Source organism: Peribacillus sp. YIM B13482 (genome assembly GCF_042787975.1).
Classification (GTDB): domain Bacteria; phylum Bacillota; class Bacilli; order Bacillales; family DSM-1321; genus Peribacillus; species Peribacillus simplex_A.
In genome coordinates this window covers 1-41,518 of sequence record NZ_JBHZPF010000050.1, presented here as the reverse complement: position 1 = coordinate 41,518, position 41,518 = coordinate 1, and the positions used below count along the sequence as shown (strand labels likewise).

Sequence of the window (41,518 nt, the reverse complement as noted above, 5' to 3'; positions counted from 1 at the left end):
TTCGTCTATCGTATATTTAGTCAAAAAAACTGCACCTCCAATTGTTAGATGGTGTCTAACAATTGGGGTGCAGTTCATTTTACTAGGGTCCTTTTTATTATGGTCAATTAAATTAAGTTTATTTTTAAAACACTAGTATGAGTAATTACTGTGTATATACCATAAATATCATAACCATCTGTATACTGTTTTTAAAATCCTTTTGAGGGGAATAATAAAAAAATGTTGAACTAACTAATTATATATTACATAATATATATGAGCATATATTCATATATGGAGAGGGTGTTTGGAATGGGACATAATCACGGACATTCCCATGGTCATAGTCACGGGTCGGGAAATAAAAAAGCATTATTTTTATCATTTATAATTATCACTAGTTTTATGGTTGTTGAAGTAATTGGTGGACTAGTCACTAACAGTTTGGCTTTACTGTCTGATGCAGGTCATATGCTTAGCGATGCAGCTGCATTAGGGCTTAGCTTAGTTGCCATCAAGTTAGGGGAAAGAAAAGCGTCAGCCACTAATACGTTCGGGTATAGACGGTTCGAAATCATTGCGGCATCTTTAAATGGAATTACGCTAATTGTTATTTCCCTTTACATTTTCTATGAGTCGTATCGAAGGTTGATGAACCCACCTGAAGTGCAAAGCAAGGGGATGCTATTAATCTCGGTATTAGGGTTAATCGTGAACATCATCGCTGCAGCTATCTTAATGAAAGGAGATAAGGACACAAACCTGAACGTCCGGAGTGCATTTTTACATGTCCTAGGGGACATGCTGGGATCGGTGGGAGCAATTGTGGCCGCGGTGTTAATCATGTTTTTTGGATGGGGTATCGCTGATCCAATTGCCAGTATCATTGTGGCCTTTTTGATCATTATTAGCGGATGGAGGGTGACGAAGGATTCCTTCCATGTCCTGATGGAGGGGACCCCTTCACAAATAGACATACAAAAAGTAAAGGAAACGCTACAGGGCATCCCTCAAGTTGAAGATGTTCATGACCTTCATGTCTGGTCCATCACTTCTGAGATGCCAATGTTAAGCTGTCACATCGTGTTTAGTGGGGAAGGAAGCCATGATACGATACTCCATCAAGCGCAAAAGATCCTTCACGATGAATTTGGGTTTGATCACAGTACGCTCCAGGTGGAGAATGCAGACCAGGGATGCGCAAGTCCGCATAGTACATGTAACTATTGATGGTTAGCATGATCAATGGCCTGTTTCAAGAGACCCATTACATGTTCATCATCATGCGTGTAGAAAAGGGTGGTTCCTTCCCTACGAAATTTCACCAAACGCAAGTTCTTAAGAAAGCGAAGCTGGTGTGATACGGTCGATTGAAGCAAAGATAGTTTATCGGCAATGTCATTTACAGAGTATTCCCCGTGAAACAGTAAGTGTAGAATGCGTAAGCGGGTCGGGTCTGATAAAGCTTTAAAAGTTTGCGAAACGATAAATAATGTTTCTTCATCAAGGTTATCTGTCAAGTGATGATTATCATTTTGGTTCTCCAAGTGATCAACTCCCTATACTAATTATAACAAAAAATATGAACTAAAAATCATGGGCATTTTATGCCCATGATTTTTTTAATTGTTACCAATGACCTGGGCTAAATACTCTGCATCTTCACCGACTCCCGTCAAGAGGGCCGAACCGCGCTTGTGCTGCCAGGGTCTTCCTAAAAAATACAAGCCATCGACATTGGAAAGGCCTCTTTGTTGGATAGGGTTGCCACTTTCGTCCCATACGAAAGGAATGTTAATCCAACTGTAACTTGATTTGAATCCAGTTGCCCAAATAACGTTCTGGACATCCAGCTCCTCACTGCCCAAGAACCCCATTGAATGTCCTTCGCATTTAAAAGCTCGTGGCAAAATATTTATTTTACCGTCTCTTATCAATTCCTTAAGGTCATTACCGAAAATTGGGTCACCTGCGTTTCTAAGTTTTTGGCCTATTCTAGAGTCCCTTTTCGCCCTCAGTAGCCCGAGCCGGTCGAACCACCAAAATGTGCTTTTCCCTAAAATGGATAACGGTAGATGACGTGGTTTTTGACCTACCGAGAGATAAACTTTCCTCGTTGCAGCAAGTTCGACTGCAATTTGAGCCCCTGAATTACCTCCACCCACGACTACTGAAATACCTGGTTTTAGTTGAGAAGGTTCCCGATACCATGAAGAGTGTATTTGAAATACCATGGGTGAAAGATTCCTAGCAATTTCCGGAATGAAAGGTGTTTGAAATGGGCCTGTGGCGATAATGACTTGTCTTGCTTGAAATGTGCCTTTTGTCGTCGTCAGGAAAAAAGTGTCGTCCTGTTTATCCATAACCATCACTTCTGTTTCCATTTGGATCGGTAACTCAAAAGTTAGGGCATATTGTTCAAGGTAATCTGCTACCTCGTCTTTAGTTGGAAATCCTTGTGGATGCCCCTTTAGAGTTAATCCTGGCAGGGAACTAAGGTATCTTGGTGTAAATAAAGTCAGAGAATTATACCTTTTTCTCCAAGTATCCCCGATTCGGGTCCCTCCATCAATGATGATAAAAGTTTGCTCGGTCTTAGAGAGCTAATACCCCATGCAGAGCCCTGCCTGACCGGCCCCGACTATGATTGTATCTAAAATAATCAAGTTCATTCACCTCAATATTATAATATGAGCATATATTCATATTATATCTTAATGATGGTTCAGTGCAAAAGCAAAATAAAAGAGCTTAACCTCCAAATTATGAATATAATGTACCAAACATTTATTAATGGAGGTTGTTTATGTTAGATGGCCTGAAGATCAGCCTGTTTATAATGATGATGATTTTCCTTGGTACAGGCTTAGGAGGCCTTGCCACCAAATATATGGGTGGGGTTTTTAGGAATAATCATTCGCTGTTACATATGTTCTGTGGTGGATTATTAGTCGCGTTATTGGGATTAGAAATCTTTCCGGAAACGATTAGTGATTACAATTCCCTTGGCATACTTGCTGGAATGTCCTCAGGAATCTTCTTCATGATAATTATGGATCACGTTCTACATAACGTGAAAGGTTTACATATTGAGAAGCCCCAAATGTACATTTTCCTGTTCCTTGCACTCTTCATTCACAGCATACCTACAGGCTTGGCCTTAGGCATGAGTTTTCAGGACCCGCAATTCCAAAATCTATCCCTGTTCTCGGCCATTCTGATTCATCACTTTCCGGAAGGCATGGTCTTGATGGTTTCAGTCATGATTTCAAATGCCAACCCTAAAGTTTTTTGGGTGTTTAGCCTTTTGCTTTCCTTTGCAGTTGGTACCACTTCATATATTGGAATCACAATAAATACTGGGTCAATAAAGGTCCAAACCCTGCTTTTGGGAGCAGCTCTTGGTACCCTAAGTTATGTCACTCTCTATGAAATACTATGGAAGGGGGCTTCCGACCGTTTCACCCCATTGATGTTCGGAGCTGCTTTGGCTGGATTCCTAACCTTTCTATTCCTGCAAATCGCTGCCTTTAGCCATTGATAAATAGTTGTAGCCGTATTTAAAAGAAACGAATACTCCACACGGTGGGTTAAAGCTATAGACGGATTATGTGACTTGTCATTATAATGACAAATTTGTATTCAACAAAATAAATCCTGCCCCCCAAAAATACAGAGGGCAGGATTCTCTTATCTATAAAAGGACGTACACCTACTTTAAGGAATGCTTATATTTAAAGAACCCCCCTTGGTGATGATGATTTTTACAAGTGACCTAACGATTGCCATTCAATGATAGAAACACTGAAATGGCAATTAGTATTGCGAGGGAAAAGACACCAATCACCAACCAAAGTTTATTCTTTTCCTTTAGCAAGTGTAGCCCTGTTATAAAGCAAAGTAGCGCAAGTGCGACTACGATTATTCCTAACCCAATGTACACGGCCAGCCCCCATAACTGTACTCTATTTTTATTTCCCTTTGAAATGGCTTTATTTCATTTTACCTATTTTCAACCTAAGCCCAATAGAAGTGCTAGCTGAGCCACCGCAAATGTCACCAGGAAGGCAATCCCAGTAGGTATCATGAAGGACCAGAATGTCCATTTAACACTCTTTGTTTCCTTATATATATTAATCAGTGTTGTACCACAAGGATAATGAAGCAGGGAAAACAACATCATGTTCAATGCGGTAATCCACGTCCAACCATGGTCGAGAAATATTTGCTTTAAATCTTCGATACCATCGACATCCATTAACGATCCCGTCGATAGATACCCCATTAACAGGATAGGCAATACAATTTCGTTTGCCGGCAGACCAATTAGAAAAGCCATTAGTATATACCCATCCAGTCCGACTAACTGTCCCAGCGGGTCCAGGAAGTTAACGATGTATAAAAGAATGCTAGTATCCCCAATCTGTATATTTGCTAGAACCCAGGTTAGAATTCCAGCCGGGGCTGCCACTTTTATGGCACGATAGAGAACGGAGAGTGATTTGTTTAAAGATGACCTCACAATTGTATCGAAAAATTTAGGTTTCCTATAAGGTGGGAGCTCTAGAGTGTAATGTGTGGGAACCCCCTTAAGAGCCGTCTTAGAAAGTATCCACGATACAAGGAATGTGGTCATGATGCCGAATATCACAATTCCAACGATCACTGAAGTTGTCACGATTGATTTCACCCCCCCAGTGAAACCCGAGGCCATAAAGAGGGAAGATAGAATGATTAATGTACCCCAACGTCCATTACAAGGGACAAAATTATTGGTTAAGATGGCTAACATACGTTCCCTTGGAGATTCAATAATCCTGGAGGACATGACGGCTGCTGCATTGCAACCAAATCCCATCGCCATGGTGAGCGATTGTTTCCCGTGGGCGCCTACAGTTTTGAATAATCGGTCCATATTGAAGGCGACTCGTGGAAGATATCCATAATTCTCAAGCAAGGCAAAGACAGGGAAGAAAATAGCCATAGGTGGAAGCATGACACTGATCACCCAGCTCGTTCCGCGATATAACCCAAGCACAAGAACCCCATGCAGCCAATCAGGTGCGCCGATATTAATAAAGAAGACAGTCAAATAACCTTCAACCCATCCGAAAAAGTCGGCCAACATTGAAGATGGAATGTTAGCCCCGGCGATGGTTAAGTAGAATACCGCGCCCAACATAATCAACATGATGGGAAAGCCGAAAATTGGAGAGGTAAAAATAGCATCCAATTTTTCCGTTCTCTCGTTATGTTTGGCTTTTGAGAAAGTGACTCCTGCTTTGATTAATTGATTACTTTGTTTGTAGAGCTGTTCGACTATTCGATCTCGGATATGTGGAGAGGAAAGGCTGTCTGCCTGTTGAAATAGTTCATCCATATTAAGCTGTTCCTTCGATGTTTTTATCTCCATATTTACCTCCCTCTTTTATGGCATTTCTCTTTTCCACTTGCCTTAACAAGTCCTTATCCCCATCCAAGAGACGTAAGGTAAGCCATCTTGTAGGAAGGTCATCGCCGAATATCTTTCGTACCATTGGTTCAAGAGTTTTTATCCTTTGTTCAATTTCATCATCATAGGGCATGTGGAAAGGGGTGCACTGAATATCCCCTATTAATAAACGGTCAATGGTATCAAGCAACAGGGGTATCCCGTCTTTGTTTCTTGCAGAAATTTTAATGACGGGAACGCCTAATCGTCTCATTAAAGCCATTTCATTTACACGGATACCTAATTTCTCCGCCTCATCCATTAAATTTATACAGATGATGGTCCGTTCGGTCATTTCCAAAACCTGCAAAGCCAAATTCAAATTCCTTTCCATTGCTGTCGCATCGAGAATCACAATAGTGACATCGGGTTTTTCAAACACGATGTAGTTCCTGGCGATTTCCTCGTCCAACGAATTTGAATATAGGGAGTAGGTGCCGGGAAGATCAATAATTTCATATTGCTTTTCCTTGAAAGAAAAGGTTCCGGCTTTCATATCGACAGTCTTTCCAGACCAATTCCCGGTATGCTGCCTCAAACCTGTAAGAAGGTTAAATAAGGTGCTTTTGCCTGTATTGGGATTTCCTGCAAGGGCTATTCGAAACGTATCACTCATATTGAACCAGCTCTCCTTCAATCTTTTGACTCTCCTCTTTCCTTAAAGCGATGCAAGTTTGGCTTACACGGAAGGCGATAGGATCGCCCAAGGGACTTTTACGAAGCACTTCGACAACGGCTCCAGGAACAAATCCTAAATCAAGTAGCCTTCGCCGCATGACACCAACGATACCTAAATGATTGATGCGGATAAAGTCTCCCTTGTTTCCATCATATAATGACATCTTTTTAGACAACCCCATCAATATTTCACCTCTTCATTTTTTTTTACCATACGCAACTTTTATTATATATTATGGGATATTTTCTTCTATTGTCAAAGAAAATAAAAATTTTATTAGAATTTTTTAAAATTTAAAGACATTTAAGCATATTTTTATATATTGGCTTTTCATTCTTTATTGAGGTTTTAACGTGTAATTATTTCTGGGAATTGGGATATTCTTAACGTTCTAAATCCGCATTTTCATGATAAACATCTGTTATTATGTTAGCCTTATCCGACTAAAGTACTCTTAATCAAATGGTACTGTATGGAAATAAAATACTTGATATTCTATCATTGCAAATAAATAAAAGGTTAGTACAAGTGGGAATAAATGATTTAAACCTAGTAAAGAATCTGTTTTTCATTTTGAAAAACTAGATTTTTTATAGATCACGACAACAACAATATAAACCGTTTTAATCAACTAGTTGAAAATGCTGGTGAAAATAAGGAGGTCATTGATTTTGAAAAAGTCATTCTATATTTTATTCTTTCTACTGTTCGCTTTCTCTACTTCAGTTTCAGCACATACCGGGTTAGAGAAGTCTTCTCCATCAAATGGAGACACGATAAAAGAGGAAATTCAGGATATCACGATGGAATTTGAAACGGGATTGGAGACTGGCAGTTCCTTCACTTTACTTTTAGATGGTGAAAAGGAAATCCCGGTTTCAAACATTAAAGTGGATGGAAATAAATTGACGGGTGCGTCTAATGAGCCGTTAGAAAACGGAAAGTATACAGTGAAATGGAATATCATCGGGGAAGACGGACACATCATCGATGGGGAATATGGTTTTACTGTGGCGAAAGCGAATGCAAATAAGGAGAGTACCGAGTCACCAACAAAATCGGATGAAGATAAACCTCAAACAATCGAAAAACCAGAAAAGGCATCAGAACAAGCACCAGCTGCAAGTGATGTGCAAGAAGAATCTCAATCGAATGCTAACTTCATGCCGATACTAATAGGAATTTTACTTGTTGTGGCGATTTTCGTGACTGTCTGGTTGATGAGAAAAGGAAAAAAATGATTTACGCGTTATATCTAACTGAAACATTATTATATTTATGTTTTTCTTTATTGATGGGAACGTTTATCATGCAATTGATTCCATCAACCAAAAAGCCATCGATTCATATTCATAAACGATGGCTCCAATTTTCCATAGTAGGTATTCTACTGTTCTCTTTAATGCCAGTACTTTATTTAATCTTTATGCTATTTAATGACACGGGTATTTCTTTAAGCGTTCAAGATGTATTTTAAGCTTTAAAGTTGGGAAGGGGTGGATCATCACCTTCATTATTTCGGTTTTCTTTTATCTGTTCGTGTCCTTCTTTCCTGTGTTAAAAAATAAGAGGTATTCGGTTATTTCCATTTTATTTCTCGTTTTTATTATTTTTACAATTGGTTGGGCCAGCCACCCTGCTTCTCTAAATGAGTGGACAGGTTTTATTTATCATTCGATTCACTATACAGCGGTAAGTGTATGGGTGGGAACACTGTTAATTGTCAGCTGGTTTTCAAAAAATCAGGAGAATTGGTTAGCGTTCTTAAAATGGTTCACACCAACAGCCATCTTTTGTCTTGGTCTGACGATCCTATCGGGATTTCTTATTATGTCAATCATTTTGGATGCCAAGGATTATGCAAATTCATGGATGCTGAACTATGGACAGGCCTTATTAATTAAGCATGTAATCGTACTTCCTATATTGATATTTACTTTTATAAATGGTTTTTGGATAAAAAAGCACCTGTATAACGGGTCAACCTTTAACCTTAAGCCATGGACGAAGGCAGAGAGTATTCTGTTATTTTTTATTTTTACAGTTACGGCCGTTCTCGGGCAGCAAGAGCCACCAAAAGAGATTGAAACGACGATGAAAGATAGTGGGACTCTGTTTCAATATATCTATGGTGGAACAGTACCACCATCATTGCCAGTTCAACTAGAGCTTAATTTCATTCACCAATTCTCTGTTGGTTTATCGGCTGTTTTCTTAATCCTTGTTTTATTGTCTTTTATCAAAAAAGCCCCCGTTATTTCATTATTGTTAAGCTTATTTCTTGTTATTTCCATATACTTGACGCTTATGTTCAGTATTCAATAAAGAATTATCTCATTGTCAAAAGTGCCTCATGAACAACTATATTAGCGTAAACAAAAAGAATCCATTTTGAAATTAGATTGATCAAAATTGATTCTTTTCTTTATGTATCTGTATCGTGCAGTGGATTTTTAAGGAAACACGAATGAATTTATTTCAGTAAAACAAGAGACAAAACAAAATGGCTGCAAACCACTTCTTCAAGAAAGCTTTGCGGTCTTTCATGCTTATAAGCCTCGTATAAGGACGGTCGATAAGAATCTCGTTTACCCTATAGCCAATGATGAGTTGAAAAAAGTGAAAAATATTCCTGATGCAAGATCTTAACTTTAAATTATGAGAGTCCGTTCTATACTAGGATTAAAAAGTTTCGAACAGTCAAACAGATCACCTATGAAGTGGAGGTGCATATGCTGAAAAAGCTCTCTCCTTTTACCACATCCAAACGAACAACTGGATTTTCGGGGAAAGTAACCAGCAGAGAGTGTTATAAAGAACTGTCTTAGCCGATCGGGCCAATGGGTATTGGAAAAAGCATGTATCTTGCCATATTGCATGAAAGATGATCCATAGTCAAGATACTATTGGAATCTCGGATTGGACTCGAATCAATACTTTTATCGTGTTTTAATATTATTTTAAGAAAACAAAATTATTAACTAATTTTTATACTGGTCAATTTATAGAAAGGTTACGAGGACAAGTGTTTTTTAATAAAGGACATAAAAGTATTCTTTCTTATATTGATTTATATAGGTTTTTTTATAATCAGCAAAAAAAATAAAAAAGAAAACCTTGTTTTTATATAAAAAAATCAATAGGTTGAATATTCTGATTCTTTTTATTGCACGATAGCAAAATGTATGATTCAATAATATTAGACGCTGTTTCCAGTAGGTATAGATAATTAATTGGAGTGAGAGGAAATGAATCAAATTACTTCTTGGGGGTATTTTATGAAACACTATACGGTTAAAGAGGGTGCCATTTTATTGAGTAAGAGTGAGGAAACTATTCGTAGGTGGTTACGTAAAGGCGATGTTTTTCCAAATGCCCAATACAATTCAGATAAAGAAGGATGGAAAATACCAGCGACGGATATCTTTCTATTATCAAAACCATCGATTAATGAACAACCTAAAACAAATAACCAGACACTAACAGTATCACAGGTCGCTTCTAGACTAGGCAAAAGCGAGGAAACCATCAAACGTTGGCTCAGATCTGGTGAACAATTCCCTAACGCTTTTAAGGACAGCGATGTACAGGGATGGCGTATCCCTGAAAATGACTTAACTTACAATAATTTTAAACGAGCACATCCGGTGCAATCTCCTGTTAAATCCCAATCTCCTTCAGTGCCATACACCAATGTTATCCATCAAGAAATAAATCAGAACAGAGACCTAGTAACTCTTGCATATAAAGCAGTGACATTAACATCACCTACAGAAGACATGGTTGCATTGTTATCTCAAGTGGGTATTCAGAGATGTATGGAAGTACTTCTGATATTGCAGCAATCACGTTTAAAGGTAAGAAACGTTGAAGGTTTTATAAAGAAAGCAATTAGAGACAATTGGAGTACTGATACAGTTCCTATAAAGATACCAAGGAGTCAGAGTAAAAAGTTGTATGAACTTACGCAAGATGAGTATTCACAAATAGTGAACAATAAAGAAAATCCTGCCCAAGATCATGTTCCTTTCTACAATTGGTTGGAAGAGGATTGAAAAAAATTACCTCTCGATATCTAAAATTTCATATAAAATCCTCTTCCAAACTAAACGATTTACAACAGTGTTAGGCAGACAGAAAAAAATTGCATTTGAATCCCAAATCAAATGATAAAACGCAAATGTACCAACTTGCCCCAGTATCATAGATCACAATCTGGCACTAAGCTTCGGAAGGTTGCCCAAGACTTACTGGAAGTCTACTAAGTGAAAATCCATAAAAAGGTTGAACAAGCGATTGGACAAATCATTTCTGTTCGTTGGAATCCTGTCAATATTATAGCGAACAGCCAGTCCATTGATATTGAGAGTCTACATAGAAAAGAAAACACCGGGGAGAACTTGAACACATGAAGCTGTTATAGGAGGAGAATGAAAAAAATGAATATTTTATTTGAAGAATTAATTGATATTAATTTAATCGGGAAAGCGACTACAAAAAAGCCCAATTTAAAAAACTTAAATTCTAATCCAACAATTAATAAAGACGTGGCTGTAATTGGTATTGATTTTCAAAATGACTTCTTGGAAGAAGGAAATCTGGCTGTTGCTAATTCTTATCAAGACGTTAGAAACTTTGCTAAGTTCATTTATGAAAATGTGGATGCTATAGATGATATTTTTATGAGCTTAGATATTCATCAGCCTAAACAAATTTTTCATCCTGCTTGGTGGGTAAATGATAAAGGACAGTATCCTGAGCCTTTTACGGTTATTACTTATCAAGATGTATTGGAAGGTAAGTGGGCACCTATTTACCAAAAGCAAGAAAGTATAGAGTACCTTCGTGGACTAGAGGCAACTAAAAATAAGTCCTTGATAATTTGGAGTTTCCATTGCCTACAAGGTACATTTGGTGCTGCGATTGAAACGCAATTATCTAACTTATTATTTGCTTATTCTTTGTATAAAGATAAGGATGTACATTACGTGACAAAAGGGTTAAATCCTATCTCTGAAATGTATGGAATAATAAAACCTGAGTATTCAAAAACGGATTTAACAGACAAAAATCTTTTAAATCAATTGCAGAATTATAAAACGATAGTTATTGGTGGAGAGGCTAAGTCTCACTGTGTACTTGAGACAGTCAAACAGATTGTAGAAGAGTTTGAAATGATGAATCACAAAGATTACTTAATTTATGTGTTAGAAGATTGTACATCTTCCATCACAGGTTTTGAAGAAGCCACAGATGATGAATATAAAAAATTAGCTTCAAAATACCCAATTAAACTAACTACAATTAAAGAACTTAAATTTTAATTGATAATGGAAGAGGGAGTTCCCTCTTCGGTCAGATACATACATTTTTAAACGTCGGAGGTTGATTATAATGAGAAAAATTTATCATGATGATAGCTTAGCTTTGCACACAGGTGCTTGTGATATTGATAATTTGAGAGATGTAAATGTAAATGGCTAAAAGTAGTAAATTTGACTACAACCACTTGAGACATATTGATAATACATTGGATAGAACTGAAAGATTAAGAGCCTTCGCCCAGATTTATTCTTCTGCAAAGATAAATGGTCTACATTATGTGAATTTTGATGGCAAGGAAAATATAATTCAAATTTACACTCCTTCTCATAAACTGCATTACTTTAGTACTTGTTTTTTATTAAAACAAAAGTACAATGACACACCTATAAATACTGTTTCAAGACAAGCGCATCAACTGAGAAGATTTTTGGACTTTATTGAGCTTTGGAATATTGATTTGTTAGAAGTCGATATCTTTACAGTTGTTGTATCCTTTGTTAGTTACTTACGTTTATTAAAGAGTTTAAGAGCCACTCCTAACCGGGCAATTGAATGGTCATTACTAAAACATGTGCCTATGCATGAAAGAGCAAAGCATTTCGGTAAAGTGTCCTCTATTGGCTTAAATTTCGAAGGAATAATGGTTCAAGACAGATTTGAAGATTTTACCCATAATACTATAAGCGGCTTTGTCGAAATGGCATGTAAGTATCTAGGCTTTTTAAAAAAAGAAACCCACGAATTCGAGGATATAGACCTTACGTCTATTCCGGTAAAGCAAAGAGCATTCACAACTACCACATCAGGTCCAACAGGGAGAAAAACGTATGTAATAGCATCCGATGTACACGCCATACTGAGGGAAGCTAATTTTAGAATTCCAAACGCTTCAGCAGGGCACATCCAGCCGTTATCGGAAGAAGTGATGACTGAAGAAGATGTAAACAATTTCATGTCATTGATTCCTTCAGGCGATATCCAAACAAGACTTTTGTTTTACATCTTGAAGTCCTTCGGACTTAGAAGGTCTGAGGCTCGAAACCTTCTTTTTGTTTCTGAAAACGTACCTAAGGACTTTTACCTTTGGGATATTAACAGGGCACAGGTATGGTTAAAGAGCGAGATGCATGGTGATTTATCGTATGATAACAGGCTAAAAGCATGGGTTTGTTGTGTAGTGAAAAGAGAGGTTGCCAATTTTCAATCACAAAATAAAACTGTCAGAACACGACTAATTCCTAACTTCTTCTCGCAGCAGGATCTCACAAACTTATTACTTGAGCATATCAAGGAAAGACAGTTGTTAATGGAAGAGATAGGGCTAGAACATGATTACTTATTTTACTCAAATTCAAATAATTCAAAGGGAGAGGCAATTACCGGTGGTACGATTTATTCTAAGTACCGAAGAGTTATTTCCGGTTCTGAAAAAGAAAATTTTTACCTCAACTTTTCCCCGCATTCCTTCCGACATTTTTTTGCAACTAGCTTAATCCGCATTAAACGCAAACCAATTTTCGATGTTTCTAGGTGGTTAGGTCATAGAGATGAAAAAACAACTAGAACAATTTATCTTCATTACCTGCCGGGACGCGATAATTTGCCTACAGACGATAAAGTAGGAGATATGGCTGCTACTTTCAAAAATGGTGGAAAGGTATGAATTTGATGAAAACAGAGTGGCTTGAGATTGAAGAATTGTCTATAGTAAACCAATACGGTGAGACGAGAAAGAAATCTTTAAGAGGTATATTGGGAAGATTGAAAGCTGAATATTCCACAGGGGAGATTTGGCTGAAAACTCCTTTAGAAGAAAAGGAACATATTATCAGATGGGGCAACAAAAAGGACTCAAGATATATTTTATCTTGGGCAATGGAAAGTGGTATAATGCAACATCCTGAATATAGAAAAGCAATTATAGATTACTTTAGTAAGTTTTATAATGCTGTGGGAGGATTATGTAAGGAGTTAGCCGAGCATTACCAGTTTGTCACTGAAGAGGAAGCTGAAGCACTAAAAAAGTTGAGAAGGGACTCCGAGAAAGAGCCTTTTGTTAGTAGTTTTTATAAGTTGTGCGTTACTTTTGGAAAGAAGTTGAAGGATATTACGGAAAAAGATGTACTAGAGAGCTGTGTAGACTGGTCATTAAACTCGATCGTTACCTCAAGAAATATCATACAAAAAGCAAGGTTCGCTCTTGGTTATACAACGAAGAAGCAAATTGTTTATAAAAATAATAAAAAAATATTTCCGGTTGAAAAACTGGCCAATGAACACCCACATCTTGAAACTCCTATCCGAGATTATCACAAATACTTGATAGCCGGGGGATACTTAAAAACAACTATAAATAAGAAAATTAGTACCTTATCAAATTTTCTATCATTTCTAAAAGAACAAAGCGATACTGTACAGTTATCAAACTTCCGAAGAACAGAGTTCTGGGCTTACTATTCTTGGTTAGATCTGAAGTTTGGCACATCTTATACTTATGCACATATTATTAATGCTAAATTGTTTATTGAATGGGGGTTAAATGAGTACCCTGATTTTCCAAAGGCTATAGACTACCCTGAAGGGCTTTCGTCAAAAATAAATCGTGCTTTAGAAGCAGAGCAAGAAAATAGCGATGGTCGTGCTTTTCCTATAGAAGGATTAGCTCAAAGAATAATTCAGGAAAGTTATGCGTATGATCCTAAAACTGAAAGGGAAACGTTATGTAGGGACTTCTGGCTGATTGTCGGGTCTTGTCCTGTTCGATTTGATTTTGTTCATAACCTTGAGTTAGATTGCCTTAAGCCCATGTTAAACAGTGATAGTTTTCTAGGGTTAACATCCACATACAGGGATAAAGCTGGCAATGTTAATGCACAGTTCCCTCTGTTTGATGGCATTGGAATTGAAGCGATACAACGCCTTCAGAAACGATCCCATGAAAAAGGATTTGGAGCAATTACTAATCCTAAAAACAAGCAGAAGTATGTTCACCTTTTCCATGAAGATAAGGTCAATGGTCTTCTACCAAGTACTGCTATTAGGCTTTTTTTAAAAGATAGAATTCTCCCTCGGATAAAAGAGATTGAAGATTATATGATTAAAAATGATGGTGATATGTTTGAGATAGGCGCCCACGGATTTAGACATTTTATTGCTACCGTAGTACAAGCCAAAACAAGAAATATAAAGGCGACCCAGTTTGTACTCGGTCATCATGACGAAAAAATGTCTATGCGTTACCTTAGAAGTAAAATCTCGCGTAACACTCTTCTATACTCCATAGTTGATGGTTATGAAAAGCAGGAGATTTCAGGGAAATTCTATCTGAAAATCATTGAAATGTGGAATGATGAATCCATTGAAGATAGTAAGTTGTTTGATGTTTTCATGTCAGACATGAATTTAACTACTTTCCTAAAACAATATGGTCGTAAAAGGGATATGGGTTGGTGTATGTCTGAAGATAACTGTGAAACTTACTATCGATGCTGGGGCTGTAACTTCTTTGTTCTGAGAAGAGAAGAAATAGAGGAAGCGATTGAACTGCTAGCAACTCTTTTTCGGGAACACAGAAATCTAGTACAGAACAGTAAGGATTATACAGACAATAACCCTATCGCAGCATCTTCTATAATGACACAGGCCCTAATTCAAAAAAGGCTTACTGACTTGCGTTTGAGTCCAGAGACGATATGGGAAATGGTCAGATTGAAATTGTTAGGTAAAGATATTAAGGAGGCATTATCAAATGGGTATTTCTCTCTCGCTTCAAAAGAGTGATGATGTCATATTAAAAGGAATTCCTATAAAAATGTATGAACAAGTTCATTTATCAGTCGAAGAGTGGAGTGGGCTTGCTCCAATCGGACAAAAAAATAGGAGGACGATGTTTAAAGTCCCGTTTCATGAGTGTGTTCAAACTGACGTTACGAAATTTCTCGGAAGAGGAAAGAGCTTTAATGAAATTTTAATGAAAAACTATTTGTTAGCTCTAGCTTTTATACAAAGATGTCGATTACCTTTAGAATACACAATGAATGTTTTGACCCATTATCAATTACCCTTAGAGGATATGCCTAATTTCATAATCCTTTCGGACTTGTTTAACAATCATTATAAAACATGGAATCCTCTGAACGGAAATGACACAGTAAGAATGGCTAAAGACAAAAAATCAATACAAACTCTCGCTTTGAAATTATGGTTTTCAGGATACGGGGTAATTAAAGGGATGGGTCACGAGCCAATAACTGATGATTTATTAGAAAAGGTCGCGGATAAGTTTCAAAACTCGAACAGTAAGGCAAGACAACAAAACACTTTTATGTTACTAAGTTATCTACTTTCCAAGGAAGAAAGGTCATCAACCCAGGAACCAATGAGTTTTTCGGTTAGAAGGGACGTTTTCGAGTTAGAGTCAGAGCTCTGGTCGGAAGGGTCTCCTGCCTTTAAAACGGAGCTAACACTCCATATAAAGGAGTATGTTTTTGATTTCTTGAAAAATAGAGTAGATAAAGGACAGCTTCATATAAACACAGATATTGATGGTAATTCGGAGACCGTCCACCATAAGCAGATACAAGCCTCCACCTGGAAAAAATATTCCCGTGCTTTACGTATTTTGTGCGTGAACTATCTTTATCCTAACAAAGTACACACCATTAAAGATGTACTTCAAGGAGGTTTAATGGATGCGTTTGTTGATATGGATGAGGATAACGATATTAGGAAGTTTTCTAAACATGTCTATCTCATAGAAACTTGGTTTGATTTATACTCAAGCAAAAACAAGTTATATATTAATAAAAAACGGATTATTCCAAGTACCAACTTAGGGACACGCGATAAACGATATGGAAAACACATTGATTTTAAGCAGGCAGTTAAATTAATAGAAACTTTGCAAGATGACCAATCACCTTATCATGAAGATAATGAGTTGCAATACTTCAGAGTAAGAAAATTGTGTTTATTGATGTTAGAGACCGCAAAAAGGGCGCATGAGATAGCTTATTTAATGCTAAATTGCCTAAAACATAACGTGTATGGTGATAGCATCTTGCATTTTCATAAAACAAAAACAGATAAACATCATGATATTAAAATTTCAAAAAACGCTGTCGAATGGGTTAAGCAATTACAGAGTGTAGCCCCTTCAGAACCCATAGAAATCAAATCGGAATTATATAATGGCGGCGACGATATAAAAGCAAAGAGATTGGTTGCAGGTGCGTCTAATGTCACTCCTTTACTTCCAACCTATATAAGTTATTATCTCATACAGTTACAAAAAAGAATATGGAAAGGGAACCCTCCGCCAAGTGGTAGGTACTTCACATCTCATGATTTAAGGAGAATGGGTGCGACTTACCTGAAACTGAAAGGACTTTCCAATGAGGAAATCGCTGATAGGTTAGGGCATGAAGACTTAGCATCTCAATATTCTTACACCCTCACAGCAGGGAATGATGTATTGGATGCACTCCAAGATGTATCAAAACAAGGTTTGTACGGAATACAAACGGATGTGAACAAAAATACCATTGCTTCTGTTACAGAAGACATAAAGGTGCTCAGCGAAGAGAGTTTTTTCAACAAGGCTTCTATGGTTATTGATGTGGGGGAAGATGAGGAAAACGCTAAATCCTTTATAGACAAACTATTACAGGAAATGAATGATGTTGATCTTCCGACAAAACAATCTCAACCGGATGGAGAAATCCCAAATGGATTTCCTATGAGAACACACAATTGCAACGCTCATGAGAGGGTAACTTGTTTTCACCACACATTAAAATGTTACAAGTGTAAGAAGTACAGTCCTGATGAAGATATGTTACTGGAACATAAAGCAGAGCTTGTAAGATGGGTTGTCTTTGTTCATCACCAAGAAACTTTACTAAAGAAGACCAAAGTTAGAGTAGAGAAAAGAACGCTTCCGGTAAGGATAGACGACATTAAAAAAGACTTAAACCCTGAGACGTTTAATGAGCTATTCCGAAAGTTTAAGCATCTTTCAGAAAAAGAAGCTAAAGCTGTTGAAGAAGAGGTATATAAAACTGCGGAAAAATACATTAAAAAGCATTATAGGAAGTTACCGAGTCCTACAGCAAAGCAAATGGATGAGTTTGTGAAGAGCGGTGTTATTAATGGCTAAGAAACAAATATCCCATGCGGATTTAACTCGAGGTAGTGCCAGTGCAAAAAGAACGTTTATTAGGAGAGCACAGAAGGGGATATACCTCACTCAAAAACTGAGTAAGGAAGAAGTTTTACAAAGGATAGCCTCGACTCTACAATTGACACCTAGGAGCTTGTATTCTGGTAACAGAAAGGTATACTTAGAGGCATGGTATCAAACTTTGCTTATAGAAATTGATGAAATTCATGAGGATTTAAGGGTTAAAAAGAACCTTTCTTCGGTAGAAGAGATTAAAAATCTAACTGTAGAACAACTAATGGAAGAAGTTTCTGAAATGAAAAAGACGTTAATGGCTTACAAAACGAAGTGTGCGGAACAGGCATTAGTTATTGAAAAAATGATGAAACAAGTAGTGAAGAGACATGAAAGAGTTGAAAAAATATAGCTTATTGACCGTCGAAAGGCGGTCATTTTTGTATACCATTTTGTACTTTTGAAGTAAAATTGTATAATGAGCTTAGAAAAAACCTTGCCCTGACAGGCACGAAGTGGGTTTTTGGATATACTATCTATTCATATATTTGCATTCTGCATACGGCAATCGACGCTTATAATTTAGGATATAATATTTTTATATATGAAAATGCAGTGGCCTCATTCAATGATGCCGGTCACCATTGGGCCCTTGGGCATTTTAAAGGAACTCTAGGAGCAACCATTTTATAATATTCATTAACGCAACAGAATAGAAGGGAAGCGAATGCTTCTCTTTTGGGAGGAACTATCCATGGAAAAAAAGTACAACGACGACAGTTACGCATTACACACTGATCTTTACCAAATCAATATGGCCCAAACTTATTGGCAGGACAAAACACATAACCGAAAGGCAGTTTTCGAAATATTTTTCAGAAAGCTTCCATTTAACAGCGGATATGCGATTTTTGCGGGACTTGAAAAAATTGTCCATTACCTTCAAAACTTTTCCTTCTCGGAAAGTGATATCGACTATTTAAAAAATGATCTGCACTATGATGAAGAATTTTTAGATTATTTGCGAAACATTCGTTTCACGGGAGCGATCCGCTGCATGAAAGAAGGAGAGCTTGTCTTCGGCAATGAACCGATTTTACGGGTGGAGGCACCGCTTGCTGAGGCACAACTCATAGAAACGGCGTTGCTAAACATTGTGAACTATCACACACTCGTGGCAACAAAGGCCTCGCGCATAAAACAAGTTATTGGAGATGAATCTGCCCTTGAATTCGGTTCAAGACGGGCACAAGAAATGGATGCTGCAATTTGGGGAGCGAGAGCGGCCTATATTGCTGGCTTTGATTCCACTAGTAATGTACGGGCTGGAAAGCTGTTCGGGATTCCGGTTTCAGGAACGCATGCCCATTCCATGATCCAGGCTTATAAAGATGAATATACGGCTTTTCATAAATACGCTGTTTCCCATAAAGACTGTGTATTCTTGGTTGATACCTATGATACATTGCGTTCTGGCATCCCCAATGCAATCCGTGTTGCCAAGGAACTGGGCGATAAAATCAATTTCATTGGCGTCCGTCTTGACAGCGGTGATTTAGCTTACTTATCAAAAGAAGCACGACGTATGCTCGATGCTGCAGGGTTTCATGATGCGAAGATAGTCGCTTCCAATGACTTGGATGAATATACGATCATCAACCTGAAACAACAAGGAGCAAGAATTGACATTTGGGGCATCGGAACCAAATTGATTACGGCTTATGACCAGCCAGCGCTTGGTGCTGTTTATAAAATGGTTTCAATAGAGGGAGAAGATGGGAATATGAGAGATACCATCAAAATTTCTTCTAACCCTGAAAAGGTTACGACACCTGGCTTAAAACGAGTATATCGAATCATCAATAAAGTGAACAACCATGCTGAAGGCGACTATTTGGCCATGGAATATGAAAAGCCTCAGGAACAGGAAAAATTAAAAATGTTTCATCCTGTCCATACCTTCCTGAGTAAATTTGTCACGGATTTCGATGCCGTTGATCTGCATGTGGATATTTTCAAGGAAGGCAGCTTGATTTATGAATTACCAACCATTGATGAAATCAAGGCCTTCACGAAAAAAAATCTCGAAGTATTATGGCCTGAGTACCTTCGTGCACTTAATCCTGAAGAATACCCGGTAGATCTAAGCCAGGATTGTTGGGATAATAAAATGAGGAATATAGATGAAATTAAAGCAAATGTAGAGAGAATGCTAACGAAATGACCAATCTATTTTATCAGAAAGCGAGGCTTTGCCAATGCGTCCATTACAAAGAGAAATCGTAAAAAAATTACTTGTCCAACCAACGATCGATCCTGAAGTCGAATTCAGGAAAAGTGTTGATCTATTAAAAGGGTATTTGAAGAAAAATACGTTTCTGAAAAGTTTTGTACTTGGAATATCTGGAGGTCAAGATTCAACACTGGCGGGGTATATTGCCCAAACCGCTGTCAATGAATTGAATGAAGAAAAAAATGGCAGCGATTATAAGTTTGTTGCTGTTAGCTTGCCATATGGAGTACAGGCTGATGAAGATGACAGGCAGTTGGCTTTAAAATTCATCAAGCCAAGCCAAACTGTTACAGTCAACATCAAGGGAGCGGTGGATGCATCAGTAAAGGCTGTGGAAGAAGCCGTTTCTGAAAAACTATCGCATTTCTTAAGGGGAAATGTCAAAGCGCGTGAGCGGATGAAGGTACAATATGATTTAGCCGGACTTTACAAAGGTGTCGTGCTTGGTACGGACCATGCGGCTGAAGCAATCACAGGTTTCTTTACGAAACATGGTGACGGTGCAGCGGATATCATCCCATTATATCGATTAAATAAAAGGCAAGGAAAAGAAATCCTGAAATTCGTCGGTGCTCCTGAGCGTCTTTATACGAAGGTTCCAACGGCCGATTTAGAAGATGACAAACCATTAATTCCTGATGAAGTGGCTTTAGGCGTTAGTTACGACGAAATCGATGATTACCTTGAAGGAAAGGAAATCAGGACGGAAGCTGCCGAAATCATCGAAGGATGGTATACTAAAACAGAACATAAACGTAATGAAGCCATTAACGTTTATGATACTTGGTGGAAATAAAAGAATGGGTAAAGCCGAGAAGTTCAAGTAAATTTAAACGCCCGCATCACTTTTAAAGGTGCGGGCGTTTTTGGGAAGACCAATGAATATCACTTTGCTAACACATGAGTAATAAAAATATTTTACCAGTAAAGGTGAAAATCAAATATCGGCTCTCAATTTGGATCTATCCAGGCTTATTAAAGAAACTAGCAAGGAAATTAAATTCTCCGGTGTAATCGGTGTGAAAACGGGAGATGATCTAATATATAGTTCATGACATGGCTATTCCAATCGATTGGATGAAATAATGAATACGACTGAAACAAGGTTCGGAATTGCTTCTGGGTGTAAACTGTTTACTGCGATAGCCATTTGCCAGTTAGTACAAAAAGGGACACTTAGGTTTGATTTTAAGCTTAAAGACTGTCTTCCGATCGAGTTTTTAGTTTCCGGATTTCCATCAAAATGTAACCATACATCACCTCTTAACACACACTTCGGGTATTCCTGATTACTTTGATGAAGAAGTGATGGAGGACTTTGAAGAGCTATGGCAGAAAAATCCGATGTACCATATAAAAAGATTAAAAGATTTTCTGCCCATGTTTCAAGATGATGTGATGATGTTCGAACCTGGGGAAAGATTTCATTATAATAATGCTGGCTATATTGTATTGGGATTGATTGTTGAGGAACAAACCGGGCTTGAATTTCCCGAATATATTGACAATAACATCTTTCTGCCTTGTGGTAGAAAAGATTCCGGTTACTTCTCCATGGACAAGCTCCCTAAAAACACAGCGCTAGGGTACATAAACGAAGAAAATGGAACATGGAGAACGAATATTTATTCCCTTCCCATCAAAGGCTGAGAAGATGGAGGGGAATTCTATGGGTATGGTATATGGATAAGTAAAAAAAATGACGGGATTTTTAAATGTCATATAATGGGCTATGATCAGGGTGTAAGTTTCAATTCTGCGGTATACCCGGCAAATCGAATGATAACCGTCATTAATTCAAATGAAAGCATGGGCCCATACGATATTACCTGCGCGATTGAGAAAGAATTATAAACAAATGGAACCTTTCCGATAGTGAAGGGTTCTGTTTATAGTCAATGTGACTTCATTCATGGTAATCTGTTTTTATTTAAGAAAGGGATGAATTCGCATTCAAATGCTTGATCGTTTCCAGAACTTCTGGATTTTCAAGGGAAGAAACTTGACCGGATCTATATTCAATAAAGGGGCTTTAATGACACGGCGCATTACTTTTCCATTTCTTGTCTCGGAAAGCTCTTTAAGTGGGCAGATTTCTTTAGATTTCAAGGCTTTTCTAAACAAAGAATTTGTATATTTAGATATCTTGAAGTAAAGTATATTTAATATACACCATTTTAACCGGTATTTTCCGATGGAGGTTCTTTTTACGTTATGAAGGCAAGATATGAACTCGCAAACATGAACTTAACACTAAGCAACGTGACTTTACGTAATGCAGCGGATAGTTATGTCCTCTTGAAAGCTGCAGATGATCAAAATAATAATGAAATCACGATCAAGCTTTCCCACGGTCAAGCTGAATTTCTAGAAGCGGAATTAAGGGAAGTAAATCGCCGTCGCAGGGAAAATAGTTCTGAATTATCCGGGTATGATAAGGACCGTTTGAATGAAGACGATTCTTTTAATCTGTTTAGCATTGATTTTAACGAAAGTGAACCGAAGTAATTGATAGCATGTGTTCATTACCTCGCCTGAAAAAGGCTTCTCTGTAACTTTCCCTTTCCATTTTAAGATGTTGCCACAGAGAGTGTCCCGTTCCCGCCAATAATAAATCCAATGGCCATAAGGAATAAATTAAGCAAGGTGACCTGTCGTTACCTTTTTTCTGATTGCTTGAAAAAATTCTTCACTAAAAGGAATATGGATGACACTACAGCAAAAACCATGAAAAATACGATGAAGCCCCAAAGGCCAACAGCAGCATCTTGAAATTCCATATTCCCTCTGCTGGTAAGGGCCTGCTGAATTTCAATTGCAAATACTAAAACAACCATGACAGTAAAGGTATAAAGGAAAGAAAGTATCGTAATCCCAAAACGCATCCGGGAAATTAAATTAGATAAAAATAACACGAACAAAAAGATGATGATACCGATGATTCCCATTATCCAAAAATGCAAATCCTTGTCCGTTGCATTTGAATTTAATGTATCGCTCACAAAGAATAGGATGAAATCGTGAAGATTATTGACGATTTCCGCTAATATCTGGATGAATTCTTTCATTTTTCACACCTCCAATTCCTTAGATTATAGCAGGTTATAAATCTATATAGAAGTGGGCAGGTCCTCTGGGGGGCACGACTGACCTTAGATGGCAGTAATATGAAATAATAAACACGTTAAGGGGTGAATATCCACTACTATGTCAGTGTTTATTCTTTCGCATTTATTGGGACACATAAAAAATCATAAGTGAATGAATTGGAAAATCAAGACATGAAACGGCAGCTAAATAAAGGTATAGTTAATATATTGTGAATAGATTAACCATATAATATTCAATACATAGAAAAATTAAGAATAAGAGATTCTAAAGTAGGTGTTCCTGATTTCTAATATTCTAATGCCCCTAGATAAACGATTTGATTTAATCCTTAATATACTTAAATGTTTTCAAGGTTGGAGGGAAAAGAATGAGTGATGTACATAATCATGTGTTAACAATAATCGATTATATGAAAACCGGTCATAATACTTGCTTTGTAAAAGTATCCGGTTTTGATGCTGAATCCGAACAGAATTTTGAAGGTGAAGTTAAATTTGTCGGGGATTTGCCATTTGGAGATTTGATACATCCTCAAAGGTCACATCTATCTTCCACTTGCAGGGAATTTGTCCGGGAAGATTTGGTGTTAAGATACGGTAAAGGGCAGTTTGAATGAAGTGGTTGAAATTCTTATGGACGATCTAAGGATATGACGATCTATTCACTTGTTTAAAATTGGTAAAATCCAGGGTATAAAGAATATGGTATGTATGATATTTATCATGCCAATCTTCTCTGTTAACTGACAAAATAGCATATTTTTCCCTATTTAACTCTCGGACTTTAATCCTTATAATTAAATAAGAAAAATATGACAGATAATGCATAAATATACTATTCTTGAGGTGAGTTTCATGGTATATGCAGATATTTTGAGTAATATACACTCTGCTATCTCCAGTAAAAAAGCTGATTTAAATGCGAAAATTGAACGTTTAGAAAAAGCGAAAAACGATATCATAAAAGAACAGAGTATGTGTCTTAACGAGATTAGGAAAATAAAAGACCCAGAGCTAGGTGGTAGTTGGACCGGGAAGCGCTCGGATCATTTTCAGGAAGCCCGTCATGATGCCTATAATGTCATGTTTAGCATCATTCATGACGATTATGACGATTACCAATGGAAGATTGAGGCGATGATTACAAAGCTAAGTGCCGAGAATACCCTCCTGAATATAGCGGGGAATATAGCCCAAGAAGCCGATAACCTTTTAAGCAAAGGTGAAGAGGCATTTGAGCAACTGGAAAGTAAAATATCAGATTTAAAAAGGCGGTTGATTTAATGACGACAATCAAACTGAATCATCCTGCCGTAACGAAACAAGTTGATCAGGTGAAGACGGCTCTTGGTACAGTCAAGCTTGGAAATCTGCCGGCAGGCGAGCTTGGCAACAATAAATTGGAATTCACCTCGAAATGGATCGATCGCGAAACGAATTTGGAGAAGGTCTTTGAGCAATATATCAAGATCGTCCAGCAAAATGTGGAAGATACCCGTGCTAACATTGACTTATTAAAAGAGCAGGATGAAGCCATCGCCCATACGTCTTCACAGGGGTATCCTGTGAAATGAAAATATATGAAGCCGAGACATTGACGGCCGCAACCAAGTCGCGAGCCAAGCAATATGAAGAACTAAAGAAGGAAGTTGCTGCGCTGAAAAAGGAATTTCAGGGGATCGTCGGCCTTGATCACGAGTTTCAAGGAGCCGGCGCGGCGGCCATCAAAAGCTTCTATGAAGCACAAATCGAAGTGGCGGACGCCTGGATGGAACTATTCACTACCCAAATCAGTTTTTTGGAAGGCATTCCGGCCAGTCTGGAAGAGGCGGACCTCTCCGGAAATACGGTGGTCGAGGTTCCCTTTTTAGATGGGGAAGTTTCGAATGGCATCAACCAAGCGAAGTCGCTTGTCGATGAGCAAGCGAGCGATCTCCAAAGGATCCTCGACAGCATTGGTGATATCCTATCTCTTGATATGTTCGACCAAAAAGACTTTAATGAAAAAATCACGCTGTCAGGACATAGGCTGGATGACACCGTGACAAAGGTCGAGAATGTCGACCGGCAATTGGTCGAGGAATATGATTTGTCCGTCGGACAGGAAAACGTGGCCGTTGGCCTTTTCCGCGCCTTGCTTGATGCCACCAAACAGGACGGCAAGGTTTCGCCTATGACATTCAACCAATCGGCATTTAAGAATAGTGACGTTTATCAAGTGAAGGATGAAGTAGCCGGTCAGATGAAAGACTATCAGACCTTCAAAAAGCAACAAGCCGAAGCTAAGGAAATCGAACGTGAAATGGAAGAACTCGAAAACCGCCCATGGTATGAAAAAGCCTGGGATACGACAAAAACCTTTACAGGGGAATTCACGGGATATTATGATTCTATCAGGGCCTCAACCGGATTCGATCCAGTAACGGGCCGCAAGCTGTCCGAAGCCGAACGAATCGCCGCCGGCGCCATGGCCGCCGCTGGATTCATCCCCGTCGTCGGCTGGGCCGGCCGGGCCATCAAAGGCGGAAGCGCCCTATACAAAACGGCCAAAGGACTCAACGCAGCGAACCACACGCTCGATGCTTATAAAACGACAAAAGGCTTTAGCCTCCTTCAGAAAACCGAATACGGAATATACGGACTCCTCGCAGCCAACGGCCTTGGTGAAGCGGCCACAGGCAAAGACATGTTCGGCAACCAGCTAACCGAGGAACAGCGCCAGAACGGACTATTGATGGCACTCGGAATCGGCGGTGTGGCTGGTGCGGCGAAGGTCGCCGATAAAGTAACAAGTGGTACAAAGTTCATCCCTTACAGCAAGGAATTTGCGCAAAAGCAGGTTCAGAAGGTTCAAGCTACAATAACAGACATAGCGAAATCAGGAAAAACCACGTTAAAAAATATAGGTGAAGAACTAGGCAAAAAAGAAATGCCTAAACGGATAAGTTTGGAACAAGTTTCCCTTGCAGGAGGACCAACCCTTCCCCAAATTGTAATGGAAAAACAGACAATTAAGGAAGCCTATCAGAAATTCACTGTGAAGGATAGCAAAGTAGAGGCTGTTTCAGGGGAGAGTGTTCCTAAGGGGACGAATAATAGGGGTGCTGAAGTTCCACCTGCCTTTAGACAAACTGAATTTGCTAGTTCGTATGAAGCGAGGCTTAATCAGACACCTGCATTAGAGAATTCAAAGGTTGAATTTGAGGGAATAAGGGGTGAATCTAAGGGAATACTTAAGCCGCCACCGGACCGTCAATTAAAACAAATTTTAGATGAAGTTGGGATTGATGGCATCCAATATAAAAATGCTGTTCCTGATTTTTCACCGACAGCAAAAGCACAAGTTGAAATCAACTATATGTTTGGAGGAAAAGGAACTTATGGAGGGAAAGCCAGACGAGCTAATTTTGTTCAATCAGACCAAAAATTAGCTGATCAACTTAATAATTCACCTGAATTAGCAAGCCAATTTGGGATGGAGTCTGGTAAAATTAGTGCAAGAGATATAAAGAAATATCGAGAAAATAATAAATTAACATGGCATGAATTAAATGATGTTAAAACAATGCAACTTGTGCCAACAAAAATAAATAGTGAATTCGGACATCTGGGTGGTGTAGGAGAAATAAATGCAGGAGCTTTTATACCTGGAGGGTTTGCTAATAAACAAAAAGAGGAGATCTTAAAATGACTATAAACGACCCAATTTTTGGTGAACTTGAGTATGAGTATGGTTGGGCTAAGGATACCACTATTCATTTTTTTGGTAAAGAAAAAGAGATATCTTTGATGGTAGATGGTGAAGAAGATGGAAAGTTTGATGAAGAGCAGTATATGGCATATCAAGCATTAATGCAAAAATGGGAGGATTTACAGCTAAGTTTATTGCAATCAATTTTAGACTATTACAAACAAAAGCGACATGAACTAGGTTATGATATTGGATTAAATGAAAATTATCCATTAGTTGAAACAACAAATCAAATACTAGAAATGATAACTTTAGATGGAATTGTTGTTCCTTATGCGGATATTTTTGAGGGGCGAGATATTGGAATTACATTTAATTGTACATGGGATATAGAAAATGGATTAGGGCTTCGTCTATTAAATGAAAAAATAATTGAAGTAGGTTACCAGGACGTTGCAATATAAAATCGGCTGTAAAAAGTAAAGACTCATGATGGTTGTACCATCAAAGAGTATTACGACAATGATAGATAGAAAAAGAAGTATGAGCTTAGGTGATATGACATTTTACTGGGCGATGAATATAAACACATGAATTGTATATTAAACTAACGAACTCGTACAAATTCGTAAGTTTTAACGTAGTATTTGTCACGACATATAAAAGTTGTCATACTGTTACTATGAAACTTACAAATTTAATGTTACTTAAAAACAAATGAACTTAAAGCGCTTGATTGTCAACTAAAGGCAACGAGTGCTTTTTAGCGTTATAGCGTTAAAAATTAAAAGAGCATAATACACTAGAGTTAAATTTTTATTGTCGTGTATATAGACTGTAATGACTGTGACAGTGTATGAGTAGAGAAAAAAAGGAAACTATCTTTAATAATGGTTTTAGGGTAATGTAAAATGGGATATTAATCCAATGATTTATCTGCCATGAAACCAAGTGCGATCTGTACGGCTTAACCGCAGCCGCCTAGGCGAAGCGGCCACAGGCAAAGACATGTTCGGCAACCAGCTAACCGAGGAACAGCGGAACAGCGCCAGAACGGCCTGTTGATGGCACTCGGAATCGGCGGTGTGGCAGGTGCGGCGAAGGTCGCCGATAAAGTAGCAAGTGGTACAAAGTTCATCCCTTACAGCAAGGAATTTGCGCAAAAGCAGGTTCAGAAGGTTCAAGCTACAATAACAGACATAGCGAGATCAGGAAAAACCACGTTAAAAAATATAGGTGACGAACTAGGTAAAAAAGAAATACCTAAACGAATAAGTGTGGAACAAGTTTCCATCGCAGGAGGACCAAACCTTCCCCAAATTGTAATGGAAAAACAGACAATTAAGGAAGCCTATCAGAAATTCACGGTGAAGGATAGCAAAGTAGAGGCTGTTTCAGGGGAGAGTATTTCTAAGGGTACGGGTAAAGGTAGGACTGAAGTAAGTGAAGTTAAAACATTAGTGGACAACAGACTACAGTTTACAAACGGAAGAAAAAATAGGTTAAAGCCTGATATTAGATATAAAACAGGAGAGTATGATTACTTTTATGAAACAGATAATGTAGGTAGGATTGTAAAATTTGAAACAGAAAATTTAAAATTAACAACGAGAACAGATAGATTGTCACACAGCAAAAACACACCTGGTAAAGTAAAAGGTCAAGACCATGCAGGGCATTTGGCAGGTGATAGGTTTGGAGGCTCACCTAAAATTGATAATTTAGTTTCGCAATTATCTGATGTTAATTTGAAGCAATATAAGAAACTTGAAGAACTATGGGCTGCAGCTCTAAAAGAAACACCTCCCAAAAAAGTAACAGTTGATGTAAATATAATTTACTCTGGGAACGATATGCGTCCAGAGAAATTTATAGTCAGATACACTATCGATGGTGAGTTTGGTTCTGCAAATCTTAAAAATTAATCAAAGGAGTGAAAAAGTAGTATGAGAGAATTTGAAGATATATTTAGTGAATTGCAAGCAGATATGATATCCATATGTATGGAATATGTTGAAGATAGAGCTGATAAAGTATATGTTTATGCTTCATGTGAAGAAGGAATTATTTCGAGCAGTTTCTTTTATTTGATTAACAATAAATATGTAAAGTCTCATAAATTGAATGATGCATTGGAAAATGGGGAAGAAAGATACGATATGTCTACAGAACGAGGGTTTATGGTACTTGATATTATCAATGAAAATACTGAAAAAATAAAAGTATTGTGCAAAGAATATGAAAGAGATATGCCCACTGAGATGAAATTAATATATGATGTTAAGAGTGGGAACTTCAAAGCTGAATACAAGTATGATTTAGTATATACTAATGACAATATTAAAACGGCCCATCATATTGCTAATGAGTGGTTTGAGGAGTTAAAAAATAACAACCTTTAAATTGTTTACACTCGAAGATACGCTCTAATTTGAATTCATGACTCATTAAGGTTGTACCTTCAAGGTGTGTCAATGTAATTTTAATATTAGGTAATAAGAACGAAAATAGGGCGGGATAACATTTTAATAGATAGGACCCCTCATAGATGTCATACTGTCAACATTAAAACATGAAACTTAATGATTTATTTAGAAAATGAACCTAAAGCGCTTGATTGTCTACTAAAGGCAACGAGTGCTTTTTAGCGTTAAAAATTAAAAGAGCACTATAATTTTTTTAATACCCCCAAGTGTTAAATTGTTATTATCTGTAACGAGGAAGCAGCCGCCGGCAAAGATATGTTCGGAAACCAGCTTACTGAGGAACAGCGCCAGAATGGGCTGTTGATGGCACTTGTAATCGGCGGTGTGGCTGGTGCGGCGAAGGTCGCCGATAAAGTAACAAGTGGTACAAAGTTCATCCCTTACAGCAAGGAATTTGCGCAAAAGCAGGTTCAGAAGGTTCAAGCTACAATAACAGACATAGCGAGATCAGGAAAAACCACGTTAAAAAATATAGGTGAAGAACTAGGCAAAAAAGAAATGCCTAAACGGATAAGTTTGGAACAAGTTTCCCTTGCAGGAGGACCAACCCTTCCCCAAGTTATGATGGAAAAGCAGACAATTAAGGAAGCCTATCAGAAATTTACGGTGAAGGATAGCAAAGTAGAGGGTGTTTCAGGGGAGAGTATTCCTAATGGTATAGATAATGTTAAACCAGGAGATAAGAGTTCTCTTGCACCTGGTGGTGGTCTGGCTGTACATGAGTCAAGAGGTGGGCATTTGATTGAAAGACATGTTGGGAAAACTGATGAAGAATTATTAGAAAGGATAAGAAATAATCCAAGAATTACTGGTTCTTCTACTTTTATAGATAGGCCTACAGCTGAGAAAGTTGCTTTTACAGTCTTAAAAAATCCCAAAAATATTGAGAAAATACAAAAGTGGCTTTCAGAACCTAATAGTCGACCTACATTACCATTAAGATACAAGGGTGATGGAGAGATAATTGGTAGAAGTGTATCAAGAAACTCCGAAGTTGTAGAGAATGTTACAAATGCAAAAATTGTACTTAAAAAGGATTCAAACGGTAATTTTATTCTAACAGGATATCCAGAAAAATAATGAAGCGAGGAATTTAAATGGACGAAAGGTATGATTACTTAGAAGAGTTAGAAGATTTTTTAGGTGGAACATTCCACCAGGATATTAGTTCGCCTGAACAAGCATTAGCTGAGTTTATAAACGAAGCTAATAAAGAATGTTTGCTTTTTACAATAAAGTATTGTGACGAATTTCTAACTAGTAATAGAACAAAACAAGAAAAGGAAAACTATATTCAAACTAATGCTGAAATTTATTTTCCCGCAATTGGATTAACTCCTATACAGTGGCTTAATAATGTCGTAGAACAAATAAGAGAAGCTGTTAAATCAAAATAGTATTTTTTTTAAAAATCTTGGCTGGAAAATAAAAGGACCTTAATGTATGTTGTTAAGGTCCTTTTATTATAGTGACTGAAGGACTATAGCCTCCTTCAGAAAACCGAATACGGGATATACGGACTCCTTGCAGCCAACGGCCTCGGCGAAGCAGTCACCGGCAAAGATATGTTCGGAAACCAGCTTACTGAGGAAAAGCGCCAGAACAGGCTGATGACGGCACTTTGAATCTGCAGATCAACAGGGGCGCAATGATGACGAAAATCGCAAACATAGTAACAAGTGAACCTAAATTCATCACCTGCCAGTAAGGAATAATGGAAGACAAGAAGAGCTTATTCTTTTGTATGACCTTAACGCAAAAGGTCTTTTCATTGTTGATATGAATATGTATCATCTTAAGCTATATCGGATTCCTAAGATAATAGTCCGTAATGACTTAAAATCATATAGATTTACTTCAGGCAAGGTGGTTTGGAAAAAAGTAACAAGTGGTACAAAGTTAATTCCTTACAGTAAGGAATTAGCTCAAAAGCAGGTCCAGAAAGTCCAAGCTACTAACAGACATAGCGAGATCAGGAAAAACCATATTTAAAAATAAAGGTGAAGAAATAGGTAAAAAAGAGATTCCTAAATGGATAAGTGTGGAACAAGTTTCCCTCGCAGGAGGACCAACAACTTTAAGAGTTGGAAATATGAAAATCGAAACATAATTCCCAGGAGAAGCCCATACTTCCAAAGTATAATTTATTATTTGGAGATATGATTTTCGCGCTGGAACAAAAGAATTCCGAGATCATTGATGAAGCTAACATGGGAGCGTGGCCAAATACGATGAAGAATTTAATGAATGTATATAAGGAAGCGAAAATCGTTATTCCAGGTCATAAAACTTGGGGAGATTTCAGTTTGCTCCCACTTGCATTGGAGATTGTACAGAACCATGGAAAATGAATCCCCTTCTAAACTTTTAGCAACTTGTCCACACCTTCAATAAGTCCATGCATATACAATAGTAAGGAGGGTGTTAGGATGGAAATATATTGTTGTTATGTAGAAAAATGTTTTGAGAATAATGACCCCAGTAAAGTATGGGTGCCCAGAAAGCGTTGTAAATGTATAAAATGCAAGAAAAAGCATCATTAAACTGTAAGGCAGTTGTTATACAGGGGCAGTCCTAGTGGCTGCCCTTTATTAATTGAGTACCAGTTCATGGTAAAGTTGTCAGTGGAGACACACGGTAGTTAAAAAACTGATGAAAGTCATAAGCAGATGAAAAAACACCCAACCGTAAGGGCCGAGTGTTTTAGAGCTAATCTTTCTCTAGGATTTTCCTGCTTTGCTGAATGATTTCATTATTTTTATTTATGGCCTCAACATTGTTAAACTTAACATGGTCATTGATCAATTCATTGTCTTCCATATATTCTAGTAACAATTCGACTGATTTATCCAGCAATCTTTCCAGTGGGATATCCCTTTCTTCTGCTAAACGAGTGAGCCGCATGTTTAAATTAGAAGCGAGTGAAGAAACGAATGGATCTCTACCTTCGTTCATTTGCATTCCCCTTTCAGCTTTAATAGCTCCATTTTATGATGGAGAGGATTGGAAGGCGAAAATATGGACACTACGAATAAAATAATTGAAAGCTGGTAATATTGATTGGCGAAGTATGTTGATAACTGGGTGATTTTTGTGTCCGTTTCCTTCTTATCCTGTCTTTAATGTATAATAATACTATATTTTACATAAAGGAGGAATTGTTTATGAGCCAAGCCGGCAGTTTAATCGGGCTATTTGCAATCATACCGATTTTATCTTATCTGGGACTTCTTTTTTTAAGCATTTACTTTGTAATTAAGGTGATAAAATTCATCAATGCCAAGACAAAAGCAGATCAGGAAAGAAATGAAAAGCTTGATGAATTGATTAGAGTTATAGGTAACGGTAAAGAAGATCAAAATAGGCCTTCATAATAGAAAAGAAGCGCAATCCATTGGGGTGCGCTTCTTGTATTTCACTGGATTTTTTGGAACGTCAAGGTAGGTGTACAAGCATTTCCTAATAAGCACCATAACATATTAGGAGGTGATTAAATTGACTGTTAAATTAGAAACTTTATTTGATCGTTCGGAAAAGAATATGGGAAGCGGAATTCATCCAGTCGTTAAAGAGTCAGCATTGGAAATGGTCAAACAGGCATACCAAGAAGGTATTTTTGTGCAAATCAGCGCAGGTTATCGGTCTATGGAAGAGCAAGCAAAGCTATATGGTCAAGGTCGCCTAGGTTATATCTATGATGGAAAAAACTATAGTGATTTATCGAAACCGAGAGTGACGAATGCGATACCAGGTCAATCTTACCATAACTATGGACTAGCCATTGATTATTTCATAGTTAGCGATGATGGAAAGAATGCCATTTGGACAATTGATGCAAAATGGAAACGGGTAGCGGCCATTGGTAAATCCTTGGGCTTTGCTTGGGGCGGGGATTGGTCAAGCTTTAAAGATTATCCGCACTTGGATATGACGGGTGGCCTAACTTATTCTCAGTTAAAAGCGGGAACAAGGCCTAAACTGATATCAAAAGTGAATGGAACCCCTCCACCAGCAACACAAGTCGAATCGGATGTCATTGTAAAAAATACGCCTACAAAGGATACTGGCACTCAGACTATCAAGTCCATTCAAAGGACATTAAATAACCGGTATAATGCAAAAATAGATGTGGATGGTTATTATGGACCTAATACTAAAAAAGCACTGATAAAGGGTTTTCAAACCGAATTGAATAAACAATATGGTGCAAAGATTAATGTGGATGGAATATGTGGACCCCAAACAAAAGCGGCTTCACCTAATGTTAGGAAAGGGGCGAAAGGGAATATCACCTATATCCTTCAAGCTGCACTTTATTTAGAAGGACATAATCCACATGGTATAGATGGTATCTTTGGAAACGGAACGGAGATAGCGGTGAAGGCATTTCAAAGGGCCAAGGGAATATCAGCTGACGGTATTGCCGGTGAAAATACCTTTGCGAAATTATTTGGATGATTAGCTTAGTAAAAAGCCTTAAAATATGAGGGCTTTTTTTGTTTGAATGAAAAATGATTTTTATAGTAGCAGTTTTTTAAAAAGTAGATATCCCAATCGTTTAAGAATCGAAGTATAAGAAAATTAGTCCTTTTACAAATGTGAATTGTAATATTTATCGAGTATATATGCTCATTTTCATTCACTTAAAATTGATTGAAATATAATAGTCCATTTAATTTTCCATCATATTTAGACAATAAAGTTAAAGGAGGAAATAACTTTATTGGAGGAAAAAAATGATGGAAATGTGGAAAAAGCCTTTTTTACCTATCGCCTCTATTAGTCTAACTGCTGTGATGATTGTAAATGCCATTCCAGAAACTCCAGTTCAATCACAAGTGCATATGAAAAATCATGTGCTTCCGCTTGGAATGCCTAATTTGCAAGAGAAAAGAACTTCTATGAATCCAGCACCAGGAGTGATGTATACCAAAATCATTCGTGGTGAAACATCTTCTAAAGACTTTTACACAGTGGATGTGACATTTGTAGAAACACAGAAACAGGCAAAGAAATTGTTGGGAAATTTAAAGAGAGATGGTTTCAGAAATGCTCGTATCATTCGGGAACCGGATCGGGCCATGGATGATCTGGAAAAAGGACCACTTGGATACATTGTTCGCATCGGCCAATATCAGCTGGAAGCGGATGCAACGGAAATGAGAAAACAGTTATCGGCTAAGGGATATACGGGTCTAAGGAATGTGTATACGGGAGAGGACGGAGAGAAAACAACAGGACCATGGGTAGTAAACGTCCTAGAAGTGGATCAGGAACGATTTCAAGGGCATGTGGTGCCAGAATTAGCAAATGATGCAGTGATAGGAAAAGAAACATTGACCCAAATGGCTGACAGAAATGTTGCCATTGCAGGAGTTAATGCCGGATACTTTGTTGTAGGAGAGAATGATGGTACATCAGGCGATCTTGCCGGTATATTCGCCAGCAATGGTCAACTTGTCAGTGAAGCGATTAATGGCCGTTCAGCTCTGATTTTATCTTCTGATGATGATGATGATGATGATAAGGCAAAAATTGCATCTGTTTCCACGTCAATTCAGGCTACTTCATCTGATGGAGCGGTTAGGGAAGTGGATGGATTAAATCGGAAGCCAGGATTAATCCGCAATTGTGGCGGTGTTGGAGGAGATATGACAACAGAACGGCCGAAACATGATTTTACTTGTAAGGATGAAAGTGAATTTATCCAATATACTTCCATATTTGGAGAAAAGACAGAATCGGGCGACGGTGCGGAAGTGGTAGTAAATCATGCCGGAGAAGTGGTGGAAATTCATAACCAGCGTGGGGGAGACATTCCAAGCAGTGGTTCTATTCTTACAGGAACGGGGGAAGCAGCAGAGTGGCTTCATGACCATGCTCAACAAGGGATGAAGATTCAGGTGAAGAGTGAAATCATCGGGGATGGAAAGCTATTAAAATTAGACCAAACCACAAGCATGATTAACGGAGGTCCTCGATTGTTGGAAAATGGAGAAGTTTCCATTAACACCGTAGAGGAAGGCTTTCACTGGGAAGAAGATCCTGGGTTTTATTATCGTTTTGGGGAACGTCGTAACCCTAGAACACTTGCTGGAATCAAGGAAAATGGCAATCTATTATTTGTCACGATCGATGGACGCGCACCCGGATGGAGTGTAGGGGCTAATTTTGAAGAAAGTGCGAAAGTCATGAAGTCATTAGGTGCCGTCGATGCTATCAATCTTGATGGCGGCGGATCGACTACCATGACAGTTGGGGATGATCGAGTCACAAGACCATCTGATGCAGCAGGTGAACGCCCGATTGCCGACGGAATATTGTTAGTAGAATAAAAGATGGACGTAAAGGAGATAGATCAATTTAAAGTGTTCAAAAATCGTTTTCAGTTTCACTATTATTGGTCTAATTAGTAGGAATATTCACGTTTAGTAGTATTAATATTTCTTAGGCAGAAGGTGAAATTATTAGTTACCATGAAGAAGAAAATGAGACTCCTTATAGTGAAAACGATACAATCAAGATGCTGGTGTGATTTTTAGTGTTTCAAAAGTGAATTAAGGGATGCAGCTTACGGATAATTCCATAGAAATCGACTATGACGTACAGGATGTGTATTTTAACTTAATGTTTAGTCATAAACGAAAAGACAGGTAGCAAAGATAAGCTCTCTGTCTTTTTGATTTAATATTTTAAGTGTATTTAGATTTAAGGAAACCCGTATTAACATGTTTTAGAGCATAATTTTGATCACACAATCGATCACGAACGTTTAAATGGCACAGTTCTTATGATTACAACAATAATCACAAGTCCCTCAAAAAATCCTAATTAACCAACCCCTTCCTACTGATCCGCTCCACAATTTCCATAAAATTATCCGGCCTGTAAAATTCAATCGGCGAAACACCTTTATCGACGGAATCGTATCGGCTTCAATCATTAATAATCCTTCTCGTTAATCTTGCCTAAATGGATACTATCGCCGAAATCGACTAGAAGTCCTTTGACAGATGTACTGCCAAGTTTCATTTGCGGCTCGGCTTCAGATGTATTGCTCGACAATCTGGGCAGTGCCTTCGACGACTTGGTGGATTTCAAAGTGTTCCTGGATTTCCCTTTTGTCGCTCGTTTCCTTTTGAATAAGTTGCTAGAATTTTTCTTGAATAATCAGATAATAAAGTGCCTTTTTTTGTTTTTCATGACAAAAGAATGAACCAAGCTGTCTGAATTTGCATTAAATATATTAACAATGAAAAGAGGTGAATTATATGTCTTGTTCTGGTTCTAGATCTGTTGATGTAGTTACGATTCTTTGGGAAAGAGCTACGTTAATACCTTTAGCTCAGCGTACAATTGTACAAGCTACAGTGATTGGAAGTGCTGTTCCTTGTGCTAACAATTTAGATCCTGGTGATTCCTACAGAGCTGCTGTACGTTGTTTACTTGGAAATAGATTTGTACAAGTATTGAACCTTGACTTCGGGCGAACTGGAGTTGCCGTGTTCATCCGTCGTTCAATCTAGGATATTAATTGGGGGACAATGTATTTTTGAACTAAAATACTTTGTCTTTTTTATAAATACACAAAAACCACCAGTCATTAAGATTGGTGGTTTTATCAATTTTACTAATACAGGAATGTTAAGAAGGAAGCGGAACATTATCTTAGTGAATTTCTAGCTGGTGATCCGATTAGATTACCTTTTGTCATTTTATTCAAGACTTGTCGATTCAAATGAAATTGAATGTAGCGTAGTACATATCAAAACTTCTATTAGTTTTAATAAGGTTTGTTGACCTTTTTTAATAGAATCTATTATATCAGTAGCCAGGATAGGACGTACGGGTGCGCGCTTGATCTCGTGAACTAAACTGTCCACCCACTACTTTAGAAACATGTTTGAGGCTAGTTGGGACGTAGATCTCGTATAACAAGCGAAGCTATGACACTGCATGGAGGACTAGGGGTACTGGTTAGTAAGTAAAGGAGGGAAAAAAACAATGAATCCAGTTGCTGGTCTGGATGTGGCAAAAAGGAGAGAGTCAAGTTCAGGTTTTAGATCATTCTAAACCGTATGGGAAGAGCTTTTCAATGAAGTACATCAAAGAGGAATTAGATCATTTTTTAGACTTTTTAAAAGAAAGTGACAGGGCAGATGCCTATGGTCATTTTAGAATCTACAGGGCATTACCATGCTATTCTATATATCTTACTAAATCCGATTATTTTATATCAGGCAAAGAAGTCCAGTTTACGGAAGGTAAAAACAGACGCTATCGATGCGTACCAGTTGTGTGTGCTGTATTACAAAGGTGAACCTCATAAAATTAGAGGAATTCAGCTATTAGACCTTCGGAATTTGTCCAGACAACAGGAAATCATAACGAATATGTATGTGGAAGCTAAACTTCAGTTTCACATAATGGCTATTATTGGATATGGACGTGTTTCAACTAAAGATCAGGACTTGGCTTTACAGGAAGAGAAGTTAAAAGAGTATGGTTGCGAGAAGATATTCATGGAAAAACAAAGTGGTGCTAAATCTGACAGGAAAGAACTTGCTAAGGCGTTGGACTATTTAAGGGAAGGTGACAAGCTGGTTGTTTACAAGTTGGATAGATTAGCACGATCCACTTTTGACCTACAAAAGATTGCTAAGGAACTAGAAGAAGGGGGAATAGCTTTAGTATTCATCAAAGAACAGATTGATTTTAGTACACCATCAGGAAAGCTAATGTTTACTATGCTGGGGGCTATTGCTGAGTTTGAACGTGATCTAATTAAAGATAGAACGGCAGAAGGAAGGGAACGTGCCAAGGCACAGGGGAAACATATGGGTAGGAAAGGGAAGGACGAAAAGGACGTTAAGAAGGCTTTAAAGCTGTATGATGAAAGAGAATCTAACGGTTTAAGCGTTAATGATATAGCCAAAATGACAGGTGTCCCACGTTCCACTATTTATGCTAAAGTGAAAGAGACGACTAGCAATAGCTAATCGTCTTTTTTCTTGTAGCATTGTTGTAGTTTTAAAATAAAGTCGTACCTTATAAAAAAAAGATGTACCGATTTAAATAAAGTTAAATCGTTTATAAAAATGATAAACCGAAATCCATACTTTATTTTGGTTTTCTTTTTCTTATTCCGCATTTACAGCAAATCCTTTTGTGTCTTTTTAAATTTATAATTTTTTTAATGCACACTTGACACCTTCGCTACATAGTATTACATTATACCAGTACTCATTAATACTGAATACCTGTATAACTTATTAGCTTAGGAGGTGTATGCTGTGGAAAATTTAACAGAAATGCTCAAAGGTGTGTTGGAAGGTTGTGTGCTGGAAATTATCAGCCGGGGAGATACTTACGGCTACGAGATTACCCGTCGTCTCAATGAAATGGGCTTTACAGAGGTTGTTGAGGGTACGGTCTACACCATTTTGGTGCGACTGGAAAAGAAAGAATTAGTGAATTTCGAGAAAAAGCGTTCTGAAATGGGTCCTCCTCGCAAATTTTATTCATTAAATAATGCAGGACACGAGGAACTCGAACAATTTTGGGGAAAATGGAATTTTGTTTCATCAAAAATTAATACCCTAAAGGGGGAGAAATAATATGAAGAAATTTATAGAGCTAATCATTGGCGATTTAGAAAGCAAGAAGGAATACAAAGCATTTATGAAAAAAGTAAATTCCCTACCGAAAGATTACGCATTTGTGTTCAAAAAGATTCAAAAGTACATGTGGAATTTCGGATATGGATTTGGTGAAGAAATCATCAATTTGTATGAACTGTTTGAAGCTAGTGCAGCAGAAGGCAAGCATGTGCTAGATGTTACCGGTGAAGACGTGGCGGCATTTGCCGATGAATTGATGGCTCTCTCAAAACTAGACGGAGAATCGGCGAGTATATTAGGAGGGCAAGTAGATTTGAAAAAAGAAATTGAGAGTAGAGTTGAAGAGCAAGTAAAAATATGGACGAATAAAAAATAAGTAGGAGGTTAAATATCATGGTAAATTTCATCAAAAAGATACTTGACGACAAAAAAGAATACAAAGAAATGATGGCGCGTGTGGAAGCTTTGCCAGGCAACTACCCAGAAGCCTATAAAAAAATCTGCAACTATATGTGGGGTTTTGCCTCTGGAAGCGGCATGGATATGCTGAGAATCCAGTATGATCTCATTGATTTGTTTGAAGATGGTGCGGCAGATGGCAAAGACGTATTGGAAGTGACAGGTGAAGACGTGACAGCATTCGCCAATGGACTTATCGACCAAGCGAAAAGATGGGATGATAAGTTACGCAATAATTTGAACAAAAGCATTCTGAATCGAGTGGGTAAGAAAAAATAAGCGTTGAACAACCCAACTGAATAGCTTTTTTGAAAACAAGCTGTTCAGTTATATTTTTTAACAAGTAAGTTGTATAACTGATTATCTGTCAGTCTATATAGACAAACCCAGTTGCAGGCGCTACTGTGCTGTGAGCACGCGCCTTCAGCTTTATATATAGGAGGGATTAGAATGAATAATAAATCCATTCAAGTGACTGGGTTGCAGAAATCCTACAAGCAGCTTCAAGTTCTAAAAGGCGTAGATTTCGAGGTGGAAGAGGGCAGTATTTTCGCACTGCTCGGCTGCAACGGGGCGGGCAAGTCCGCGGTTGTAAAAATCCTGGCCACGCTGCTCAAACAAGACAGCGGAACCACCACCGTAAACGGATTCGATGTCGCGTTAAAGCCAGAAAACGTACGGCAGGCGATCAGTCTGACCAGACAATTTGCCGCCGCGGACGAAATATCGACCGGACGGGAAAATCTAATCTTGATTGCCAAATTACGATACCTCGACAATCCGCGTCTGGTAGCGGAAGATTTGCTTAGACGCTTGGGCCTGACAGACGCTGCAGACCGCAGGGTGGCTACTTATCCGTTCATCTGCCTTTTGAGAGGAGCTTAGTATTAGATGAGCTATTTGTTCAGACTAGTGATGAAGAGAAAACGATGTTCGCTTTGGAGGAATTAAAAAAGATGTATCCCGAGCTTACCATAAGTAGTTTTAAAACAAGTTTAGAAGAGGCCGATAGGATCTTTCCAGCGTTTGGGACTGTTTGCTGGGGTGCTTCTCATTTTAATAGTTGCAACTTGTCTTGGAGTATTTCAATCATTAATGCATTACATTTATTCAAAAAGACATGCTTACGCAATACAGGCCTAATTGGATTGACACCGAATCAGTTAGTCAAGCTTATCGTTGCACAAATTCTTCTCTTTATAACATATAGCATCGTAGCAGGTAGTATTGTTGGTTGCACATTAACGTATCCCTTAGCGATGATTGATTATTCTAAGGGAGCATTATATTTTGACGTGCAAACCATTACAATGGTAAGTGTTGGCTTTATTGTTCTTTCAATCCTCCTATTTGCTGGACAAGGCTGGCTGCTAACTCGTCAAAAAATAATTGATGAAATCCATTAAGTATCGCTGTGTTTACTTCATTAAAAGGGTTGCTGCGGCAGCCTTTTTCTAATGGAACTATCGGGGCAGCATTCCTGTAATCAGTGAAATTGAAGTTTGAACAAAAAATAACTTGGTTGATGTCAAACGGGGACTAAAAACAAGTTAATTATTTGGTCTTCTTCAACTCCCAAGAAAACTAAATATGCCCTTTGGAGGATACCTTTTAATTCCCATCCGTAAGGGCGAAAACTCCATTCCCCCTTCTAAGGCCTACAGGGTACTCTGGGTTTAAACATGACAGCAATCATACCTTTAAGAGTTTAACTGGTTACATGGCCAGTTAAACTTCCAAAGATACCTCATCCTACAGCATTCGCTATTACAGCAGTTCTTGACAGTTCTGGTTTTTTAAGTACAAATATTTCTTATGGTATGGAAGTTGGAATTAAAGATACGTAAAGTACCAAAGAAATGTCTTCCTTTCCTTGGTACTTTTTAAAAAAACTAAAAATGTCGTTCGATGAGATTCTTTAAAGCCGTAAATTTGTGACGGCTTAGGGTAATCTTGTGATTACAGTGATGTATTTTTTACATTATATGACTTCATATAATTGTCCGATTCTATGTATTCAATTTTGTCAATCGACACCAAATAGGATTGATGCGTTCGATAAAAATTACACTGATTAAGAATGTCTTGTAACTTATTTAAGCTGGATTGTCAACACTAAATCAAACAATATTTTTAAGGGACAACTTTTTAAATTCTAGAGGGCTTACGTAGCCTAAAGTTCCATGAATTCGCAACTTATTAAACCA

At 37.9% G+C, this 41,518-nt stretch carries 41 protein-coding genes and 8 pseudogenes; 39 read left to right on the top strand and 10 right to left on the bottom strand.

Features of this window, described 5'->3' with window-relative positions; genetic code table 11:
- Positions 1–294: 294 nt before the first annotated feature.
- Entirely contained in the window at positions 295–1,212 is a 918-nt protein-coding gene (locus ACFX4L_RS20070) for a cation diffusion facilitator family transporter (protein ID WP_377383349.1), read from the top strand.
- Here the strand turns inward: ACFX4L_RS20070 and ACFX4L_RS20065 are convergent.
- Together ACFX4L_RS20065 and ACFX4L_RS20060 are read right to left on the bottom strand one after the other, a co-directional pair.
- Positions 1,206–1,529: an ArsR/SmtB family transcription factor gene (locus tag ACFX4L_RS20065; RefSeq protein WP_377383351.1), complete on the bottom strand. Its 324-nt coding sequence runs from the start codon at positions 1,527–1,529 to the stop codon at positions 1,206–1,208. The genes ACFX4L_RS20070 and ACFX4L_RS20065 overlap by 7 nt on opposite strands.
- 75 nt (positions 1,530–1,604) lie before the next feature.
- Positions 1,605–2,654, bottom strand: a pseudogene (locus tag ACFX4L_RS20060) (flavin-containing monooxygenase).
- Between the two features lie 134 nt (positions 2,655–2,788).
- Between ACFX4L_RS20060 and ACFX4L_RS20055 the strand changes: the two are divergent.
- Positions 2,789–3,523, top strand: a complete 735-nt coding sequence (locus ACFX4L_RS20055; protein ID WP_377383353.1) for a ZIP family metal transporter — start codon at positions 2,789–2,791, stop codon at positions 3,521–3,523.
- Positions 3,524–3,757: 234 nt separating this feature from the next.
- Here the strand turns inward: ACFX4L_RS20055 and ACFX4L_RS20050 are convergent, their stop codons facing one another.
- The 4 genes from ACFX4L_RS20050 to ACFX4L_RS20035 form a co-directional block, all read right to left on the bottom strand.
- Positions 3,758–3,925 (bottom strand): hypothetical protein, encoded by a 168-nt coding sequence (locus ACFX4L_RS20050; RefSeq protein WP_377383355.1) that lies wholly within the window; start codon positions 3,923–3,925, stop codon positions 3,758–3,760.
- Positions 3,926–3,994: 69 nt separating this feature from the next.
- Positions 3,995–5,395, bottom strand: a complete 1,401-nt coding sequence (locus tag ACFX4L_RS20045; protein ID WP_377383357.1) for a nucleoside recognition domain-containing protein — start codon at positions 5,393–5,395, stop codon at positions 3,995–3,997.
- Positions 5,364–6,089, bottom strand: a complete 726-nt coding sequence (locus tag ACFX4L_RS20040; RefSeq protein ID WP_377383359.1) for a FeoB small GTPase domain-containing protein — start codon at positions 6,087–6,089, stop codon at positions 5,364–5,366. The genes ACFX4L_RS20045 and ACFX4L_RS20040 overlap by 32 nt, the downstream gene beginning before the upstream one ends.
- Positions 6,082–6,333 (bottom strand): FeoA family protein, encoded by a 252-nt coding sequence (locus tag ACFX4L_RS20035; RefSeq protein WP_377383361.1) that lies wholly within the window; start codon positions 6,331–6,333, stop codon positions 6,082–6,084. Before ACFX4L_RS20035 ends, ACFX4L_RS20040 begins: the two co-directional genes overlap by 8 nt.
- A 490-nt stretch (positions 6,334–6,823) precedes the next feature.
- Between ACFX4L_RS20035 and ACFX4L_RS20030 the strand changes: the two genes are divergently transcribed.
- From ACFX4L_RS20030 to ACFX4L_RS19960, 15 genes and pseudogenes are all read left to right on the top strand, one after another.
- The gene (locus tag ACFX4L_RS20030; protein ID WP_377383363.1) at positions 6,824–7,393 is read left to right on the top strand and encodes a copper resistance CopC family protein; all 570 of its coding nucleotides are present in this window, start codon (positions 6,824–6,826) and stop codon (positions 7,391–7,393) included.
- 313 nt (positions 7,394–7,706) lie between these two features.
- A complete protein-coding gene (locus ACFX4L_RS20025; protein WP_377405995.1) occupies positions 7,707–8,477 on the top strand; it encodes a copper resistance D family protein in 771 nt (256 codons plus the stop codon).
- Between the two features lie 172 nt (positions 8,478–8,649).
- Positions 8,650–8,786: pseudogene (locus ACFX4L_RS20020) on the top strand (IS6 family transposase); the annotation flags it as partial.
- 614 nt (positions 8,787–9,400) lie between these two features.
- Positions 9,401–10,207 carry a helix-turn-helix domain-containing protein gene (locus ACFX4L_RS20015; RefSeq protein WP_377405994.1) on the top strand — a complete coding sequence of 269 codons (807 nt, stop codon included), beginning with the start codon at positions 9,401–9,403 and terminating at the stop codon, positions 10,205–10,207.
- Positions 10,208–10,417: 210 nt separating this feature from the next.
- On the top strand, positions 10,418–10,564 hold the full coding sequence (locus ACFX4L_RS20010) for a hypothetical protein (protein ID WP_377383371.1): 147 nt from the start codon (positions 10,418–10,420) through the stop codon (positions 10,562–10,564).
- A gap of 27 nt (positions 10,565–10,591) precedes the next feature.
- On the top strand, positions 10,592–11,476 hold the full coding sequence (locus tag ACFX4L_RS20005; RefSeq protein ID WP_377405992.1) for a cysteine hydrolase family protein: 885 nt from the start codon (positions 10,592–10,594) through the stop codon (positions 11,474–11,476).
- Between the two features lie 152 nt (positions 11,477–11,628).
- On the top strand, positions 11,629–13,140 hold the full coding sequence (locus ACFX4L_RS20000; RefSeq protein WP_377405990.1) for a tyrosine-type recombinase/integrase: 1,512 nt from the start codon (positions 11,629–11,631) through the stop codon (positions 13,138–13,140).
- Positions 13,137–15,257 carry a site-specific integrase gene (locus tag ACFX4L_RS19995; protein ID WP_377405988.1) on the top strand — a complete coding sequence of 707 codons (2,121 nt, stop codon included), beginning with the start codon at positions 13,137–13,139 and terminating at the stop codon, positions 15,255–15,257. The genes ACFX4L_RS20000 and ACFX4L_RS19995 overlap by 4 nt, the downstream gene beginning before the upstream one ends.
- Positions 15,226–17,634, top strand: a complete 2,409-nt coding sequence (locus ACFX4L_RS19990; RefSeq protein ID WP_377405986.1) for a site-specific integrase — start codon at positions 15,226–15,228, stop codon at positions 17,632–17,634. The genes ACFX4L_RS19995 and ACFX4L_RS19990 overlap by 32 nt, the downstream gene beginning before the upstream one ends.
- Positions 17,627–18,064 carry a hypothetical protein gene (locus tag ACFX4L_RS19985; protein ID WP_377383380.1) on the top strand — a complete coding sequence of 146 codons (438 nt, stop codon included), beginning with the start codon at positions 17,627–17,629 and terminating at the stop codon, positions 18,062–18,064. The genes ACFX4L_RS19990 and ACFX4L_RS19985 overlap by 8 nt, the downstream gene beginning before the upstream one ends.
- A 134-nt stretch (positions 18,065–18,198) precedes the next feature.
- Positions 18,199–18,345: pseudogene (locus ACFX4L_RS19980) on the top strand (isochorismatase family protein); the annotation flags it as partial.
- Positions 18,346–18,406: 61 nt separating this feature from the next.
- Entirely contained in the window at positions 18,407–19,876 is a 1,470-nt protein-coding gene (locus tag ACFX4L_RS19975) for a nicotinate phosphoribosyltransferase (protein ID WP_377405984.1), read from the top strand.
- A gap of 34 nt (positions 19,877–19,910) precedes the next feature.
- Entirely contained in the window at positions 19,911–20,741 is an 831-nt protein-coding gene (gene nadE / locus ACFX4L_RS19970) for an ammonia-dependent NAD(+) synthetase (RefSeq protein ID WP_284470852.1), read from the top strand.
- 145 nt (positions 20,742–20,886) lie between these two features.
- A pseudogene (locus tag ACFX4L_RS19965) lies at positions 20,887–21,799 on the top strand (serine hydrolase domain-containing protein).
- Positions 21,800–22,159: 360 nt separating this feature from the next.
- The gene (locus ACFX4L_RS19960; RefSeq protein ID WP_284470850.1) at positions 22,160–22,453 is read left to right on the top strand and encodes a hypothetical protein; all 294 of its coding nucleotides are present in this window, start codon (positions 22,160–22,162) and stop codon (positions 22,451–22,453) included.
- Positions 22,454–22,602: 149 nt separating this feature from the next.
- On the opposite strand, the gene ACFX4L_RS19955 is transcribed toward ACFX4L_RS19960, so the two are convergent.
- Positions 22,603–23,013, bottom strand: a complete 411-nt coding sequence (locus ACFX4L_RS19955) for a hypothetical protein (RefSeq protein WP_061463072.1) — start codon at positions 23,011–23,013, stop codon at positions 22,603–22,605.
- Positions 23,014–23,423: 410 nt separating this feature from the next.
- On the opposite strand from ACFX4L_RS19955, the gene ACFX4L_RS19950 reads away from it, so the two are divergent.
- The 11 genes and pseudogenes from ACFX4L_RS19950 to ACFX4L_RS19900 all read left to right on the top strand — a co-directional run bounded on the left by ACFX4L_RS19950 (position 23,424) and on the right by ACFX4L_RS19900 (position 31,583).
- Complete coding sequence (locus ACFX4L_RS19950) at positions 23,424–23,672, top strand: hypothetical protein (RefSeq protein ID WP_284470849.1); 249 nt, start codon at positions 23,424–23,426, stop codon at positions 23,670–23,672.
- Positions 23,673–23,910: 238 nt separating this feature from the next.
- Complete coding sequence (locus ACFX4L_RS19945; RefSeq protein ID WP_125161473.1) at positions 23,911–24,339, top strand: YwqH-like family protein; 429 nt, start codon at positions 23,911–23,913, stop codon at positions 24,337–24,339.
- On the top strand, positions 24,339–24,629 hold the full coding sequence (locus tag ACFX4L_RS19940) for a YwqI/YxiC family protein (protein ID WP_377383384.1): 291 nt from the start codon (positions 24,339–24,341) through the stop codon (positions 24,627–24,629). Before ACFX4L_RS19945 ends, ACFX4L_RS19940 begins: the two co-directional genes overlap by 1 nt.
- Positions 24,626–25,579, top strand: a pseudogene (locus ACFX4L_RS19935) (ribonuclease YeeF family protein); the annotation flags it as partial. The gene ACFX4L_RS19940 and the pseudogene ACFX4L_RS19935, both read left to right, overlap by 4 nt.
- A gap of 471 nt (positions 25,580–26,050) precedes the next feature.
- Positions 26,051–26,746 carry an HNH endonuclease gene (locus ACFX4L_RS19930; RefSeq protein WP_377383422.1) on the top strand — a complete coding sequence of 232 codons (696 nt, stop codon included), beginning with the start codon at positions 26,051–26,053 and terminating at the stop codon, positions 26,744–26,746.
- Complete coding sequence (locus ACFX4L_RS19925) at positions 26,743–27,210, top strand: DUF6985 domain-containing protein (RefSeq protein WP_098936517.1); 468 nt, start codon at positions 26,743–26,745, stop codon at positions 27,208–27,210. Before ACFX4L_RS19930 ends, ACFX4L_RS19925 begins: the two co-directional genes overlap by 4 nt.
- A gap of 600 nt (positions 27,211–27,810) precedes the next feature.
- Complete coding sequence (locus ACFX4L_RS19920) at positions 27,811–28,671, top strand: DNA/RNA non-specific endonuclease (protein WP_377405982.1); 861 nt, start codon at positions 27,811–27,813, stop codon at positions 28,669–28,671.
- 21 nt (positions 28,672–28,692) lie between these two features.
- The gene (locus ACFX4L_RS19915; RefSeq protein ID WP_377383388.1) at positions 28,693–29,148 is read left to right on the top strand and encodes a DUF600 domain-containing protein; all 456 of its coding nucleotides are present in this window, start codon (positions 28,693–28,695) and stop codon (positions 29,146–29,148) included.
- 387 nt (positions 29,149–29,535) lie between these two features.
- Complete coding sequence (locus tag ACFX4L_RS19910; RefSeq protein WP_377383390.1) at positions 29,536–30,312, top strand: RNase A-like domain-containing protein; 777 nt, start codon at positions 29,536–29,538, stop codon at positions 30,310–30,312.
- Between the two features lie 17 nt (positions 30,313–30,329).
- Positions 30,330–30,629: a contact-dependent growth inhibition system immunity protein gene (locus tag ACFX4L_RS19905; RefSeq protein WP_377383391.1), complete on the top strand. Its 300-nt coding sequence runs from the start codon at positions 30,330–30,332 to the stop codon at positions 30,627–30,629.
- Between the two features lie 762 nt (positions 30,630–31,391).
- On the top strand, positions 31,392–31,583 hold the full coding sequence (locus ACFX4L_RS19900) for an MBL fold metallo-hydrolase (protein ID WP_377383393.1): 192 nt from the start codon (positions 31,392–31,394) through the stop codon (positions 31,581–31,583).
- 358 nt (positions 31,584–31,941) lie between these two features.
- Here the strand turns inward: ACFX4L_RS19900 and ACFX4L_RS19895 are convergent, their stop codons facing one another.
- Positions 31,942–32,187 (bottom strand): ribbon-helix-helix domain-containing protein, encoded by a 246-nt coding sequence (locus tag ACFX4L_RS19895; protein ID WP_061463079.1) that lies wholly within the window; start codon positions 32,185–32,187, stop codon positions 31,942–31,944.
- A gap of 209 nt (positions 32,188–32,396) precedes the next feature.
- Between ACFX4L_RS19895 and ACFX4L_RS19890 the strand changes: the two genes are divergently transcribed.
- From ACFX4L_RS19890 to ACFX4L_RS19880, 3 genes are all read left to right on the top strand, one after another.
- Positions 32,397–32,606 (top strand): hypothetical protein, encoded by a 210-nt coding sequence (locus ACFX4L_RS19890; protein WP_377383396.1) that lies wholly within the window; start codon positions 32,397–32,399, stop codon positions 32,604–32,606.
- 112 nt (positions 32,607–32,718) lie between these two features.
- Complete coding sequence (locus ACFX4L_RS19885; protein ID WP_445744649.1) at positions 32,719–33,690, top strand: peptidoglycan-binding protein; 972 nt, start codon at positions 32,719–32,721, stop codon at positions 33,688–33,690.
- 278 nt (positions 33,691–33,968) lie between these two features.
- Complete coding sequence (locus ACFX4L_RS19880; protein ID WP_377405980.1) at positions 33,969–35,567, top strand: phosphodiester glycosidase family protein; 1,599 nt, start codon at positions 33,969–33,971, stop codon at positions 35,565–35,567.
- Between the two features lie 607 nt (positions 35,568–36,174).
- On the opposite strand, the gene ACFX4L_RS19870 is transcribed toward ACFX4L_RS19880, so the two are convergent.
- On the bottom strand, positions 36,175–36,297 hold the full coding sequence (locus tag ACFX4L_RS19870; RefSeq protein ID WP_377383401.1) for a DUF3898 domain-containing protein: 123 nt from the start codon (positions 36,295–36,297) through the stop codon (positions 36,175–36,177).
- 206 nt (positions 36,298–36,503) lie between these two features.
- Here ACFX4L_RS19870 and ACFX4L_RS19865 point away from each other — a divergent pair, with 206 nt between their 5' ends.
- From ACFX4L_RS19865 to ACFX4L_RS19830, 8 genes and pseudogenes are all read left to right on the top strand, one after another.
- Entirely contained in the window at positions 36,504–36,758 is a 255-nt protein-coding gene (locus ACFX4L_RS19865; protein ID WP_377405978.1) for a hypothetical protein, read from the top strand.
- Between the two features lie 633 nt (positions 36,759–37,391).
- Positions 37,392–37,595, top strand: a pseudogene (locus ACFX4L_RS19860) (IS110 family transposase); the annotation flags it as partial.
- Positions 37,596–37,658: 63 nt separating this feature from the next.
- Positions 37,659–38,231: a recombinase family protein gene (locus ACFX4L_RS19855; protein ID WP_377383424.1), complete on the top strand. Its 573-nt coding sequence runs from the start codon at positions 37,659–37,661 to the stop codon at positions 38,229–38,231.
- Between the two features lie 294 nt (positions 38,232–38,525).
- Positions 38,526–38,849 carry a PadR family transcriptional regulator gene (locus ACFX4L_RS19850; protein ID WP_089363852.1) on the top strand — a complete coding sequence of 108 codons (324 nt, stop codon included), beginning with the start codon at positions 38,526–38,528 and terminating at the stop codon, positions 38,847–38,849.
- Between the two features lies 1 nt (position 38,850).
- Positions 38,851–39,228 carry a DUF1048 domain-containing protein gene (locus ACFX4L_RS19845; protein ID WP_057216467.1) on the top strand — a complete coding sequence of 126 codons (378 nt, stop codon included), beginning with the start codon at positions 38,851–38,853 and terminating at the stop codon, positions 39,226–39,228.
- A gap of 17 nt (positions 39,229–39,245) precedes the next feature.
- Positions 39,246–39,590, top strand: a complete 345-nt coding sequence (locus ACFX4L_RS19840; protein ID WP_061463003.1) for a DUF1048 domain-containing protein — start codon at positions 39,246–39,248, stop codon at positions 39,588–39,590.
- A gap of 171 nt (positions 39,591–39,761) precedes the next feature.
- Positions 39,762–40,166: pseudogene (locus ACFX4L_RS19835) on the top strand (ATP-binding cassette domain-containing protein); the annotation flags it as partial.
- 101 nt (positions 40,167–40,267) lie between these two features.
- Positions 40,268–40,717, top strand: a complete 450-nt coding sequence (locus ACFX4L_RS19830; RefSeq protein WP_377405976.1) for a hypothetical protein — start codon at positions 40,268–40,270, stop codon at positions 40,715–40,717.
- A gap of 553 nt (positions 40,718–41,270) precedes the next feature.
- Here the strand turns inward: ACFX4L_RS19830 and ACFX4L_RS19825 are convergent.
- Positions 41,271–41,405, bottom strand: a pseudogene (locus ACFX4L_RS19825) (LytTR family transcriptional regulator DNA-binding domain-containing protein); the annotation flags it as partial.
- Between the last annotated feature and the right edge of the window lie 113 nt (positions 41,406–41,518).

What these genes read in the sequence shown, in the direction of transcription:
- ACFX4L_RS20070 (WP_377383349.1), top strand. Translation starts at nt 295, where the DNA reads ATGGGACATAATCACGGACATTCCCATGGTCATAGTCACGGGTCGGGA.
- ACFX4L_RS20055 (WP_377383353.1), top strand. Translation starts at nt 2,789, where the DNA reads ATGTTAGATGGCCTGAAGATCAGCCTGTTTATAATGATGATGATTTTC.
- ACFX4L_RS20045 (WP_377383357.1), bottom strand. Translation starts at nt 5,395, where the DNA reads ATGGAGATAAAAACATCGAAGGAACAGCTTAATATGGATGAACTATTT.
- ACFX4L_RS20040 (WP_377383359.1), bottom strand. Translation starts at nt 6,089, where the DNA reads ATGAGTGATACGTTTCGAATAGCCCTTGCAGGAAATCCCAATACAGGC.
- ACFX4L_RS20035 (WP_377383361.1), bottom strand. Translation starts at nt 6,333, where the DNA reads ATGGGGTTGTCTAAAAAGATGTCATTATATGATGGAAACAAGGGAGAC.
- ACFX4L_RS20015 (WP_377405994.1), top strand. Translation starts at nt 9,401, where the DNA reads ATGAATCAAATTACTTCTTGGGGGTATTTTATGAAACACTATACGGTT.
- ACFX4L_RS20005 (WP_377405992.1), top strand. Translation starts at nt 10,592, where the DNA reads ATGAATATTTTATTTGAAGAATTAATTGATATTAATTTAATCGGGAAA.
- ACFX4L_RS20000 (WP_377405990.1), top strand. Translation starts at nt 11,629, where the DNA reads ATGGCTAAAAGTAGTAAATTTGACTACAACCACTTGAGACATATTGAT.
- ACFX4L_RS19995 (WP_377405988.1), top strand. Translation starts at nt 13,137, where the DNA reads ATGAATTTGATGAAAACAGAGTGGCTTGAGATTGAAGAATTGTCTATA.
- ACFX4L_RS19990 (WP_377405986.1), top strand. Translation starts at nt 15,226, where the DNA reads ATGGGTATTTCTCTCTCGCTTCAAAAGAGTGATGATGTCATATTAAAA.
- ACFX4L_RS19985 (WP_377383380.1), top strand. Translation starts at nt 17,627, where the DNA reads ATGGCTAAGAAACAAATATCCCATGCGGATTTAACTCGAGGTAGTGCC.
- ACFX4L_RS19975 (WP_377405984.1), top strand. Translation starts at nt 18,407, where the DNA reads ATGGAAAAAAAGTACAACGACGACAGTTACGCATTACACACTGATCTT.
- nadE (WP_284470852.1), top strand. Translation starts at nt 19,911, where the DNA reads ATGCGTCCATTACAAAGAGAAATCGTAAAAAAATTACTTGTCCAACCA.
- ACFX4L_RS19960 (WP_284470850.1), top strand. Translation starts at nt 22,160, where the DNA reads ATGAAGGCAAGATATGAACTCGCAAACATGAACTTAACACTAAGCAAC.
- ACFX4L_RS19955 (WP_061463072.1), bottom strand. Translation starts at nt 23,013, where the DNA reads ATGAAAGAATTCATCCAGATATTAGCGGAAATCGTCAATAATCTTCAC.
- ACFX4L_RS19950 (WP_284470849.1), top strand. Translation starts at nt 23,424, where the DNA reads ATGAGTGATGTACATAATCATGTGTTAACAATAATCGATTATATGAAA.
- ACFX4L_RS19945 (WP_125161473.1), top strand. Translation starts at nt 23,911, where the DNA reads ATGGTATATGCAGATATTTTGAGTAATATACACTCTGCTATCTCCAGT.
- ACFX4L_RS19940 (WP_377383384.1), top strand. Translation starts at nt 24,339, where the DNA reads ATGACGACAATCAAACTGAATCATCCTGCCGTAACGAAACAAGTTGAT.
- ACFX4L_RS19930 (WP_377383422.1), top strand. Translation starts at nt 26,051, where the DNA reads ATGGAAAAACAGACAATTAAGGAAGCCTATCAGAAATTCACTGTGAAG.
- ACFX4L_RS19925 (WP_098936517.1), top strand. Translation starts at nt 26,743, where the DNA reads ATGACTATAAACGACCCAATTTTTGGTGAACTTGAGTATGAGTATGGT.
- ACFX4L_RS19920 (WP_377405982.1), top strand. Translation starts at nt 27,811, where the DNA reads ATGGCACTCGGAATCGGCGGTGTGGCAGGTGCGGCGAAGGTCGCCGAT.
- ACFX4L_RS19915 (WP_377383388.1), top strand. Translation starts at nt 28,693, where the DNA reads ATGAGAGAATTTGAAGATATATTTAGTGAATTGCAAGCAGATATGATA.
- ACFX4L_RS19910 (WP_377383390.1), top strand. Translation starts at nt 29,536, where the DNA reads ATGGCACTTGTAATCGGCGGTGTGGCTGGTGCGGCGAAGGTCGCCGAT.
- ACFX4L_RS19905 (WP_377383391.1), top strand. Translation starts at nt 30,330, where the DNA reads ATGGACGAAAGGTATGATTACTTAGAAGAGTTAGAAGATTTTTTAGGT.
- ACFX4L_RS19900 (WP_377383393.1), top strand. Translation starts at nt 31,392, where the DNA reads ATGATTTTCGCGCTGGAACAAAAGAATTCCGAGATCATTGATGAAGCT.
- ACFX4L_RS19895 (WP_061463079.1), bottom strand. Translation starts at nt 32,187, where the DNA reads ATGAACGAAGGTAGAGATCCATTCGTTTCTTCACTCGCTTCTAATTTA.
- ACFX4L_RS19890 (WP_377383396.1), top strand. Translation starts at nt 32,397, where the DNA reads ATGAGCCAAGCCGGCAGTTTAATCGGGCTATTTGCAATCATACCGATT.
- ACFX4L_RS19880 (WP_377405980.1), top strand. Translation starts at nt 33,969, where the DNA reads ATGATGGAAATGTGGAAAAAGCCTTTTTTACCTATCGCCTCTATTAGT.
- ACFX4L_RS19865 (WP_377405978.1), top strand. Translation starts at nt 36,504, where the DNA reads ATGTCTTGTTCTGGTTCTAGATCTGTTGATGTAGTTACGATTCTTTGG.
- ACFX4L_RS19855 (WP_377383424.1), top strand. Translation starts at nt 37,659, where the DNA reads ATGGCTATTATTGGATATGGACGTGTTTCAACTAAAGATCAGGACTTG.
- ACFX4L_RS19845 (WP_057216467.1), top strand. Translation starts at nt 38,851, where the DNA reads ATGAAGAAATTTATAGAGCTAATCATTGGCGATTTAGAAAGCAAGAAG.
- ACFX4L_RS19840 (WP_061463003.1), top strand. Translation starts at nt 39,246, where the DNA reads ATGGTAAATTTCATCAAAAAGATACTTGACGACAAAAAAGAATACAAA.
- ACFX4L_RS19830 (WP_377405976.1), top strand. Translation starts at nt 40,268, where the DNA reads ATGTATCCCGAGCTTACCATAAGTAGTTTTAAAACAAGTTTAGAAGAG.